Annotated in this window: 50 protein-coding genes and 4 pseudogenes (1 of these 54 running past the window's edge); 19 read left to right on the top strand and 35 right to left on the bottom strand. The window is 71.3% G+C overall.

Features of this window, described 5'->3' with window-relative positions; genetic code table 11:
- Positions 1-2346, bottom strand: the 5' portion of a protein-coding gene (locus tag E6R60_RS32165) for an ABC transporter permease/substrate binding protein (RefSeq protein ID WP_136330230.1). 291 nt of this gene lie to the left of the window's left edge; 2346 of the gene's 2637 nt are visible here — the first part of the coding sequence; the start codon lies at positions 2344-2346; the stop codon falls past the left edge of the window.
- Complete coding sequence (locus E6R60_RS32160; RefSeq protein ID WP_136330229.1) at positions 2339-3403, bottom strand: glycine betaine/L-proline ABC transporter ATP-binding protein; 1065 nt, start codon at positions 3401-3403, stop codon at positions 2339-2341. The genes E6R60_RS32165 and E6R60_RS32160 overlap by 8 nt, the downstream gene beginning before the upstream one ends.
- Before the next feature lie 318 nt (positions 3404-3721).
- On the opposite strand from E6R60_RS32160, the gene E6R60_RS32155 reads away from it, so the two are divergent.
- Together E6R60_RS32155 and E6R60_RS32150 are read left to right on the top strand one after the other, a co-directional pair.
- The gene (locus E6R60_RS32155) at positions 3722-4630 is read left to right on the top strand and encodes a 5'-3' exonuclease (protein ID WP_136330246.1); all 909 of its coding nucleotides are present in this window, start codon (positions 3722-3724) and stop codon (positions 4628-4630) included.
- Positions 4631-4742: 112 nt separating this feature from the next.
- On the top strand, positions 4743-5585 hold the full coding sequence (locus E6R60_RS32150; RefSeq protein ID WP_136330228.1) for a siderophore-interacting protein: 843 nt from the start codon (positions 4743-4745) through the stop codon (positions 5583-5585).
- 401 nt (positions 5586-5986) lie between these two features.
- Here the strand turns inward: E6R60_RS32150 and E6R60_RS32145 are convergent, their stop codons facing one another.
- Positions 5987-6625 carry a MerR family transcriptional regulator gene (locus E6R60_RS32145; protein ID WP_136330227.1) on the bottom strand — a complete coding sequence of 213 codons (639 nt, stop codon included), beginning with the start codon at positions 6623-6625 and terminating at the stop codon, positions 5987-5989.
- A 117-nt stretch (positions 6626-6742) separates the two neighbouring features.
- Between E6R60_RS32145 and E6R60_RS32140 the strand changes: the two genes are divergently transcribed.
- Both E6R60_RS32140 and E6R60_RS32135 read left to right on the top strand, forming a co-directional pair.
- The gene (locus E6R60_RS32140; RefSeq protein ID WP_136330226.1) at positions 6743-7702 is read left to right on the top strand and encodes a hypothetical protein; all 960 of its coding nucleotides are present in this window, start codon (positions 6743-6745) and stop codon (positions 7700-7702) included.
- A pseudogene (locus tag E6R60_RS32135) lies at positions 7699-8097 on the top strand (ABA4-like family protein); the annotation flags it as partial. The gene E6R60_RS32140 and the pseudogene E6R60_RS32135, both read left to right, overlap by 4 nt.
- Here the strand turns inward: E6R60_RS32135 and E6R60_RS32130 are convergent.
- Both E6R60_RS32130 and E6R60_RS37635 read right to left on the bottom strand, forming a co-directional pair.
- Positions 8077-8334 (bottom strand): annotated as a pseudogene (locus E6R60_RS32130) (ATP-binding cassette domain-containing protein); the annotation flags it as partial. The pseudogenes E6R60_RS32135 and E6R60_RS32130 overlap by 21 nt on opposite strands.
- Positions 8335-8372: 38 nt before the next feature.
- A pseudogene (locus tag E6R60_RS37635) lies at positions 8373-8471 on the bottom strand (PadR family transcriptional regulator); the annotation flags it as partial.
- A 212-nt stretch (positions 8472-8683) separates the two neighbouring features.
- Between E6R60_RS37635 and E6R60_RS32120 the strand changes: the two are divergent.
- Together E6R60_RS32120 and E6R60_RS32115 are read left to right on the top strand one after the other, a co-directional pair.
- Positions 8684-9268 carry a sigma-70 family RNA polymerase sigma factor gene (locus tag E6R60_RS32120; RefSeq protein WP_136330225.1) on the top strand — a complete coding sequence of 195 codons (585 nt, stop codon included), beginning with the start codon at positions 8684-8686 and terminating at the stop codon, positions 9266-9268.
- On the top strand, positions 9265-10044 hold the full coding sequence (locus tag E6R60_RS32115) for an anti-sigma factor (protein WP_136330224.1): 780 nt from the start codon (positions 9265-9267) through the stop codon (positions 10042-10044). The genes E6R60_RS32120 and E6R60_RS32115 overlap by 4 nt, the downstream gene beginning before the upstream one ends.
- A gap of 40 nt (positions 10045-10084) precedes the next feature.
- On the opposite strand, the gene E6R60_RS32110 is transcribed toward E6R60_RS32115, so the two are convergent.
- Genes E6R60_RS32110 through E6R60_RS32090 form a run of 5 tightly spaced genes read right to left on the bottom strand, consistent with a single transcriptional unit; the run spans position 10085 to position 14337 of the window.
- A complete protein-coding gene (locus tag E6R60_RS32110; protein ID WP_136330223.1) occupies positions 10085-10885 on the bottom strand; it encodes a DUF1295 domain-containing protein in 801 nt (266 codons plus the stop codon).
- Positions 10882-11061 (bottom strand): hypothetical protein, encoded by a 180-nt coding sequence (locus E6R60_RS32105; RefSeq protein WP_136330222.1) that lies wholly within the window; start codon positions 11059-11061, stop codon positions 10882-10884. The genes E6R60_RS32110 and E6R60_RS32105 overlap by 4 nt, the downstream gene beginning before the upstream one ends.
- Positions 11058-12347 (bottom strand): class I SAM-dependent methyltransferase, encoded by a 1290-nt coding sequence (locus tag E6R60_RS32100; protein ID WP_136330221.1) that lies wholly within the window; start codon positions 12345-12347, stop codon positions 11058-11060. The genes E6R60_RS32105 and E6R60_RS32100 overlap by 4 nt, the downstream gene beginning before the upstream one ends.
- A complete protein-coding gene (locus E6R60_RS32095) occupies positions 12344-13069 on the bottom strand; it encodes a DUF1365 domain-containing protein (protein WP_136330245.1) in 726 nt (241 codons plus the stop codon). The genes E6R60_RS32100 and E6R60_RS32095 overlap by 4 nt, the downstream gene beginning before the upstream one ends.
- Positions 13063-14337, bottom strand: coding sequence for an FAD-dependent oxidoreductase (locus E6R60_RS32090; protein WP_136330220.1), 1275 nt, complete (start codon positions 14335-14337; stop codon positions 13063-13065). The genes E6R60_RS32095 and E6R60_RS32090 overlap by 7 nt, the downstream gene beginning before the upstream one ends.
- Positions 14338-14503: 166 nt before the next feature.
- Between E6R60_RS32090 and E6R60_RS32085 the strand changes: the two genes are divergently transcribed.
- The 5 genes from E6R60_RS32085 to E6R60_RS32065 all read left to right on the top strand — a co-directional run bounded on the left by E6R60_RS32085 (position 14504) and on the right by E6R60_RS32065 (position 20196).
- Positions 14504-16141 (top strand): molybdopterin-dependent oxidoreductase, encoded by a 1638-nt coding sequence (locus E6R60_RS32085; RefSeq protein WP_136330219.1) that lies wholly within the window; start codon positions 14504-14506, stop codon positions 16139-16141.
- Between the two features lie 107 nt (positions 16142-16248).
- The gene (locus E6R60_RS32080; protein ID WP_136330244.1) at positions 16249-16899 is read left to right on the top strand and encodes a fasciclin domain-containing protein; all 651 of its coding nucleotides are present in this window, start codon (positions 16249-16251) and stop codon (positions 16897-16899) included.
- 154 nt (positions 16900-17053) lie between these two features.
- On the top strand, positions 17054-18589 hold the full coding sequence (locus tag E6R60_RS32075; protein ID WP_136330218.1) for an amino acid permease: 1536 nt from the start codon (positions 17054-17056) through the stop codon (positions 18587-18589).
- 4 nt (positions 18590-18593) lie between these two features.
- The gene (locus E6R60_RS32070; protein WP_136330217.1) at positions 18594-19616 is read left to right on the top strand and encodes an ADP-ribosylglycohydrolase family protein; all 1023 of its coding nucleotides are present in this window, start codon (positions 18594-18596) and stop codon (positions 19614-19616) included.
- Between the two features lie 133 nt (positions 19617-19749).
- The gene (locus E6R60_RS32065) at positions 19750-20196 is read left to right on the top strand and encodes an SPW repeat protein (protein WP_206309570.1); all 447 of its coding nucleotides are present in this window, start codon (positions 19750-19752) and stop codon (positions 20194-20196) included.
- A 124-nt stretch (positions 20197-20320) separates the two neighbouring features.
- On the opposite strand, the gene E6R60_RS32060 is transcribed toward E6R60_RS32065, so the two are convergent.
- On the bottom strand, positions 20321-21001 hold the full coding sequence (locus E6R60_RS32060; protein ID WP_136330216.1) for a TetR/AcrR family transcriptional regulator: 681 nt from the start codon (positions 20999-21001) through the stop codon (positions 20321-20323).
- Positions 21002-21157: 156 nt separating this feature from the next.
- Here E6R60_RS32060 and E6R60_RS32055 point away from each other — a divergent pair, with 156 nt between their 5' ends.
- Genes E6R60_RS32055 through atzF form a run of 4 tightly spaced genes read left to right on the top strand, consistent with a single transcriptional unit; the run spans position 21158 to position 27802 of the window.
- A complete protein-coding gene (locus E6R60_RS32055; protein ID WP_136330215.1) occupies positions 21158-21976 on the top strand; it encodes an urea amidolyase associated protein UAAP1 in 819 nt (272 codons plus the stop codon).
- Positions 21973-22596 (top strand): urea amidolyase associated protein UAAP2, encoded by a 624-nt coding sequence (locus E6R60_RS32050; RefSeq protein WP_136330214.1) that lies wholly within the window; start codon positions 21973-21975, stop codon positions 22594-22596. The genes E6R60_RS32055 and E6R60_RS32050 overlap by 4 nt, the downstream gene beginning before the upstream one ends.
- On the top strand, positions 22593-26138 hold the full coding sequence (locus tag E6R60_RS32045; RefSeq protein ID WP_136330213.1) for a 5-oxoprolinase/urea amidolyase family protein: 3546 nt from the start codon (positions 22593-22595) through the stop codon (positions 26136-26138). Before E6R60_RS32050 ends, E6R60_RS32045 begins: the two co-directional genes overlap by 4 nt.
- Positions 26138-27802 carry an allophanate hydrolase gene (atzF, locus tag E6R60_RS32040; RefSeq protein WP_136330212.1) on the top strand — a complete coding sequence of 555 codons (1665 nt, stop codon included), beginning with the start codon at positions 26138-26140 and terminating at the stop codon, positions 27800-27802. The genes E6R60_RS32045 and atzF overlap by 1 nt, the downstream gene beginning before the upstream one ends.
- A 375-nt stretch (positions 27803-28177) precedes the next feature.
- On the opposite strand, the gene E6R60_RS32030 is transcribed toward atzF, so the two are convergent.
- The 12 genes from E6R60_RS32030 to E6R60_RS31975 all read right to left on the bottom strand — a co-directional run bounded on the left by E6R60_RS32030 (position 28178) and on the right by E6R60_RS31975 (position 40555).
- Positions 28178-31012, bottom strand: coding sequence for a DEAD/DEAH box helicase (locus E6R60_RS32030; RefSeq protein ID WP_136330242.1), 2835 nt, complete (start codon positions 31010-31012; stop codon positions 28178-28180).
- Between the two features lie 44 nt (positions 31013-31056).
- Positions 31057-31965, bottom strand: a complete 909-nt coding sequence (locus E6R60_RS32025; RefSeq protein ID WP_136330210.1) for a diacylglycerol kinase — start codon at positions 31963-31965, stop codon at positions 31057-31059.
- Positions 31966-31982: 17 nt separating this feature from the next.
- Positions 31983-32939 (bottom strand): twin-arginine translocase subunit TatC, encoded by a 957-nt coding sequence (gene tatC, locus E6R60_RS32020; RefSeq protein ID WP_136330209.1) that lies wholly within the window; start codon positions 32937-32939, stop codon positions 31983-31985.
- A 49-nt stretch (positions 32940-32988) separates the two neighbouring features.
- On the bottom strand, positions 32989-33279 hold the full coding sequence (tatA, locus tag E6R60_RS32015) for a Sec-independent protein translocase subunit TatA (protein WP_136330241.1): 291 nt from the start codon (positions 33277-33279) through the stop codon (positions 32989-32991).
- Between the two features lie 227 nt (positions 33280-33506).
- On the bottom strand, positions 33507-33704 hold the full coding sequence (locus tag E6R60_RS32010; RefSeq protein ID WP_136330208.1) for a hypothetical protein: 198 nt from the start codon (positions 33702-33704) through the stop codon (positions 33507-33509).
- A gap of 47 nt (positions 33705-33751) precedes the next feature.
- Positions 33752-34021: a CpXC domain-containing protein gene (locus tag E6R60_RS32005; RefSeq protein WP_240802766.1), complete on the bottom strand. Its 270-nt coding sequence runs from the start codon at positions 34019-34021 to the stop codon at positions 33752-33754.
- A gap of 26 nt (positions 34022-34047) precedes the next feature.
- Entirely contained in the window at positions 34048-35004 is a 957-nt protein-coding gene (locus E6R60_RS32000; RefSeq protein ID WP_136330206.1) for a WYL domain-containing protein, read from the bottom strand.
- 15 nt (positions 35005-35019) lie between these two features.
- Positions 35020-35973, bottom strand: coding sequence for a WYL domain-containing protein (locus E6R60_RS31995; RefSeq protein WP_136330205.1), 954 nt, complete (start codon positions 35971-35973; stop codon positions 35020-35022).
- Positions 35974-36124: 151 nt separating this feature from the next.
- Entirely contained in the window at positions 36125-36499 is a 375-nt protein-coding gene (locus E6R60_RS31990; RefSeq protein WP_136330204.1) for an FKBP-type peptidyl-prolyl cis-trans isomerase, read from the bottom strand.
- Positions 36500-36542: 43 nt separating this feature from the next.
- A complete protein-coding gene (locus tag E6R60_RS31985; RefSeq protein ID WP_136330203.1) occupies positions 36543-37499 on the bottom strand; it encodes an FKBP-type peptidyl-prolyl cis-trans isomerase in 957 nt (318 codons plus the stop codon).
- 216 nt (positions 37500-37715) lie between these two features.
- On the bottom strand, positions 37716-39077 hold the full coding sequence (gene pafA / locus E6R60_RS31980) for a Pup--protein ligase (RefSeq protein WP_123468669.1): 1362 nt from the start codon (positions 39075-39077) through the stop codon (positions 37716-37718).
- A 218-nt stretch (positions 39078-39295) separates the two neighbouring features.
- Complete coding sequence (locus E6R60_RS31975) at positions 39296-40555, bottom strand: MFS transporter (protein WP_136330202.1); 1260 nt, start codon at positions 40553-40555, stop codon at positions 39296-39298.
- Positions 40556-40686: 131 nt separating this feature from the next.
- On the opposite strand from E6R60_RS31975, the gene E6R60_RS31970 reads away from it, so the two are divergent.
- Entirely contained in the window at positions 40687-41712 is a 1026-nt protein-coding gene (locus tag E6R60_RS31970; RefSeq protein WP_136330201.1) for a LacI family DNA-binding transcriptional regulator, read from the top strand.
- Positions 41713-41769: 57 nt separating this feature from the next.
- Here the strand turns inward: E6R60_RS31970 and prcA are convergent, their stop codons facing one another.
- From prcA to arc, 6 genes and pseudogenes are all read right to left on the bottom strand, one after another.
- Positions 41770-42645, bottom strand: a complete 876-nt coding sequence (gene prcA, locus E6R60_RS31965; protein WP_240802765.1) for a proteasome subunit alpha — start codon at positions 42643-42645, stop codon at positions 41770-41772.
- 59 nt (positions 42646-42704) lie between these two features.
- Complete coding sequence (gene prcB / locus E6R60_RS31960; RefSeq protein WP_136330200.1) at positions 42705-43550, bottom strand: proteasome subunit beta; 846 nt, start codon at positions 43548-43550, stop codon at positions 42705-42707.
- Positions 43502-43693, bottom strand: a pseudogene (locus tag E6R60_RS31955) (endonuclease domain-containing protein); the annotation flags it as partial. The gene prcB and the pseudogene E6R60_RS31955, both read right to left, overlap by 49 nt.
- Positions 43694-43798: 105 nt before the next feature.
- Positions 43799-44017, bottom strand: a complete 219-nt coding sequence (locus E6R60_RS31950; RefSeq protein ID WP_136330199.1) for a ubiquitin-like protein Pup — start codon at positions 44015-44017, stop codon at positions 43799-43801.
- A 120-nt stretch (positions 44018-44137) separates the two neighbouring features.
- Complete coding sequence (gene dop, locus E6R60_RS31945; RefSeq protein ID WP_136330198.1) at positions 44138-45649, bottom strand: depupylase/deamidase Dop; 1512 nt, start codon at positions 45647-45649, stop codon at positions 44138-44140.
- Positions 45650-45886: 237 nt separating this feature from the next.
- On the bottom strand, positions 45887-47653 hold the full coding sequence (gene arc, locus E6R60_RS31940) for a proteasome ATPase (protein WP_136330197.1): 1767 nt from the start codon (positions 47651-47653) through the stop codon (positions 45887-45889).
- Between the two features lie 241 nt (positions 47654-47894).
- Between arc and E6R60_RS31930 the strand changes: the two genes are divergently transcribed.
- Positions 47895-48206, top strand: a complete 312-nt coding sequence (locus tag E6R60_RS31930; RefSeq protein WP_136330196.1) for a ferredoxin — start codon at positions 47895-47897, stop codon at positions 48204-48206.
- Positions 48207-48312: 106 nt separating this feature from the next.
- On the opposite strand, the gene E6R60_RS31925 is transcribed toward E6R60_RS31930, so the two are convergent.
- From E6R60_RS31925 to E6R60_RS31915, 3 genes are all read right to left on the bottom strand, one after another.
- A complete protein-coding gene (locus E6R60_RS31925; protein WP_136330195.1) occupies positions 48313-48903 on the bottom strand; it encodes a hypothetical protein in 591 nt (196 codons plus the stop codon).
- A gap of 223 nt (positions 48904-49126) precedes the next feature.
- Positions 49127-50032 carry a tRNA (adenine-N1)-methyltransferase gene (locus tag E6R60_RS31920; RefSeq protein ID WP_136330194.1) on the bottom strand — a complete coding sequence of 302 codons (906 nt, stop codon included), beginning with the start codon at positions 50030-50032 and terminating at the stop codon, positions 49127-49129.
- A gap of 60 nt (positions 50033-50092) precedes the next feature.
- Positions 50093-51343 (bottom strand): site-2 protease family protein, encoded by a 1251-nt coding sequence (locus E6R60_RS31915; RefSeq protein WP_136330193.1) that lies wholly within the window; start codon positions 51341-51343, stop codon positions 50093-50095.
- A 172-nt stretch (positions 51344-51515) separates the two neighbouring features.
- On the opposite strand from E6R60_RS31915, the gene E6R60_RS31910 reads away from it, so the two are divergent.
- Positions 51516-52361: a PD-(D/E)XK nuclease family protein gene (locus E6R60_RS31910; RefSeq protein WP_240802768.1), complete on the top strand. Its 846-nt coding sequence runs from the start codon at positions 51516-51518 to the stop codon at positions 52359-52361.
- Positions 52362-52370: 9 nt separating this feature from the next.
- On the top strand, positions 52371-53042 hold the full coding sequence (locus tag E6R60_RS31905; protein ID WP_136330191.1) for a response regulator transcription factor: 672 nt from the start codon (positions 52371-52373) through the stop codon (positions 53040-53042).
- A gap of 30 nt (positions 53043-53072) precedes the next feature.
- Here the strand turns inward: E6R60_RS31905 and E6R60_RS31900 are convergent, their stop codons facing one another.
- The 3 genes from E6R60_RS31900 to E6R60_RS31890 form a co-directional block, all read right to left on the bottom strand.
- Positions 53073-54668: an ABC transporter substrate-binding protein gene (locus E6R60_RS31900; RefSeq protein WP_136330190.1), complete on the bottom strand. Its 1596-nt coding sequence runs from the start codon at positions 54666-54668 to the stop codon at positions 53073-53075.
- Positions 54669-55029: 361 nt separating this feature from the next.
- On the bottom strand, positions 55030-55731 hold the full coding sequence (locus E6R60_RS31895) for an HAD family phosphatase (RefSeq protein WP_136330189.1): 702 nt from the start codon (positions 55729-55731) through the stop codon (positions 55030-55032).
- A 119-nt stretch (positions 55732-55850) separates the two neighbouring features.
- A partial coding sequence (locus tag E6R60_RS31890) for a vitamin B12 dependent-methionine synthase activation domain-containing protein (RefSeq protein WP_276614085.1) occupies positions 55851-56906 on the bottom strand: 1056 nt, incomplete at its 5' end.

The following is a 56906-nucleotide window of genomic DNA, read 5'->3' as shown; positions in this document are numbered from 1 at the left end:
GACGGCGATGGGCTCCTTCTTGGCGTACGCGCGCTTCAGCTCGGCCAGCATGGCGGGCGTGGAGCCGTCGACGACCTTGTACTCCTTGTCCAGGCCGTAGCCCGGCAGCACGTTCTTCTTCAGGTTCTCCATCGTGGCCGTGCCCGGTTCGATGCCGACGATCCGGCCCTTGAACTGCGAGCCCTTGCCCTTCAGATCGGCCAGGGACTTCACGTCCTTGACGTAGTCGGGCACCGCGATCTCGATGGAGGTGGGGCCGTACCACGAGCCGATGTCGGTCAGCTTGGAGCCGTACTTGGCCCAGTAGTTCTTCTGGGTGTACGGCAGCCAGCCGTCGAACTGGACGTCGATCTGGCCGCGGGACATCGCGGCGTACATCGGGCCGACCTCGAACTGCTTGAGGTTGACCTTGTAGCCGCGGTCCTCCAGGACCGCCTTCCACAGGTACGTGGCGGCGATGTCCTCCTCCCAGGGGAACCAGGCCATCTCGACGGCGCGGTCGCGCTCGTCCTTGCCGTCCGCGCCCTTGGACGAGGCGGCCTTCCGGACCGGGGTCCACTTGTCGGCGACGCCCGGGTTGGCCTTCAGCCACGTCCGGACGGCCTCCTGCTCCTTGCCGGAGCCGCTCTTCTGGATCTGCGCCTCGAGGCTGGTGAGCTGGTCCTCGGTCATCTTGAAGTTCTTGAGCCAGGCCCCGGCCTCGGGGTTGTCGGCCGCGAATCCCTTGCGGGTCAGCGTGTGGATGCCGTCGCCCTTGCCCCAGAGGTTCTTGGGGTCCTTGAGCTTGGTGAGGTCGTACTGGTTGTACGCCCAGTGCGGCGACCAGAGGGGAACGACGATCGGTTCCTTCTTGGCGTACGCGCGCTTCAGCTCGGCCAGCATGGACGGCGTGGAGCCGTCGACGACCTTGTACTCCTTGTCCAGGCCGTAGCCCGGCAGGATCTTGTCCTTGAGCAGGCCCGTCTCACCGGCGCTCGGCTCGATGCCGACGACCCGGCCCTTGAAGTCGGACGCCTTGCCCTTGAGGTCGTCGAGCGAGTCGACGCCCTTCACGTACGAGGGGACGGCGAGCTCCAGGGAGGTGGGGCCGTACCAGGAGCCCATGTCCTCCAGGCGGTCCTTGTACTTCTTCCAGTACGCGGCATGGGTGACCGGCAGCCAGGAGTCGGTCTCGAAGTCGATCTGGCCGCCCGCCATACCCGTGTACAGCGCGCCGGCCTCGTACTGCTTGACGTCGACCTCGAACCCGCGCCGCTCCAGCATCTCCTTCCACAGGAAGGTGGAGGCGATGCCTTCGTCCCAGGGGATGTAGCCCATGCTGATCTTCTTGCCCGCTCCGACGTTCTTCGGGTCGGAGCTCGCCGTGCCGTCCGCGTCCGAGGAGCCGAACAGGCTCATGCTGCCGGCGACGAGTGCGAGCACGACGACGCCGGCCACGGCGACGACGGGCTGCGGGCGGTAGTTCCACACCTTGAGCCCGCCGGCCACCGACTGCGCCTTGGCGAGCGCGCGGCGGGCGAGCGGGGAGACCTCGCGGCCCAGGGCGCTCGTCATGCGGTCCAGGTACATCGCCAGGATGACGATGGAGATGCCCGCCTCGAAGCCGAGACCGACGTCGACGTTGCCGATGGCCCGGTAGACGGAGCCGCCGAGGCCGCCGCCGCCGACCATGCCGGCGATGACCACCATGGACAGGCCCAGCATGATGACCTGGTTGATGCCCGCCATGATCGTGGGCAGCGCGAGCGGCAGCTGCACCCGCAGCAGGGTGTTGCGCGACGTGGTGCCGAATGCCTCGGCGGCCTCCACGAGTTCGGGGTCGACCTGGCGGATGCCGAGCTCGGTCATCCGGACGCCCGGGGGCAGCGCGAAGATGATGGTGGCGATGATCCCGGGGACCACGCCGACGCCGAAGAAGATGACGCCGGGGATCAGGTAGACCATGGCGGGCATGGTCTGCATGAAGTCGAGGACCGGCCGGGTCACCGCGCTGACGGTCTTCGAGCGGGACGCCCAGATGCCCAGCGGTACCGCGAGGACCAGCGTCACGAGGGTCGCGACGAGGACGAGCGTGAGGGTGTCCATCGCCTCGTCCCACAGCTCGACGGAGTCGATGAGGGCGAAGCCGACGAACGCGAGCACACCGGCGAGCAGGCCGCGCAGCCACCAGGCGATGACGGCGACGATGCCCGCGAAGAGCAGGGGCGCGGGAGCGGAGAGCACGGCGGCGATGCCGTCGAACATGCCGCTCACCACGGAGCTGATGGCGTCGAAGAGCCAGGCCAGGTGGGTCTGGAGCCAGTCGACCGCGGAGTCGACCCAGTCGCCGAGGGGGATCCTAAACACTGGCCACCTTCTTCAGGGAGGCGGCGGCGTCCTGGGGAGCCCCCGTGGGGGTCATCGGCTCACCGAGCACGGCGAGCAGCCGGGTCCTCGGCACGACGCCGACGAGCTTCCCCTTGTCGTCGGTCACAGCGACCGCGACGCCGCTCTGCGAGCAGGGGGTGAACAGCTCGATGATCGGGGTGGACTCGGCGACGGTGGCCGGCGCCTCCCGGAGGACGTCGGCGGGCGTACGCAGTTCCTCGCCGTCGTCGGTCAGGGAGCCCATCACCGTGTGCGGCTCGGCCATGATGGCGCCCGCGGTCAGCACCCGGGAGCGGTCGACGTCCTGGGTGAAGGAGGCGACGTAGTCGTTGGCCGGAGTGACGAGGATGTCCTCGGCGGTGCCGAGCTGGACGATCTCGCCGTCGCGCATCACCGCGATGCGGTCGCCGAGGCGCATGGCCTCGTTGAGGTCGTGGGTGATGAAGACGATGGTCTTCTTCAGCCGCTTCTGCAGCTCCAGGAGCTGGTCCTGCATGTCGCGGCGGATCAGCGGGTCGAGCGCGCTGAAGGACTCGTCCATCAGGAGCAGGTCGGCGTCGGTGGCGAGCGCGCGGGCCAGGCCCACGCGCTGCTGCATGCCGCCCGAGAGCTCGTCGGGCCAGGACTTCTCCCAGCCGGCGAGGCCGGTCAGCTCCAGGGCCTCGGTGGCGCGGCGGTTGCGCTCGGCGCGCGGCACGCCCTGCACCTCGAGGCCGTAGGCGGCGTTCTCCAGGACGCTGCGGTGGGGGAAGAGCGCGAAGTGCTGGAACACCATGCTGATCTTGGTGGACCGGACGCGGCGCAGCTCGGCGGGGCTCAGGGCGGTCAGGTCCTGGCCGTCGAAGAGCACCCGGCCGGCGGTGGGCTCCAGCAGTCCGTTGAGCATGCGCAGCAACGTGGACTTGCCTGACCCGGACAGACCCATCACGACGAAGATCTGGCCCGGCTCCACGGTGAACGATGCGTCGATCACCGCTGCGGTCGTTCCGTCGGCGCGCAGCTCGTCGCGGTCGGAGCCGCTCTCGAGCTTCTGCACGGCTTGATCGGGTCGTCTGCCGAATACTTTGTACAAGTGTTCGGCTTGCAGCCTTGACACATACACCTCACGCGTTGAACCGAAAACGGCCTGCCACCCCCCTCCGGCAGACCGTGGAGCGGTGCGGGTCGGTCCGCAGCGCACGTGCACCAGTTGAAAATGCAACGTGGTCCGCTCCGGTGCCGCGCCTGCCCGCGCTTATGACAGGGCAAACACAAGAGTGTCCCAGCTCACAGAAGAGCGGCAGCGGTCCGGGAACCGCGCGCGGCGGCCCCTGTCAGCGAGGTGCGGCATCATCGGGGTGTGACGCGACGCCTGATGCTCCTCGACACCGCCTCCCTCTACTTCCGCGCCTACTTCGGGGTGCCCGACTCCGTGCGCGCCCCGGACGGGACGCCCGTGAACGCCGTGCGCGGCCTGCTGGACTTCATCGGCCGGCTGGTGCAGGACCACCGGCCCGACGACCTGGTGGCCTGCTGGGACGCGGACTGGCGGCCGCAGTGGCGGGTCGACCTGATCCCCTCGTACAAGGCGCACCGCGTGGCCGTGGAGACGGACGCCGGACTGCCCGACGAGGAGGAGACGCCCGACACGCTCGCCCCGCAGGTGCCGGTCATCGCGGCCGTCCTCGACGCCCTGGGCATCGCCCGGGTCGGCGTCGCGGGATACGAGGCCGACGACGTGATCGGCACGCTGACCGGTCTGGCGACGGGCCCGGTCGACATCGTCACCGGCGACCGGGACCTCTACCAACTGGTGGACGACGCCCGCGGGGTGCGGGTCCTCTACCCGCTGAAGGGCGTCGGCACGCTCCAGGCGACGGACGAGGCCTGGCTGCGTGAGAAGTACGGCGTGGACGGTTCCGGTTACGTCGACCTGGCACTGCTGCGCGGCGACCCGAGCGACGGGCTGCCGGGCGTTCCCGGCATCGGCGAGAAGACGGCGGCGAAACTGCTGGACGCCTTCGGCGATCTCGCCGGGATCATGGGCGCGGTCGACGACCCGGCCGCCAAGCTGACACCCTCCCAGCGCAAGCGGCTCGACGAGGCCCGTGACTACCTGGCCGTCGCGCCGACCGTGGTCCGGGTCGCCGCCGATGTGCCCCTGCCGGAATTCGACCCCGCGCTGCCCGCCGAACCCCGCGACCCGGCGACCCTCGAAGCGCTCGCGGACCAGTGGGGACTGGGCGGGGCGCTCCAGCGCCTGCTCTCCACACTCGCCGCCTGAGGTGTTAAGTTAGGTAACCCTAAGACTGATGGTCCCCCGAACGGGGCGTCCCCCTGCACGGGTCTCGCCCCGGGGGCCACCGGTCCGGCATCCGTAGCAGGGAGACGACTTCGTGGCAGAACGACCGGCGCGGCAGGCACCCAAGGCGCAGGGTGCGCAGGTCCTGCGCACCGAGCAGATCACCCCGCACATGATCCGGGTGGTACTCGGAGGTGACGGTCTCGCCGGCTTCACGCTGTCCGGCTTCACCGACCACTACGTGAAGCTGTGCTTCGCCCCCGAGGGCGCCGACTACGCACACCCCTTCGACATGGCGCGCATCCGCGAGGAGTTCCCGCGCGAGCTCTGGCCCACGACGCGCACGTACACCGTGCGTTCCTGGGACCCGGACGCCCGGGAGCTGGCGATCGACTTCGTGGTGCACGGCGACGAGGGCCTCGCGGGCCCGTGGGCGGCACGCGCCGCAGCGGGTGATCAGGTGACCTTCCTGGGCCCCGGTGGCGGTTACGCCCCGGACCCCTCGGCCGACTGGCACCTGCTGGTGGGCGACGAGAGCGCGCTGCCGGCCGTGGCCGCGACGCTGGAGCAGATGCCCGCCGGTGCGGTGGTGCATGCGTTCATCGAGGTGGCGGACGCCTCGGAGGAGCAGAAGATCGCGTCGCCCGACGGCGTCGAGGTGACCTGGCTGCACCGGGGCGAGCGCCCGGTCGGCGAGGCGCTCACCGCCGCGGTGAAGGAGCTGGAGTTCCCCGCGGGCGACGTCCAGGCGTTCGTCCACGGCGAGGCGGGCTTCGTCAAGGAGATCCGCCGCCACCTGAGGCTCGACCGCGGCATCCCGCTGCCCCAGCTGTCGATCTCCGGCTACTGGCGGCTCGGCCAGAACGACGACGCCTGGCGCTCCGTCAAGCGCGAGTGGAACGAGCAGGTGGAACGCGAGCAGGAGAGTGCCGCGTAGCCCCCGGCACCCGCACCACCGCACTGTGCCCCGGTCCGCGGACCGGGGCGCGGTCATGTGCGCCGGGACCGGATGCGCCGGGCCCCGGGCCCCCTGACAAGGGCGGGCGCCCCGCCTCGTGCACACCCGCCCCGCCTCGCGCACGCGCACGCACACGCACACGCACACGCACACGCACACGCACACGAGCAGGCGGGCACCCCTCCGGCTCGTCCGCACCCCGCCTCGCCCCGCATACACACGGGCGGGCGCCCTCTGGGTCGCGTCGCCCACCCCACCCCGCTCACGAGAAGGCGGGCACCCTCCGGCTCGTCCGCCCCCCGCCTCGCGCACGGACGGGCAGGTGGGCACGCCCCAGCCCCCCCCCCCCCGGCCGGCGCCCCGGGCCCGCCCCCGTGGAGTCAGCCGCCCGCTTCCTCTCCGAACGCGCGCGCCGACGCGTCGACGTGCGCGAGCCGTCGCAGGGCCGCGAACATCGCCTCCCCCAGCACCGTGCCGACGACGACGCTCTCCACCAGGTCCTCCCGCGCCACGCGGCGCCCGACGTAGTCGAGGTCGGCCCGCGCGACCTCCTCGGCGGCGGCCGCGTAATCGTCGAGCAGCTCGGCGAAACTGCCGTGCCCGGCCCCGCGCAGCGCCACCAGCACCTCCGCCAGGGACTCCCCGCCGGGGCTGTCCGCCCCGGCCCGCCAGCCCTTGCGCTTCAGCAGCTCCGCCACCTCCTCGCGGGCGTCCTCCAGCTCGGGTCCGGAGTCGACACCCCGCGCCGGGGCGATGCTCTTCGCCGCCGCGCCCAGGACGTCGAACAGCGGCTGCTCCGGATCCTTCATCACCCGGAGCACCTCGCCGATGGCCGCCAGCGGGAGCCCGCCGACGTCCAGCAGGGCACGGATCAGCCGGAGTCCGCGCTCGTGCCCGTCGTCGTAACTCGCCTGGTTCGGGCTGGTCAGCCGCCCGGCCGGCAGCAGCCCCTCCCGGACGTAGAACTTGATCGTCGGTACCGGAACACCCGACCTGCGGCTCAACTCGCCGATGCGCACCGCGCGTTCTCCCTCTTTCCGCTTGCCAACCCGGGTCCCATCCTAGATAGTTCCACTATCGGATAGCGGGAAGTGCCACTATCCATTCCTGTCTCATGACTGTCTCTGGGGGATCCCATGCACCACTGGCGTACCTGGCACCGCCCGTTAGTCCTCTTCGCCGCCGCCATGGCCGTGATGACACTCGTCTCCGGCGTGGGCCTGCTGGTCGACGACCGGATACTGGTCGGCGCGGCGATCTGGTCCAAGCCCTTCAAGTTCGCCGCCTCGTTCACGGTGTACGCCCTGGCCCTCGCCTGGATGCTGACGCTGCTCACCCGGGGCCGTCGCACCGGCTGGTGGGCGGGGACCGTGGTCGCGCTCTCCAGCCTCGTGGAAATGGCGATCATCACGGTGCAGGTCGTCCGGGGGAAGCGCAGCCACTTCAACCACGCCACCCCGTTGGACGAGTCGCTGTTCAGCGCGATGGGCGTCACCGTCGTGATCCTCTGGGCCGGCACTCTGGTCATCGCGATCCTGCTGCTGCGCGCCCGCATCGAGGACCGCGCCTCGGCCTGGGCGATCCGGTCCGGCGTGTTCCTGGCCCTGGCGGGCGCCGGGATCGGCTTCGTGATGACGCAGCCCACGAAGGAGCAGCGGGCGGCGGGGAACCTCGACACGGCCGATGTGATCGGGGCGCATGCGGTGGGCGTACCGGACGGCGGCCCCTCGATGCCGCTCACCGGCTGGTCGACGACCGGCGGCGATCTGCGCATCCCGCACTTCGTGGGCATGCACGCACTGCAACTGCTCCCGCTGTTCCTGCTGGTGCTGGTCACGCTGGCGCCCCGCTTCGCCCGGCTGCGCGACCCCCGGGTCCGGCTGCGCCTGGTGCTGGTCGCCTCCGGCGCGTACGCGGCGGTCACCGCCCTCGTCACGTGGCAGGCGCTGCGCGGCCAGCCGCTCATCCACCCGGACGGGGCGACGCTCGCCGCCGCCGCGCTCGTCCTGGCCGCCACGGCCGCCGGAACGTACGGCGCGCTGCGCCCCCGGTCCGGGACGCACATGCCCTCCGCCGAGAAGGCGGTCGCGTCATGACCGGCGCACTCTTCGAGCTCTCGTTCGCGCTGGCGGCGCCGTTCTGGCTGCTCATGATCTTCCTTCCCGGCCGGGCGGTCACGGCCCGGGCCGCCGCCTCGCCGCTGACCGTCCTGCCGGTGCTCGCCGTGTACCTGGCGATGGCCGTTCCGGTCCTCCCCGAGCTCTGGACGGCGGTGAGCAGCCCGGACATCGACACCTTCCGCGAGCTGACCGCCCTGGCGAACGGCGCGGGCGCGGTGTGGGCGCAGGTCATCGCCTGGGACCTGCTGCTGGGACAGTGGATGTTCCTGGAGAGCCGCCGGCTGCGGATATCGCCGTATGCGATGGGCCCGCTGCTGGTGCTGACGATCCTGCTCTCGCCGTTCGGCCTGCTCCTCTTCCTGGTGCTGCGCACGGCCCGGGAGCGACATGCTCGATCCGACGGACGCGGTGCCGGAGTCGGGGCGGGCGAGCGTGGTGAGGATCTTGACGGTGGTGGACTTCCCGGCGCCGTTGGGCCCGAGGAGCCCGAACACGGTGCCGGGGGCGACGGTGAGGTCCCTCCCGCTGAGTGCGGTGACGTCCCCCGGACAGGTCTTGGTCAGCTGCCGCGCCTGGACGGCGGGCGCACGTACGGACCATTCCGGCAGAAACGCCGGAATTGCTGAGACCTACTGATGGTCAAAGCAACGGTCTGGGCGATCTCGTATGCATGCATGGGCCGCTCCGAGAGCAGCACCATCGCCGTGAGCGCCAGTGGATTGCCGAGCTTGCGCCGCTTGGCCACCGCACCCACCCCCTCCACTCGCGGTCGAATACTCGCGACCGAGCATTTCGCAAGGGAATCCGCCCGCGCCAAGCGCGATGTATCGCAAGTATTCGACAGCTTGGAGGGGCGCGTGGGCGACCGCGTGGAAAGATCGCGCTTTCCGACCCATCCGCGCTGCCGCCGGCTCCGAATCACCACCGGACACCGATGCGCCTCCGGGAGGACCCCGCGTGAAAGAAGCTGTGTACATCAGCGGACCGGCCTCGCCGGGGCCGGATCTCCAGGAGCTCCTGGGGATGGTCGCCCGGGGCGATCAGGACGCCTTCTCCCAGGTGTACGAGGCGGTCTGCGGGCCGGTGCTGGGACTGGTGCGCAGCGTGCTGCGTGATCCCGCCCAGTCGGAGGAGGTCGCCCAGGAGGTGCTCGTCGAACTGTGGCGCACGGCGCCTCGCTTCCAGGCCGCCCGGGGCAGCGCGATGAACTGGGTGCTGACGCTGGCCCATCGCCGGGCCGTGGACCGGGTGCGCTCGGCGGAGGCGGCGGCGGCCCGTGAGCACAAGGCGGCGCTGCTCGACCGCACACCCGCCTTCGACGACGTCACCGAACAGGTGGAGACCCGGCTGGAGCGGGAGCAGGTGCGCCGCTGCATGCGGACGCTCTCCGAACTGCAACGGGAGTCCGTCACCCTCGCGTACTACCGGGGGCTGACCTATCGCGAGGTGGCCGAACTGCTCGCGACACCGCTCGGAACGATCAAGACTCGACTGCGCGACGGACTCATCCGGCTGCGCGACTGCCTCGGGGTGAGCTCATGAGCGACGCCGGACTGCACACACTGACCGGGGCCTACGCACTGCACGCCCTCCCCGACTCCGAACGCCGTGAGTTCGAGAGGCACCTGGGCCATTGCGCGGCCTGCTCGGTGGAGGTGCTCGAATTCGCGGAGACCGCGACCCGGCTCGGGCTCGCCGTCTCCGCCGCGCCGCCGCAGGAGCTGCGCGAGCGGGTGCTGCGGGAGATCGCGACCGTACGCCAGGAGCCGCCATCCACCGGCCGCCGCCCGCGCACCGGCGTCTCCGGGCGCGGCGGCGCGGGCCGGACGCGGCGGTGGCCGGCGTTCGCGCTGGCCGCGAGCCTGGCCGCGGCGGCCGGCTTCGGCGGCGTCGCGGTGTGGCAGAGCCAGGAGGCCCGGGACGCCCGGCAGGAGGCCCGTGCCACGCAGGAGCGGAGCGAGCAGCTCGCCCGGGTCCTCGCCGCGCCCGACGCGCAGTCGCGGTCCGGGAAGCTGGCGGACGGCGCGACGGGCACCGTGGTGGTCTCCAGGAGCCAGGACCGGGCCGTGTTCCTGGCCTCGGGTCTGGATGAGGCGCCCAGCGGCAAGGTGTACCAGCTGTGGTTCGACGACCGGGGCACGATGCGTTCGGCCGGCCTGATGCGGGCGTCGGGCGACGGCGGCCTCTCGACGACGTACGCGGCCCTGCTCGACGGGCCGGTGGACGGGGCCACGGGCATGGGCGTCACCGTGGAGCCCGCGGGCGGCTCGGCCCACCCGACCTCGGCGCCCGTGGCCCTGATGAACCTGCCGGCGTGAGACGGCGCCCGGCCTCGCGGGGCGGGGCCGGGCCCAAGGGTCACCCGCGCGGCGGGCGGGGGAAGAAGCCACTGGTCCCGGCCCTGTACGCGGCGTAACCCGGCCGCTCGGCCATGTGCCGTTCCAGGAGGGCCTTACCGCTGCCGCCGATGAGCAGGAAGCTCATCAGCACGGGCGACACCAGCGTGGCGGCGGCCGCGCCCGGCGACTGGCAGACGATCAGGAACAGGCCCCACCACACGCAGAAGTCGCCGAAGTAGTTCGGGTGCCGGGTCCAGGCCCACAGCCCGCGGTCCATGATCATTCCACGGTGGGCCGGATCGGCCTTGAACCTCGCCAGCTGATGGTCGCCCACCCCCTCGAAGACCAGGCCCACGGCCCACAGTCCGGCACCCGCCCAGGTCCACGCCCCGGCCTCCCCCGTCAGGTACCCGGCCGCCTGCACCGGGAGCGAGATCACCCAGACCAGGGCGCCCTGAAGCAGGTACACCTTCCGCAGGGCGTAGAGATCCCGGTCGCCCGGCGCCTTGGCGAGCATCGCCTCGTACCGCGGGTCCTCCCCGTGGCCGCGGCCGCGCCGTGCGATGTGCCGGGCCAGACGCAGTCCCCACACCGCCGTGAGCGCGGTGACCAGAAGACGGCGGGTACCGTCCCCGTCCCCCGCCGCCATGACGCAGGAGACGAGGGCGACGGCGGCGAACGCCAGTCCCCAGGCGACGTCCACGACGCGGTGCACGCCCTTGTGCCGGCCGACCGCGAACGTGGCGAGCATGACGGCCAGGGCGGCGCCCGCGCACGGCGCGAGGCCCTGCGCGAACGCCGCCCACGCGAAGCCGCTCATCCGGGGAGCCCGGCCCTCGGCCCGCAGCGGGCGGCCGGGATCCCGGCCGCCGCGGTCTCACCGCCGTCCCGTGCCCGTAGTCCGGCCGAGGGTGCGCCGCCCGGCAGGTGCTCGGCGAGGGGGCCGGGGCGTTGCGCCGCACCGGGGGCCGCGGTGTGGCTGCCGGTGAGTGTCATCGTGACGGCTCCTGACGGGTCAGCAGCATCTGCTGCACATGGAGGTAGCCGGAGCGGAAACCCGCTTCGGAGTAGGCCAGGTAGAAGGTCCACATACGGCGGAAGACGGCGTCGAAGCCGAGCGCCTCGACCTCGGCGGCCCGTTCGGTGAACCGTTCGCGCCACAGTCGCAGGGTCTCGGCGTAGTGCGTGCCGAAGTCGTCGCGGCGCTCGACGCGCAGGGCGGTGTGCGCGGCCGTGACCTCTTCGATGGCCTCGGTGGAGGGGAGGAGTCCGCCGGGGAAGATGTACTTCTGGATCCAGGTGAAGGTGTTCCGGCCGGCGCGCATCCGGTCGTCGGGCATCGTGATGGCCTGCAGGGCGATCCGGCCGCCCGGGGCGAGCAGCCGGTCCAGCGTGCGGAAGTAGACGGGCCAGAACTCCGCGCCGACCGCTTCGATCATCTCCACGCTGACGACGGCGTCGTACTCCCCGTCGACGTCCCGGTAGTCGCAGAGCCGGACCTCGACGCGGTCCTCGTGTCCCGCGTCCCTGATCCGCCGGCGGGCCAGTTCCCGCTGCTCGTGGGAGAGCGTGACGGACAGGACGCGGGCGCCCCGGGCGGCGGCGCGTATCGCGAGCTCGCCCCAGCCGGTGCCGATCTCCAGGAGTTCGGTTCCCGGACCGACTCCGGCGAGGTCGAGCAGCCGGTCGATCTTGCGGTGCTGGGCGGCGGGCAGCAGGGCGGGCTCGGCGGGGAAGCCGCGGAAGAGGGCGGCCGAGTAGGTGAGCGTTTCGTCGAGGAAGAGCGCGAACAGCTCGTTGGAGAGGTCGTAGTGGTGGCTGATGTTGTCCCGGGCGCCCTCCTGCGTGCCGAGCTGTCCGGCGGGACGGCGGTGGGCCCAGAGTCCGCGCAGCCGCTGGAGAGGCGGTGGGATCAGGGTGGCGACCTGGTCGGCGAGGACCGTCAGGGCCCCCACCAGGTCGGGTGAGTCCCACTCCTGCGCCATGTACGACTCGCCGAAGCCGATCAGGCCGTCGGCCCCGATCCGGCGGAAGAAGGCCGTGGGGTCGCGGATGTCCATCAACGGGCCGCCGAGGCCGAGTTCCTCACCCGTGGCCAGGCGCACCCGCAGCGGGAGCCGGGCCAGCGCGTGACGGACGAGCCGTTCGGCGGCGGCGGTCCGCAGCCGGGAGGCGTGCGGCGGGCGCGGGGCGCCGGGGCCGCGGCGGCCGGGGTCGACGGCCGCGGGGCCGTGCGCGGGCGGTGAGGCGGGGGACGGGGAGGGGGACGTGGACAGACTCACTGCATTCCTTCCTGGGAGCGGTGGTGCGGACGAGGCTGGACGGGCAGTCCGCGCGACAGGAGGCGGATTCCGTGCAGCCTGATGGCGGCGGAGACGACGGCCGTGGACCAGGGGTGCCGGACGGCGAGCCGGAGCAGCACTCCGGGGGTGGCCGGCCGTCGCACCCCTCGCACGGTGGCGGTGAACGGCCGGGTGCCGCCCCTGTCCAGATGGACGGTCAGCGCGAGCCGGGGCCCGGGCTCGGGCAGGCGCATCCGGTAGTCCCCGTCGGCCGCGAAGAACGGCGACACGTAGAACTCCTTGGCGGTGTCCGCACGGCCCGAGGCGTCCGGGCGCAGCAGATAGCAGTGGCGTTCGCCGTACGTGTTGTGCACTTCGGCGACCGCGCAGAGCGGGGCGCCGTCGGCGCGGCGGCACCAGTAGACGGTCAGCGGGTTGAAGACGTGGCCCAGCACTCGGGCCTGGGTGAGCATCCGCACGGATCCGTCGGCCAGTTCTATGCCGTGGGCGGTCAGGAAGCGCTCGAGGGCGGCCCGGATGGTCGGGGCCGTACCGCCGAAGTGATCGCGTGCATCGAATCCGGCCAGCAGGCGCAGGGGACGGGGCAGCGGCGGGGGCTCGTCGGGGTCGATCAGCCAGAGGTAGGTGCGGTGCCGGAAGGCGTACCTGCCGGGAGCGGTCCGTACGTGCGTGATCGTGCAGGGGTAGAGGGCGTTCACCAGTCCACCCCCAGCGCGGCTGCCGCCCGTGCCCCCGAGCGGCAGCCGTCCTCGTGGAAACCCCAGCCGTGGTACGCCCCCGCGTAGGCGGTGACGGGGCCGGACAGGGCGGGCAGCCGGGCCTGTGCCGCCACCGACTCGGGGGTGAAGACGGGGTGTTCGTAGACCATGCGGGCGCGGACCAGACCGGGGGCGACCCGGTCGGCGCCGTTCAGGGTGACGACGAAGGTCTCGGGGGCGTCGAGCCGCTGCAGCCGGTTCATGTCGTAGCTGACGGTGACGTGGGCGGCGTCGGCGGCGCAGGACGGCATCAGGTAGTTCCAGGACGCGCGGGCGCCGCGGGCCGTCGGCAGCAGCCCGGTGTCGGTGTGCAGCAGGGTGGTGTTCCTGGAGTAGCGGAAGGCGCCCAGCGTGCGGGACTCCTCGGCGGTCGGGTCGGCCAGGAGGCGCAGCGCCTGGTCGGGGTGGGTGGCGATGACCACGGAGTCGAACGGCTCCGTGGTGTCGTCGGCGGTGACGACGTCGACGCCGTCCGCGTGGCGGCGCACCGCACGGACGGGGGTCGCGGTCCGGACGGCGGCGAGCCCCTTGGTCACCCGCTCGACATAGGTGCCCGACCCGCCGGTGACGGTCCGCCACAGCGGGGAGCCGCCGACCGCGAGCATCCCGTGGTGGTCCAGGAAGCGGAAGAGGTAGCGGGCGGGGTAGCGCAGGGCGGTCACCGGGTCGCAGGACCAGACCGCGGAGACCACGGGGGTCAGGAAGTGGGCGGTGAAGTACGGGGAGAACCGGTTGCGGGCGGCGAAGCCGCCGAGCGTCAGCGCGTCCGCGTCCGGCCCTCCGGCCGCGAGCAGGCGCCGGGCGGCCCGGTGGAAGCGGGGGACGGCGGCCAGCATGCGCAGGTACGCCGGGTCGCGGACCGATGCCGGGCGGGCGAGGAGACCGGCCGGGCCGCGGGCCCCCGCGTACTCCAGGCCGCATCCCTCGCACCGGACGGACATGCTCATCTCCGACTCCTGCGTGGGGACGGCGAGTTCCGCGAAGAGCCGCAGCAGATGCGGGTAGGTGCGCCGGTTGTGCACGATGAAGCCGGAGTCCACGCGGTGGATCCGGCCGTCCGAGGCCGGCAGGTCGTGGGTGTGCGCGTGGCCGCCCACCCGGTCGTCCGCCTCGAAGAGCGTCACGTCATGCGCCCTTCGCAGGATGTGGGCGGCGGTCAGTCCCGCCACCCCGCTCCCCACGACCGCTGTGCGTCGCCTTCTGCCCGTCAATTCAGCGCCCCTCCTCGGCTCACCGGCGCCGGCAGCTCCTCGTTCCGTCACGGAGGAGCGTCGATGCCTTTCGGCTGTTGTTCGTTACCGGTCGCGCCGCGGATTGGCCCCGGCCCGATCTCATTCGGACGAGTGACGGACCAATCCGCCGGGCTCCGGGGAACGAATGCCGGTTGTGAGTGAAGATCAGAACGACACGCGGAGAGGGGCCCAGGGGCCCCGGCGGTCCCGCTGGGCACGTGCGGCCTTCGCCGCGCTCAGCGGTCTGATCGCCGGATTCTGTGCCCTGGCCGTCGCCGAGCTCGTGGCAGCGGTCGTCCGTCCCGAGGCGGGGCCGGTCGCGGCGGTGGGCGGTGCGGTGATCGACCGCACTCCCCCGGCGCTGAAGGACTTCGCCATCCGGCATTTCGGCACGAACGACAAGCTGGTTCTGCAGCTGGGAATCCTGGCCCTGCTGGCGGTCTTCGCCATGGCGGTCGGGGTGCTGGCGCTGCACCGCAGGCTTCTCGGCTCGGCGGCCGTCCTGGTCTTCGGGGTGGTCGGGGCGGTCTCGGCGGTCGGCCGGCCCGAGGGCCGGGTGCCCGACGCTCTGCCCTCGCTGGTGGGTGCCGTGGTGGCCGCGGGGGCGCTGTATCTCCTGGCCGGATGGCTGGCCCCGGTTCCGCGTCCCTCCCCCGCGGCCGGCGGTAGGGACGCGGAGCCGGACCACGGCGCCTTCGACCGGCGGCGCTTCGTCGTCGCGGCGAGCGCCGTGGCGGCGGTCTCGGCGGGCGCGGGCCTGCTGGGGCGGCGGCTCACCTCCGCCGTGCAGGCCGGGGCCGCCGCCTCACGGCGGGACCTGGTCCTGCCCGTGCCCGAGGCGGCGGCGCCGGCCGTACCCGCCGGCGCCGATCTGAGGATCCGGGGGCTGAGCCCGTTCGTCACCCCGAACAAGAGCTTCTACCGGGTGGACACGGCGCTGGTCGTGCCGCACGTGGATGCCGGCGAGTGGCGGCTGAGGATGCACGGCAAGGGGGTGGAGAGGCCGCTGACGCTCAGCCTCCAGGACCTGCTGCGCCGGGAGACCGTCGAGCGCGACATCACCCTGACCTGCGTCTCCAACGAAGTGGGCGGACCGTACGTGGGCAACGCCCGGTGGATCGGTGTGCGGCTGGCCGATCTGCTGCGGGAAGCCGGTGTGAAGCCCCCGTCCCGGGGCGGGCCCGCCGATCAGCTGGTGGCGCGCTCGGTGGACGGCATGACGATCGGCACCCCGGTCGAGGACGTCATGGACGGACGCGACGCGTTGCTCGCGTTCGGCATGAACGGGGAGCCGCTGCCCTTCGCCCACGGCTTCCCGGTCCGGATGGTCGTTCCCGGCCTGTACGGCTACGTGTCGGCCTGCAAGTGGATCAAGGACATCGAGCTCACCACGTTCGACGACTACGACGCCTACTGGGTCAAGCGGTCCTGGTCGGCGCAGGCTCCCGTCAAGACCGAGTCCCGCATCGACACCCCCCGCCCCTTCGCCTCCCCGAAGGCCGGCACGGTCCCGGTCGCCGGGGTCGCCTGGGCCCAGCACCGCGGCATCCAGCGGGTCGAGGTCCGGGTGGACGGCGGCCCGTGGCACACCGCGCGGCTTGCGGCGGAGGACAGCCGGGACACCTGGCGCCAGTGGGTGTGGGAGTGGCCGGCCACCTCCGGCAGCCACACCCTCGAGGTCCGCGCGACGGACCGCACCGGCGCCACCCAGAGCGGCCGGCGCGTCGGCACCGTACCCGACGGTGCGACCGGCTGGCACTCGGTGGTGGTCGACGTGTCCTGAGCCGACCGCCCCACCGGACTTCCGTACGGAAAGCCCCTCACCACCCCTTCCTCGCACCCACTACCGAGCGTGACATGTCAGTCACCCATGCACACCAGGAGAACATCATGAAGGTCACCCACGCCCGCCGCGCCGCTGTCGCCCTCTCGGCGGCGGTCATCCTGCCGCTGGCCCTGACGGCCTGCTCCAGCGACTCCAAGGACAGCGCGTCCGGCTCCTCCGCGACCTCGGCGAAGGCCTCGGAGGCGGCCTCCGCGCCCGCCGACGACACGACCCCCATGGACAAGCCCTTCGGGCCGGCCTGTTCGACGGTCCCGAAGGACGGCGCGGGCTCGTTCGACGGCATGGCGAAGGACCCGGTCGCGACAGCCGCCTCGAACAACCCGGCCCTCTCGACGCTCGTCACCGCGGTCAAGAAGGCGGGTCTCGTCGACACCCTCAACAACGCCCAGAACATCACGGTGTTCGCCCCCACCAACGACGCCTTCGCCAAGGTCCCGAAGGCCGACCTGGACAAGCTGCTCGCCGACAAGGCCGCGCTCACCAAGGTCCTCACCTACCACGTGGTCGGCCAGAGGCTGACGCCGAAGCAGCTGGAGAAGGGGTCCTTCGACACCCTGGCGAAGAGCGAACTGACGACGTCCGGTTCGGACATGGCGTACACCGTGAACGACTCCTCGAAGGTCGTCTGCGGCAACGTCCAGACCGCCAACGCGACGGTCTACATCGTCGACACCGTCCTGATGCCCGCCCAGTAGCGGACCGCCCGCGCGGGGCTTCACGTGCGCACCCCGGCAACCCGCCGACGGGAGTGAGCACTTCGGCCCCGCGCGGACACGGCCGCGTCACGCCCCGGAAACAGCGTGTCCCTAATTTCTGTCGCCCGACAGGAAATCGGCGACAGGGGCTGACATGACCGCCACCGCACCAACGGACGTCCGACCGGATGCCACCGGAACCGGCCAGGGTGACCACGTCTCCCTGGCCGGTTTCGGCTACCGCCAGGAGCTGCACCGCTCGATGGGCCGGTACGCCTCGTTCGCGGCCGGATTCTCCTTCATCTCGGTTCTCACGACCGTCTTCCAGTTCTTCGCGTTCGGCTTCTCCTTCGGCGGGGCCGCCTTCTTCTGGACCTGGCCCGCCGTCCTCGCGGGCCAGCTGCTGGTGGCCGCGTGCTTCGCCGAACTCGCCGCCCGCTATCCGCTGTCCGGGGCCGTCTACCAGTGGTCGACCCGGCTGAGCACGCCCGCCTTCGGCTGGTTCGCCGGCTGGATCATGGTGATCGGCCAGATCGTCGTGGTCGCCGCCGCCGCGCTCGCGCTCCAGGTGGTGCTGCCGGCGATCTGGTCCGGGTTCCAGCTGGTGGGCGGGGATCCGGCGCCCGCCACGGCGACGGGCGCCGCCAACGCCGCGCTGCTCGCCGTGGTGCTCCTGGCCCTCACCACGACGGTGAACCTGCTCGACAACAAGGTCATGTCGGCGGTCAACCGGGTGGGGGTGACGGCCGAGATCATCGGGGCCGTGCTCATCCTGGTCCTCCTCCTCACCCACACCGAACGCACCCCGGGCGTCACCCTGCACACCGGCGGGCAGGGCGGCGCGCTCGGGGCGCTGCTGATCGGTTCGTTCACCGCCGCCTACGTCCTGATCGGTTTCGACAGCGCGGGCGAGATGAGTGAGGAGACCCGCTCCCCGCGCCGCACAGCCCCGCGCACGATCCTGCTCGCCCTGGCCTCGGCCGGGGTGCTCGGCGGGCTGCTGGTGCTCGCCGGCATCCTGGCCGCGCCCGACCTGGCCGACGGCCGGCTGGCCACCGAGGGCCTCTCGTACGTGCTGACCAGCAGCCTCGGCGACGGGGTCGGCCGGGCGCTGCTCGCCGATGTGGCGGTGGCCGTGGCGGTGGCCACGCTCGCCATCCAGACGGCCGGTTCCCGGATGCTGTTCTCGATGGCGCGCGACGGGGTGCTGCCCTTCTCGTCCCGGCTCGCGAAGGTCTCCCCGCGCACCGGGATGCCCGCCGCACCCGCCCTGTTCGTCGGGGCGGCGGCCGCGGCGCTCGGGCTGCTCAATCTCGCGTCCCCCGAGGCGTTCCTGGCCATCGGCACCACGTGCATCGCGATGCTCTACCTGGCGTACGCGATGGTCACGGGCCCCATGCTGCTGCGCCGCCTGCGCCGCCTCCCCCTCTCCCCCGCCTCCGGCCCGCTCCACGACGAGACGGGCCGCCCCCTCTTCTCGCTGGGGCGTTGGGGCCTCCCGGTCAACGCGCTGGCCTTCGTCTACGGAGTGGTGATGACGGTCAACCTGGCCTGGCCGCGCGCCGCGGTGTACGACCCGGCGGGCGGGCACTGGTACTTCCAGTGGTTCACGGTGCTCTTCCTGGCGGCCACGGTGGCGCTGGGCGCCCTCTGTCGCGTGTACGCGCGGCGGTCGCCCCTCGTACGCTGACCGGATGATCTCCCTGAGCAGGCAGGACCGGGCGGCGGGTGCGGTGGTCGGGTCGGCGGTCGGCGACGCGCTGGGCGCGCCGTTCGAGTTCGGGCCCGCCGGCGTCTACACGGCCCGCTTCCCGGACGGCGCCGGCACGATGTGCGGCGGTGGCGGCTGGGACCCGGGGGAGGCCACGGACGATACACAGATGGCCGTGCTCGTCGCGGAGTCGTTGCTGGAGCGCGACGGGTTCGACCCGCCCGATGTGTTCGACCGGTTCCGGCGGTGGGCGGCCGGGGAGCCGAAGGACATCGGTCTCCAGACGGAATCCGTCCTGACCAGCGGTGACCCGTGGGACCTCGCGGCGGCGGTCCACTTCCAGATCAACGGCCGGGCGGCGGGCAACGGTTCGCTGATGCGCGCCGCCACCTCGGCCGTGTACTTCGCCGGGCCCGGACAGCCGGACGGGGCCCCGGCCTCCCGGCCCGGGCAGCCGCACGGGGAAGCACTGCCCTGCCGCCCCGGGCAGCCGCACGAGCACGCGCGGTCCGTGACCATGGACGCCGCCCGCCGGATCGCCGCCCTCACCCACGGCGACCGCGCGGCCTGGGAGGGCACCGCCGTGCTGCACGAGCTGATCCGGGTCGCGCTGAACGGGTCCGACCCGCTCGCCGCCGTCCCGGACACGCTGGCCGCCGTCCACCCGGATCACCGGGAGCGCTGGAGCGCCGTCCTCGCACCCGGCTGGCATCCCGGCCGGGCGACGGAGTTCAACGGCGCCGTCTGGCCGTGTCTGGGCACCGCTTTGTGGGCGCTGCGCACGACACGGTCGTACGAGGACGCGCTGGCCGCCGCGATCGACGTGGGCGGCGACACCGACACGGTGGCGGCCGTGACCGGGGCGCTGACCGGTGCGGTGTACGGGTTCGGGGCGATCCCCTCACGCTGGACCGGCCCCCTGCACGTCCCGCTGCCGGGGTACGGGGACCGTGTGCTGCGTACCCCGGACCTGGTCGCTCTGGCCGGACGGCTGGACGGCCGGTGAGCCGATGCGGTTTCTGCCGATATTCGACTGCCTTGAAACTACACATAAGGGATAAATAAGAGCAGAATGGCAGAGCAGGCCGCTTCTCACCCACCGTGTCGGCCAGGCCTGCAGGATCGAAGGAGACGAACTCATGTCAAACGTCTCGCACGCCGGCCACGACATGGCCGGACACCCGGATGTCTCGGAAATGAGCGACCGCTACGACCGGATGATGGGCGGCCGCGATGTCCCGCTCCTGGACGCACCCGTGTTCCTGGTGGGTCTGTACTGCGCCGTATCGCCCTGGGTGCTGCACTTCACGGCCTCCCAGACCTCCCTCGTCACCCACAACCTGATCATGGGTATCGCGATCGCCGTGCTGGGACTGGGCTTCACGGTGACGCCGCAACGGATGTACGGCCTGAGCTGGGCCATCTGCGCCATCGGCGTCTGGATGATCATCTCGCCCTGGGTCGTGGGCAGCAGCCCGGACGTGGGCGTCGTGCTGAACAACGTGATCATCGGAGGCCTGGCCGTCCTGCTGGGGCTGGTCTGCGCGGGCGCGTCCATGAAGAACGGCACCCGGGGCCGCGCCTAGAACCGTTCGCCCCCACAACAGGAAGGACCACCCCACAGCAGGAGGGATCACCCCGTGGGCCGGGCCGCCAGGAAGCGGACCCGGCCGACGACTGCGCCGAAGCGGTCGTGCCGCGCCGGAGCGATCACGCGCGGGGTACGGCGGCCCCCGGTCCCCGCCCCTCCCGATCCGCCCCCACGATCCGCAGCGCCGCGTCCGCCGTCGCCGCCGCGAAGGGTCCCACCGCCCGCTCGGGGCCCGAAAGATGGACCAGGATCACGCCCTCGATGAGCCCGAAGACGAGGTCCGTCCGGAGCCGCGCCTCGTCCGCGCCGAGCGCCGCGCCCGCCCCGGTGGCTGCCACCAGTTCCCCGTACGCGGACCGCAGCGCCGTCCGCACACGGTGGAAGTCCGCGAACCGCTCGGCCCGCACCTCCGGCAGGACGTACAGCGCACCCAGGTTGTAGGGCCCCCCGCACAGCAGCGCCACGTCCGCCCGGCACAGTTCCCACAGCCGGTCCTCGGCCGGCCGCCCCCCGTCCGCGAGCAGCTTCTCGGCGAGGGCGAGCGACGGGGCGACGGTGGACTCCAGGAGCGCCGCGAGCAGGTCCTCCTTGCCCGCCACGTAGTGGTACATCGTCGCCTGGCGCATGCCCGCCCGTTCGGCGACGGCCCGGGTGGTGGTCGCCGCGTACCCCCGGGTGGTGAACAACTCGGCCGCCGCCGCCAGGAGTTCCTCCCGCGCGGAGAGTCCGCTGTCCGGTCGCTGGGTGGCGCGGGGCCGGCCGACCCGGCGGCCCCCGCCGGTATCTGAGGTGCTGGACATGGGCCGATCGTCGCACATCCGCGGCCGCCGCGATCTTGGTGAGCACTCGGTAACTCCCGTGCAACGCAGGGGCAATGGCCACGACTCCACGGCGTTCTAATTTCTGTCGCGCGACAGAAATAAGCGTCGGCACCACGTCGAGCCGGAGGTTGAGCCATGGCCACAGCGACCACACAAGGGGCCCGGGACCACGCACGCGCCCAGGGCGGCTCCCGCACCGGGTCCATGCCGGTGGTGCCCGCGACCGACTGGCCCGGCCCCACCCCCGGCACCCCGGTCTGGGCCGAGACGGTCGCGGGCGGCAACTACACGCACCGCGTGCTGGCGCGCGGCACCGAGCTGCGGCTCACCGACCTCGCGGGCGACGCCTGCGCGCATCTGCTGCTGTACGTGGACGGCCGGCCCTGGGAACGGCTCAACACCGCGGACACCGTGAAGGTCCAGTGGAACGCCTATCCGGGCGCCGGGCGGCTCCTCCTCTCCGATCAGGGGCGGGTCCTCGCCTCGCTGACCGCCGACTCCTCGGGCCGCCACGACGCCCTGTGCGGCACCTCCACCCTGCGGCGGAACACCGAGCGCTACGGCGCCGGCGCCCCCCAGTCCTCCTCCCCCGCGGGCCGGGAGCTGCTGAAGCTCGCCGCGCTGAAGAACGGCCTGGAGCCGCGGGACCTGCCGCCGTCGCTCTCCTTCTTCCAAGGCGTACGGATCCGGGAGGACGGCACCACGGAGTTCACCGGCTCGGCCGGTGCGGGCGCCTCCGTGACGCTGCGCGCCGAGCAGGACCTGACCGTGCTGATCGCGAACGTCCCGCATCCGCTGGACCCCCGCCCCGCCTACACCAGCACGCCGCTGGAGGTGCTGGCCTGGCGCGCACGGCCGACCGCCCCGGGCGACGGGCTGTGGGACGCCACCCCTGAGGGCCGCCGCGCCTTCCTGAACACACTCGACTTCCTCACCGCCCGGGGGCTCGCATGACCACGACCGCCACGGTCCTGTCCACGACCGTCATCCCCGCCCGCGCCGCCTGGTCCACGACCGTCCGGGCGGGTGAGCACCTCACGCTCACGGATCTGCACGGCAACCAGGCGGTGGACTTCCTGGTGTACGACGCCGAGGACACGGCGGTCCGCTACAGCGCGCCCGACACGATCCAGGCCGGGGGCGGCATCTTCCTCACCACCGGCAGCGTGCTGATGTCGAACGAGCACACGCCGCTGATGACGGTCACCGCCGACACCTGCGGCCGGCACGACACGGTCGGCGGCGCCTGCTCCAAGGAGTCCAACACCCTGCGCTACGGCCATCACACCTGGTCGCAGCACGCCTGCGTGGACAACTTCCTCGCGGAGGGCGCCCGGCACGGCCTCGGCAAGCGCGATCTGGTCTCCAACGTCAACTGGTACATGAACGTGCCCGTGGAACAGGACGGCACGCTCGGCATCGTCGACGGAATCTCCGCCCCGGGGCTGAGCCTCACCCTGCGGGCCGAGACGGACGTGCTCGTACTCATCTCCAACTGCCCCCAGATCAACAACCCCTGCAACGGTTTCGACCCCACCGCGGTCGAGGCCACGGTGACCGGGACGGCCCGATGACCTTCGACACGCTGCTGATCGCCAACCGCGGCGAGATCGCCGTCCGCATCATCCGTACGGCCCACCGCCTCGGCCTGCGCACCGTCGCCGTGTTCTCCGACCCGGACCGGTCGGCTCCGCACGTCCGCCTCGCCGACGAGGCGGTACGGCTGGGCCCGGCGCCCGCCAAGGAGTCCTATCTGGACGCCGACCTCGTGCTGAAGGCCGCCAAGGACACCGGCGCCGGAGCCATCCATCCCGGTTACGGATTCCTCTCGGAGGACGCGGAGTTCGCCCGGCGCTGCGAGGACGCGGGGATCGTCTTCGTCGGCCCGACCGCCGCCCAGCTGGAACTCTTCGGCGCCAAGCACACCGCACGCGCCGCGGCCGAGGCGGCGGGCGTGCCGCTCGCCCCCGGGACCGGGCTCCTCCCCGACCTGCCGTCGGCGCTGACCGCGGCGGAGCGCGTCGGCTATCCCGTGATGCTGAAGGCCACGGGCGGCGGCGGCGGAATCGGCATGTCGGCCTGCCGGTCGGCCCTGGAACTCGCCGACGCCTGGGAGCGGGTGCACCGGGTCGCCGCCGCGTCGTTCTCCTCGGCCGGTGTCTTCCTGGAACGCCTGGTGGAGGACGCCCGCCATGTCGAGGTGCAGGTGTTCGGCGACGGGAGAGGCACGGTGGTGACGTTCGGCGACCGCGACTGCTCCCTCCAGCGCCGCAACCAGAAGGTCCTGGAGGAGGCCCCGGCCCCCGGCCTCCCCGCTCCCATCCGCGCCCGACTCACCGACAGCGCACGGGAACTGTGCGCCTCGGTCGGCTACCGCTCGGCCGGAACCGTGGAGTTCGTGTACGACGCCGCACGCGCCGAGGCGTACTTCCTGGAGGTCAACACCCGCCTCCAGGTCGAGCACCCGGTCACCGAGGAGATCCACGGCGTCGACCTCGTCGAGTGGATGCTGCGCCTGGCCCAGGGCGACACCTCGGTCGTACGCCGTCCCGACGAGCCCCGCGGCCACGCCGTGGAAGCCCGGGTCTACGCCGAGGACCCGAGCCGGGACCACCGCCCCGGTGCCGGTCTGCTGACCCGGGTCGACTTTCCCCGGGGCGAGGGGCTGCGGGTGGACGGCTGGATCGAGACGGGCACGGAGGTGACGACGGCGTACGACCCGATGCTGGCCAAGGTCATCGCCCACGGCGCCGACCGCGCCGAGGCCCTGGCCCGGCTGGACGCAGCGCTCGCCGCCACCCGTATCGACGGCATCGAGACCAACCTCGGACTGGTCCGGGCCGCTCTGGCCGACGAGCGGGTCCGCACCGCCACGCACTCCACGGCCACGCTCGCCACGATCGACGACCCGACGCCCCGCATCGAGGTGGTCGCCGGCGGCACCCTCACCACCGTGCAGGACTGGCCGGGCCGCACCGGCTACTGGCAGGTCGGCGTGCCGCCGTCGGGCCCCATGGACGACCTGTCCTTCCGCCTGGGCAACGCGGCCCTCGGCAACGCCCCGGGGGCGCCCGGCCTGGAGTGCACCCTCCAGGGCCCCACCCTCCGCTTCACCCACCCCACGACCGTGTGCGTCACGGGCGCGCCGGCTCCGGTGACCCTCGACGGCTCGCCGGTTCCGCAGTGGGAGCCGCTGACCGTCCCGGCCGGCGCCGCGCTCGCGATCGGATCCCCGGCGGAGCACGGGCTGCGCACCTACGTCCTCTTCGCCGGCGGCGGCCTGGACGTCCCGGAGTTCCTGGGCAGCGCGGCCACGTTCACGCTCGGCGGTTTCGGCGGGCACGGCGGCCGGGCCCTGCGCACGGGCGACGTCCTGCACGGCGGCGGCCGCGCACCCGGGGCCCGCCCCGTGCCCCCGCCCGAGCGGCCCCGCTTCACCGCCGGCTGGCAGATCGCCGCGGCCGAGGGCCCGCACGCGGCGCCCGAGTTCTTCACCGAGGAGGACATCCACGACTTCTACGCGGCGGACTGGAAGGTCCACTTCAACTCGGCCCGCACCGGGGTCCGCCTGATCGGCCCGAAGCCGCGATGGGCCCGGGCGGACGGCGGCGAGGCAGGGCTGCACCCGTCCAACATCCATGACACGCCGTACTCCGTGGGCGCGGTCGACTACACCGGCGACATGCCGGTGCTCCTGGGCCCCGACGGCCCCTCGCTCGGCGGTTTCGTCTGTCCGGCGACGGTGGTGACGGCCGAACGCTGGAAACTGGGCCAGCTGCGCCCAGGCGACACCGTGCGCTTCCTGCCGGTCACGGTGACCGGCGAGCCCCGGCCGGAGATCACCGACGGCGGCATCCTGTACCGCGACGACGTCCTCACCTACCGCCGCAGCGGCGACGACAACGTCCTGGTCGAGTACGGGCCGATGCACCTGGACCTCGCCCTGCGCATGCGCGTCCACGCCCTCATGGAAGCGTTGACGGAGGCGGCCGTTCCCGGCATCACCGGTCTGACGCCGGGCATCCGCTCGCTCCAGATCCAGATGGACCCCGCCGTCCTCGCCCAGAGCGAACTGCTGGACCTGCTGCACCACACCGAGGCCGCTCTGCCGCCCACCGACGCCCTGACCGTCCCCTCCCGAACCGTGCACCTCCCCCTCTCCTGGGACGACCCGGCGACCCGTGAGGCCATCGCCCGCTACATGGCGGGGGTCCGCGACGACGCACCGTGGTGTCCGTGGAACATCGAGTTCATCCGCCGGGTCAACGGCCTGGACTCGGTCGACGACGTCTACCGGACGGTGTTCGACGCGGAGTACCTGGTGATGGGCCTGGGAGACGTGTACCTGGGCGCGCCGGTGGCCACCCCGCTGGACCCGCGCCACCGCCTGGTGACCACCAAGTACAACCCGGCCCGGACGTGGACCGCGGAGAACTCCGTCGGCATCGGCGGCGCGTACCTCTGCGTCTACGGCATGGAGGGCCCGGGCGGCTACCAGTTCGTCGGCCGCACCACCCAGGTCTGGTCGGGCTGGCAGCAACGCGGCGCCTTCGAGCCGGGTTCTCCGTGGCTGCTGCGCTTCTTCGACCGCATCAAGTGGTACCCGGTGGAGGCGGACGAACTTCTGGAGCTGCGCGCGGACATCCTCTCCGGCCGCTTCGTCCCCCGGATCGAGGAGGGCGAGTTCTCGTTTGCCCGGTACGAGGAGTTCCTGGCCCGGAACGCGGAGTCGATCGCCGCGTTCCGTACCCGCCAGGGCGCGGCCTTCGCCGGTGAACGGGACGCGTGGGAGGCCGCCGGCGAGTTCGCCCGGGCCGACGCGGCCGACGCCCCGGCACCGCCCGCAGCCGAGGTGACGGTGCCGCCCGGCGGTTGTCTGATCGAGGCCGAGTTCGCGGCCTCCGTGTGGCAGCTCGACGTGGCCGAGGGCGACACGGTGACGGCCGGTCAGCCGCTGCTGGCACTGGAGGCGATGAAGATGGAGTCCCGGGTGCACGCCCCGGCGGACGGCGTGGTGGAACGCATCCTCACCCGGCCGGGCGCCCAGGTCGAAGCGGGCACCGCTCTGGTCACCCTGGCGCCGCCCACCCGTACGAACCGAGGAGCACACCTCTGATGCCCCGTCCCGCACTGGCCCGGGTCCGCGCCGCGTACGCGCGGATCGAAGCGGTGGACCGCCCGGAGATCTGGATCGGACTGCGCCCGCAGTCCGCCCTGGAGGAGGAGGCCCACGCCCTCGACGCCCGTCTGGCAGCGGGAGAGTTTCTGCCCCTGGCCGGCCGCCTGCTGGCCGTGAAGGGCAACATCGACGTGGCCGGCCTGCCGACCACGGCGGGCTGCCCGTCGTACGCCTACGAACCCGCCGCGGACGCCCCCGTCGTGGCGCGCCTGCGGGCCGCCGGGGCTCTGGTCGTCGGCACGACGAACCTGGACCAGTTCGCCACGGGCCTGGTCGGCACCCGCTCTCCGTACGGCGCGGTCCGCAACGCCCACGACCCGGACCGCGTCAGCGGCGGCTCCAGCTCGGGTTCGGCGGTCGCCGTCGCGCTCGGCGTCGCGGACCTGGCCCTCGGGACGGACACGGCGGGCTCCGGCCGGGTCCCGGCGGCCTTCAACGGCATCGTGGGCCTGAAGCCGACCCGCGGTCTCGTCCCGGCCGACGGCGTGGTCCCCGCCTGCGCGAGCCTGGACTGCGTCACGGTCTTCGCCCGGACCCTCCCCGAGGCGGAGACGGCACTCTCCCTGATGTCCTCGCCCGCCACCCGCCCCGTCCCCGTCCCCGCGCGCGTCCCGGGTCCCTGGCGGATCGCGGTACCCCGCGCCGAACAGCTGGGCGAACTGGACGCCGGCTGGGCCGAGGCCCACGCGTCCGCGGCCGTCCGCCTCCGGGCCGCCGGCGCCGTCCTGCGGCCCGTCGACCTGACGCCGTTCACGGAGGCGGCGGCCATGCTCTACGAGGGTGCGTTCGTCGCGGAGCGCTACACCGCGGTGGGCGCGTTCGTCGACAGCGGCCCCGCCGGCCTGGACCCCACGGTGGCGGGCATCATCAGCGCGGCCCGGGACCTCCCGGCCCACCGGCTGTTCGCGGACCGGGACCGGCTGGCCCGGCTCCGTACGGCGGCCGAGGCCGCACTCGGCGACGCGGACGCGCTCCTGCTCCCCACCACGCCCGGCCACCCCACTCTCGCCGAGGTGGCGGCCGACCCGCTCGGGACGAACGCCCGGCTCGGCCGGTTCACCAACTCCACCAACCTCTTCGACCAGTGCGCGGTGGCCGCGCCCGCGGGCGAGGTGGGGGGCCTGCCGTTCGGCGTGATGCTGATCGGCCCGGCCCACACGGACGAACGCCTGACCCGGATCGCCGCCCTGCTGACCCCGCCCGTCCGCCTCGCGGTCGCCGGCGCCCACCTGACCGGCGAGCCGCTCAACCCCCAGCTCCTGTCCCTGGGCGCCCGCCTGATCCGCACCACGACGACGGCCCCGGTCTACCGCCTGCACGCCCTCAGGACCGCACCGCCCAAGCCGGGCCTGGTCCGCACGGACGAGGCAGGCGCCGCCATCGAAACGGAGATCTGGGAACTCCCCGCCGCGGGCCTCGGCGCCCTCACGGCAGCCCTGCCGCACCCCATGGTGCTGGGCCGGGTGGACCTGTCGGACGGCACAACGGCCGCGGGCTTCCTCTGCGAGCCGTACGCGGTGGAGGGAGCGGAGGACATCACCCGATACGGCGGCTGGCGCGCATACAGATCAAGCCGCGAGGAGGGCGCCCCCACCTTCTAGACAGCTCAGGAACCCTGCGACCCGCGCCCGGCACTCAGCCCTCGGGCACCCACGCACCTCTGGGGCACTTCGCCCCGCCCACGGGCACACGCACCCCCTGGGCCACTCACCCCTCCAGCGGGCACCCCGCCCAGCCCTGGGCCACTTCGCCCCGCCCACGGGCACCCCGCTCAGCCCCTCCGGCGTTTGAGGAGCGGGGTCCGGGGCGGAGCCCCGGTTACGGGAAGGGGCGGGTAGGGGACAGGGCCCGCCGCAGGCGCCCCCCACCCGCAGGCGCGCCGGCCCCCGCCCAAACACCCGCGCCCACCCCCACAGCACGGCACGGCACGGCGCACCGCACCGCCCACCCCAAAACCCGGGGGCTACGCCCCCACCTCACCCCACAGAGCTGTAAGCCACCACGCCCCGCAGCACCTCGTCAACCGCCTTCCGCGCACTGCGCGCCACCGAACTGCCCTCACGCGGCGCCGCCGCCGCTACCTGGCCCAGCACGTCGATGACCTGCTTGCACCACCGCACGAAGTCCCCCGCCGGCATCTCCGCCTCGCGCAGCACCTCGTCCAGCGTCCGGCCGGACGCCCACATGTAGACCGCCCAGGCGAATCCGAGATCGGGTTCGCGCTGTCCGACCCCCTCGGCCTGGTTGATCTTGAAGTCCTCCTCCAGGGCGTCGAGGCGCCCCCAGATGCGGACCATCTCGCCCATCGCGGTCTTCGCCGGACCGGACGGCAGCTTCGGCGCCACCGCGTCATCGGCCTGCCGGGCCTCGTACACCAGCGCCGACACGCACGCCGCGAGCTCCGCGGGGTTGAGGCCTTCCCAGACCCGGGCCCGCAGGCATTCGCTCGCCAGCAGGTCCAGCTCGCCGTACAGCCGGGCCAGCCGCTTCCCGTGCTCGGTGACCTCGCTGCCCCGCAGATAGTCGAGCTCGGTGAGCAGGGCCACGATCCGGTCGAAGGTGCGGGCGATCGTGTTCGTCCGCCCCTCGATGCGTCGCTCCAACTGCTGCGTGTCCCGCTGCAGCCGGTGATACCGCTCGGCCCACCGGGCGTGGTCCTCGCGCTCGTCGCACCCGTGGCAGGGGTGGGCGCGCAGCTCGGCCCGGAGGCGGGCGATCTCGCGGTCGTCGGCGGCGACGGACCGGTCCCGGCGGTGCCGGTCCGGCACGATGTGCCCGGCCTTGGTGCGCAGCGCGGACGCCAGGTCGCGGCGCGACTGCGGCGAGCGCGGGTTGAACGACTTCGGGACCCGCATCCGGTCCAGCGCCTCGACCGGCACCGGGAAGTCGATCGACGCCAGCCGCTTCACCTGGCGCTCCGCCGTCAGCACCAACGGCCGCGGACCGTCGTGGTATTCGAGCCCACGGTGCCCGTGCCCGTTGGTCCGCCCGGCGGGCAGCCCCGGGTCGAGGACGAGCGCGAGACCGGCGAACTTGCCGGTCGGCACATGGATGACGTCACCGGGCTTGAGCTTCTCCAGGGACGCCGCGGCGGCGGCCCGCCGCTGCGAGGCGCCCTGCTTGGCGAGCTCCGTCTCGCGGTCCTTGAGGTCGCGGCGCAGCCGCGCGTACTCCTCGAAGTCGCCGAGGTGGCAGGTCATGCCCTCCCGGTAGCCTTCCAGGCCCTCCTCGTTCTTCTGGACCTGGCGGGAGATCCCGACCACCGAGCGGTCGGCCTGGAACTGGGCGAACGAGGTCTCCAGCAGTTCGCGCGAGCGGTGCCGCCCGAACTGGTGGACCAGGTTGACGGCCATGTTGTACGAGGGCCGGAAGCTGGAGCGCAGCGGATACGTACGCGTGCCCGCGAGTCCGGCCAGCGCGCCCGGGTCCATGCCCCGCTGCCAGAGCACCACGGCGTGGCCCTCGACGTCGATGCCCCGCCGGCCGGCCCGGCCGGTCAGCTGGGTGTACTCGCCGGGGGTGATGTCGGCGTGCTGTTCGCCGTTCCACTTGACGAGCTTCTCCAGGACCACGGAGCGCGCGGGCATGTTGATGCCGAGCGCGAGGGTCTCCGTCGCGAAGACGGCCTTGACGAGCCCGCGGACGAAGAGCTCCTCGACGACCTCCTTGAAGGTCGGCAGCATTCCGGCATGGTGCGCGGCGATGCCCCGCTCCAGGCCTTCGAGCCATTCGTAGTAGCCGAGGACGTGCAGGTCCTCGGTGGGGATGGACGCCGTGCGCTGCTCGACGATCTCCCGCACCAGCCGGCGCTTGTCCTCGTCGTTGAGCCGCAGTCCGGCGTGCAGACACTGCTGCACGGCGGCCTCACAGCCGGCCCGGCTGAAGATGAAGGTGATCGCGGGCAGCAGCCCCTCGGCGTCGAGCCGGTCGATGACCTCGGCCCGCGACGGTGTCCAGATCCGGCTGCGCTCACGCCGCTCGCGCTCGCGGTCCGCCTCGCGCACCATCTTTCCGCGGCGGCGTTCGCGCGGGTTGTATCCGCGCTGGTTCTCCATGCGGGCGAGCCGGACCAGGTCGGGGTTGACCTCCCGGCGCCCGGACCCGCGGCCGCCGTGGTCGCTCTCCTCCTCGAAGAGGTCGTACATCCGGCGGCCGGCCAGCACGTGCTGCCACAGTGGCACGGGCCGGTGCTCGGAGACGATCACCTGGGTGTCGCCCCGGACGGTGTCCAGCCAGTCGCCGAACTCCTCCGCGTTGGACACGGTCGCCGACAGCGACACCAGGGTGACGGATTCGGGGAGGTGGATGATCACTTCCTCCCAGACGGCGCCCCGGAAGCGGTCGGAGAGGTAGTGCACCTCGTCCATCACCACGTGACCGAGTCCGTTGAGCGCCTGGGAGCCCGCGTACAGCATGTTCCGCAGCACCTCGGTGGTCATGACGACCACCGGCGCGTCGGCGTTGACGCTGTTGTCCCCCGTGAGCAGGCCGACCTTCTCCGCGCCGTAGCGCTTGACCAGGTCGGCGAACTTCTGGTTGGACAGGGCCTTGATCGGCGTGGTGTAGAAGCACTTGCGGCCCTGGGCGAGAGCGAGGTGCACGGCGAACTCGCCGACGATGGTCTTGCCCGACCCCGTCGGCGCGGCGACGAGCACGCCCTTGCCGGCCTCCAGCGCCTTGCACGCCTCGATCTGGTAGGGGTCCAGATCGAACTCGTACATCTCGCGGAACGGTCCGAGCGCGGTCGCCTGCTCGGCGGCTCGGATCCGGTAGGCCTGGTATCGCTCAGCTGGTGAGAGGTCCTCTGTCATCTTGTCCACGAGCCTACCCGCCGCCTCTGACAGTGATGCGATCTTTAATTTCCCGCGGGAGGAGCCGCCCCCAGGACCCGGACCGCGCCCGGCACGCAGGTGGCGGTCAGCGGCAGCGCGCCGAGCGGTTCACCGTCCGCGTACGCGGTGACACCGGCTGCCTCCAGCGTGAGGGAGGAGACCCGGTGCACGGTGACGGCGGGATGGGTGAGGTGCGTCCCCTTGTAGACCCTGGGGAACACCTTGAGGAGGGTGGTGCGGCTGCATGCGCCGACGACGGTCACGTCGAAGAGGCCGTCGTCCATGACGGCGTCCGCGCAGATCCGCATGCCGCCGCCGTAGGTCGATCCGTTGCCGACGGCGATGAGCGTCGCCCCGATCTCCCGGAACGGTCCGCCGTCCAGGCTGATGCGGTAGGCGAGGGGCTGGAAGGCGGCGAGCTCGGCGAGGATCGCCAGGTCGTACTTGAACCGGCCGCCGATCCACCGCATCCGGTTGCCGCGGTCGTTGACGCGCGAGTCGAAGCCGGAGGCGAGCACCGACCCGAACCAGCGGTTCCCGACCCGGCCGAGGTCGATCTCGCGGACGGCGCCGCCCTTGAGCGCCTCGGCGGCGAGGCGCCCCGCCGCGGCCGGGTCCCGTATCGGAAGGCCGAGAGCGCGGGCGAAGTCGTTGCCCGTACCGACGGCTACCACTCCGAGCGGGGTCAGGGTCCCGGCGACCGCCTGGAGGGCGAGGGACATCATTCCGTCCCCGCCGACGGCTATCAGCGCGCCCGTCCCCCCGGCCACGGCCTCGCGCGCCCGCCGCAAGGCGTCGTCGGCGTCCTCACCGAGCACCGTACGGACGGAGAATCCGGCGTCCCGCAACGCGGAAGCGGCCGGCTGCGCGGCGTGCGCGCCCCGGCCGCGTCCCGCGGTGGGATTGACGAAAAGGGTGATCTCGCTGGTCACCCGGGGACCCTACAAGGTCAGGTGATGTCGTCGTAACCGTTGAGCCGGCCCGATCGACCGCCGTCCTGTTCGCCGTCCGCCTGTGCGGGCAGCGACGCCGACACGTGCTCCATCTCGCCGATGTCCTCAGGGGTGAGGTCCAGGTCCGAGGCCTCGTCGTCGTCGAGCTCGGCGTCGGGGTTGCTGAGACGCCGCCGCCGGTCGTTGGCGAGGCAGATGCCGAGCGCGATGAAGTAGAGCAGCACGATCGGTGCGGCCAGCGCCACCATCGTCAGCGGGTCGCCCGTCGGGGTGGCGACCGCGGCGAAGACCGTGATGCCCATGATCATCGCGCGCCACCAGGACGCGAGCCGCTTGGCGGTGAGGACGCCGGTGAAGTTCAGCAGGACGAGCAGGAGCGGCAGCTCGAAGGCGAGACCGAACACGATCACCATGCGCGTGACGATGTCGAGATAGTCGTCGACGGGCAGCAGGTTCGTCGTGTTGTCCGGGGTGAAGTCGAGCAGCACCGCCGCGGTCTGCGGCATCAGGATGTACGCCAGCGCGGCTCCCACACAGAACAGCGGCACACCGGCGCCGACGAAGCTCAGCGCGTACTTCTTCTCGTTCCTGTGCAGCCCCGGGGCCAGGAACGCCCAGAGCTGGTAGAGCCAGACGGGGGTGGAGAACACCACGCCCGCCATGAGGGAGACCTTGAGGGCGATGGAGAACGGAGCGACCAGACCGTTCACCGTCATCTCGGCGCACGGGTGACCGTTCGCCTGCTTCTTCTGGCCGTTGGTGCACCCCACCGACTCCAGGATCGGGCGGATCAGGAAGTCGATCAGATCCTGGTAGAAGAAGGCCGTGACCGAGGTGATGACGACGACCGCCACCACCGCGATCAGCAGTCGGTTACGCAACTCACGCAGGTGATCAGCGAGAGGCATCCGCCCCTCGCCGTCCTTCTCCTGCTTGCGGGCGGACTTGAGCAACCCACTTCCCTCGTTTCGTGCGGCAGCTGCCGGAAGAGTCCGTCAGCTATCAGCTCTGGGTGGTGGGCTTCGCTTCGTTCACCGGGCGGGAGCTCGTCACATCGCCGGGGGCGGCCTGGATCGTGCGCGCGGCGGCGGGCTGCTGAGGCGCCTGGTCGGCGAGCGGGTCCGTCGTGGCCACCGGCTCGTCGTCCTTCTTCATCGCCTTGGCCTCGCTCTTGAGGATGCGGGCCGACTTGCCGAGGGAACGGGCCATGTCGGGAAGCTTCTTGGCACCGAACAACAGGAGGATGACAGCGAGGATCAGAACGATCTCGAGAGGTTTCAGATTGCCCATGATGTGCTTCCTTCTCGCTGAGGCGGCTGGAGGTGGGCTCGCTGCCCTGGGGCCGGACACACGTCCGACCATTCGCTGCGAGCGATCGTAACCCGCGGGAGTAAACGCGAGGCAATGCCCATGCATACTTTCGCTAGCGGCCCGCCCCTCCTGCCAGGGGCGTCATCAGCAGCGTACCCCCCGCCCCTGCGAAAAAGGAGGCCGCGCCCTCCGGCGTCGAACGGCCCCGGTCAGCGCAGGGCTTCACCTTGGGCGGCGAGTTTCTCCGCCGCGCGCTCCAGGTCCTCGGCGGCCCGGTTGATGCGCTGAGTGGTGCGTGTCACCTGGTGGCCGAGGCGCTGGGCCTCGATGAAGACCTTGACGGCCAGCACCCCCAGGACGGCGATTCCGAGGAATCCCAGGGCGATGGCGAGCATGGGCCAGAACATGCGCAGTGCCTCGATGTGTCTCGTGTCCGATGGTCCGCGGTGATGCCTCAGGCACCGGTGTGCAGGCGCAGCGTCCGCACGCCGCCGCCCGTGAGGAGTTCCACTATCCGCTCCCCCGCCGGCCGGCGGACGGACGCGTCGCACGCGGGACAGGTGAACGAGTAGAACGTGGTGCGGCGGCTCGCTCCGATCGCGAGCCGGAACTCCCCCGCGGCCAGTTCGAACCGCTCGCGGCACTCCGGGCAGGCGGCCTTGAACCGGAGGGACTCGGGAACGACCGCGGTCGACACCTCGGAAATACCGGATATCACAGACATCTTGCCCATATCTCTCACGTGCCCCCTCACGCCAGGCCGTCGTACGCGGCGAGCGCCGCCCGGGCCGCGGTCCGGGCGCTCCGCGCCAGCTCCGGCGGCGAGACGATGCGCCCCTCCCCGCCGAGCCTGAGCGCCAGCCTGCGCAGGGACGCCGGATCGGGAGTGCGCAGAGTGATCCGCAGGCCGCCGTCGGGCAGTTCCTCGGCGCGGTCGTGCGGGTAGTACTCGGCGACCCAGCGCCCGCCCGGCCCGACCTCGACCACGACCTCCGGGTCCTCGGCCGCGGGCTGGACCAGCCCCTCCGAGAGGTCCCGCAGCTCCAGCTCGGGAGGCGCGGCCGGCTCGTCGAGCAGCCGGATCTCGGCGACCCGGTCCAGGCGGAACGTGCGCCGGTCCTCGGAGGACCGGCACCAGGCCTCCATGTAGGTGTGCCCGACGGCGAACAGCCGGATCGGGTCGACCTCGCGCTCGGTGAGTTCGTCCCGTGCGGGCGAGTAGTAGCGCAGCCAGAGCCGGCGGCGCTCGGAGATCGCCCGGTCCACGTCGGCGAAGACGCCGCCCTCGGACTCGAAGGTTACCGAGAGCCGGGAGCTCGCGGCCCCCACCTCGCCGGCGGCTGCCTCCAGCTTGGCGGTGGCCCGCAGCAGGGCCTGGCGGTCGCTCTCGCGCAGTCCCGGCAGCGTCGCGACGGCGCGGGCGGCGACCAGCAGGGCCGTCGCCTCGTCGGCCGCGAGCCGCAGGGGCTCCGCGACGTCGTCCGGGTTGTGCCACCAGATGCGGTCGCCGTCGGTGTCGATGTCCAGGAGATCGCCGCCGCGGAAGCTCGTCCCGCACATGGGCAGGACGTCGAGGTCCGAGATCAGCTCGTCCTCGCTGATCCCGAAGGCCCGGGCGACGTCCTGGACATGGGCGCCGGGGCGCTCACGCAGGTACGTCACCAGGGAGAGCATCCGGCGGGTCTGGTCGATGGCGTTCGTGGCCATGAATACGGGGTCCCCTCAGTCCTTGGCCACGGCGCGCAGCCGGTCCACCACGTCGGCCCGCAGATCCGCAGGTTCCTGCACGACGACGTCGGGGCCGAACTCGACGAGCCAGGCGTCCAGGCCGTGTCCGTACGGGATCTCCAACTCCTCCCACCCGTCGCCGAGTTCCCGGACCGATATCGCCCGGGCCCGCAGCGGGTAGCCGGAGTCGGCCCGCAGCCTGATGAGCGCGGTGCGCGTCGCCGTCTCGCCCGCCCAGCTCTCGACGGTCTCGCGGACGGTGACCACGTCGGGGACCTCGGCGGTGAAGACACCGGCCCGGGAACGCACCTTGCCCGTGATCCGGGAGAGCCGGAACACGCGCTCGGCTCCCCTCCCCCGGTCCCAGCCGGCCAGGTACCAGTGGCCGCGCCAGCACTCCAGCGTCCACGGCTCGACCTGCCGCTGTTCGGGGCGCGCCGCGTTGCCCTTGCGGTAGTCGAAGGTCACCGGCCGGCGGTCGCGGCAGGCCAGCATCAGCGGCTCGAACGCCGCCTCGTGCACCGGGATGCGGGGTTCGAGGGCGCTGTGCACCTCGTACGCGTCCTCGGCCTCCGGCATGCCCGCTGCCCGCAGCTTCTGCAGGGCTCCGCTGGCCGCTCCGGCCAGCCGGGCCTGCTGCCAGACCTTGGCGGCCAGCCCGAGAGCCGCGGCCTCCTCGGCGTCCAGCGTGATCGGGGGCAGCCGGTTGCTGTCGCGGCGGGCGAGGTAGCCGGTGTCGCCGTCCAGGTTCTCCACGGTCTCGATGACCAGACCGAGCTCGCGCAGATCGTCCTTGTCGCGCTCGAACATCCGGTTGAAGGCGTCGTCGGAACCGGCTTCGAGGTAGGCCTCGATGGAACCGCGCAGCTCGCGCTTGCTGAGCGGGCGCCGGGTCCCCAGCAGACACAGTGCCAGGTTCATCAGCCGCTCGGCCTTGGCAATCGCCATCGACGCCCTTTCTGTTTTGCTCTACGACCGTCGACCGTACCGCCCCGGGGTGTCCGGACAAAAGCTAGTGCCGCGGCAGGCAGACTCAGCCCGCCGCGGCACAAGGGCCCGTGCCTTGCGGCACGGGCCCTCGGAGCGCACAGGCGCCGGATCAGACGCCCATCAGGTCGCAGACGAAGATCAGCGTCTCGCCCGGGGCGATCGCGCCGCCGCCGGCGCCGCGGTCACCGTAGGCGAGGTGCGCGGGGATGGTCAGCTGGCGACGGCCGCCGACCTTCATGCCCTGCACGCCCTGGTCCCAGCCCTTGATGACCTGGCCGGCGCCGAGCTGGAACTGGAGCGGAGTGCCGCGGTTCCAGGAGGAGTCGAACTCCTCGCCGGTGGAGAAGGCCACGCCCACGTAGTGGACGGAGACGGTCTGGCCCGCCTTGGCCTCCGCGCCCTCGCCTTCCCAGATCTCCTTGATCTCCAGGTCGGCCGGCGGCTCGCCACCCGGGAAGTCGATCTCGGGCTTCTCGATGCTCACTGACTTGCTCCTCTAAATGATGAACTGGGCAACCGGGACAGTCTTACATCTTCGTCAGGATGTCCACGGCGAAGACCAGCGTGGAGTTCGCCGGGACGGACTGCTGTGCCTTGTCGCCGAGACCCTGGTCCGGCGGGACGACGAGCAGCACACGGCTGCCGATCTTCTTGCCGATCAGGCCGTTCTTCAGCCCCTTGAGGGTGACCTGGGCGAGCGGGAAGGAGGCGGTCTTGCCCGTGGCGTAGGTGTCGTCGAACACCTTGCCGTCCTTCCACAGCTTGGCCACGTAGTTCACCACGACCGTGTCGGTCTCCTTGACGACCTCGCCCTTGGACTCCAGGACGTAGTTCGAGACCAGCTTCTTGGGCGGAGCGACCTTGCTGGGGATCGTGACGGTCGGCGCCTTGCCGTCCGTGTTCGTTCCCACCTTCGGCAGGTCGGCGTCGTCCTGGGCGACCGACGTGCCCTTGGCGGACGCCGGGATCTGCTTCGCCTTCAGGATGTCGACCACGAAGACGAGCGTGGCGTTCGGCTTGATGTCGCCCTGGCCCTGCGCGCCGTAACCGAGGTCCGGCGGAATGACGAGCTGGACCCTGCTGCCGACCTTCTGACCGGCCAGACCCTTGTCCCAGCCCTGGATGACCATGCCGGCGCCGAGCGTGAGATCGAACGGCTGCTTGCGGTCGAAGCTGTTGTCGAACGGCTTGTCGGAGTCCCAGGCCTGCCCCAGGTAGTTGACCTGGATCGCGTCCCCGTTCTTGAGCGTGGCGCCGTCGCCCTCACTGATGACCTTGGTCTTCAGCTCCTTGGGCGGCGTGCCCGTGCCCTTGGCCAGGGTGGGCTTCTCGCCGAACTTCGCTCCCGCGGTGATGGCGGGGAACCCGCCCTTCGTGGGGGCGGTCGCGGAGGTGGAAGCGGAGTCGGAGCCCTTGTCGTCGCTGCCGCACGCCGCTGACACCAGCAGCAGGGGGACGACGAGAAGGCCGGCAATTCGGCGCACTGGTTCCTCAGATCTCAGACGGCACTTTGGTTGGCACGCACCCCAGGGGGCTCCCCGACACTCTAGGGCCTCTCGTTTCCGACCATGCCGGGCTCGCGCGGCCCGGTGTCCGATCCAGCCCGGTCCGGAGGGAGGACCCCGGGCGTGCGCAGGGCCCCGTACGAGGAACGTACGGGGCCCGAGTCGCGCGAGGGCCGAGGCGCGTCCTGCGCCGGCTCACATACCCGCGATCAGCTTCTCCACCCGGTCGTCGACGGACCGGAACGGGTCCTTGCACAACACCGTGCGCTGCGCCTGGTCGTTGAGCTTGAGATGGACCCAGTCGACGGTGAAGTCCCGCCGCTGCTCCTGGGCCCGCCGGATGAAGTCGCCCCGCAGGCGTGCCCTGGTCGTCTGCGGGGGCACCGACTTGCCCTCGAAGATCTTCAGGTCGTTGCAGATGCGGGCGGCCTGGCCCTTGCGTTCCAGCAGGTAGTACAGGCCTCGGCGGCGGTGGATGTCGTGGTAGGCGAGGTCTATCTGCGCGACCCGCGGATTCGACATGGTCATGTTGTGCTTGGCCCGGTACCGCTCGATGAGCTTGTACTTCATGACCCAGTCGATCTCGGTGCCGATCCGGTCGAGGTCCTCGGCCTCGATCGCGTCGAGCGTACGGCCCCACAGTTCGAGGACCTTCTCGACGTTGCCCGTGCGGATGCCGCGGCGGTCCACGAAGTCCACGGCCTTCTCGTAGTACTCGCGCTGCACCTCTATGGCGGATGCCTCACGGCCGCTGGCGAGGCGGACCTTGCGCTGCCCCGTGATGTCGTGGCTGACCTCGCGGATCGCCCGGATCGGGTTCTCCAGGGTCAGATCCCGCATCACCGTGCCGGCCTCGATCATGCGGAGCACCAGGTCGGTCGCGCCGACCTTGAGCAGCATGGTCGTCTCGGACATGTTGGAGTCACCGACGATGACGTGGAGGCGGCGGTAGCGCTCCGCGTCCGCGTGCGGTTCGTCGCGGGTGTTGATGATCGGGCGGGAACGCGTCGTCGCGGAGCTGACGCCCTCCCAGATGTGCTCGGCACGCTGGCTGACGCAGTAGACGGCGCCCCGCGGGGTCTGCAGCACCTTGCCGGCGCCGCAGATCAGCTGTCTCGTGACGAGGAAGGGAATGAGGATGTCCGCGAGCCGGGAGAATTCTCCGTGCCGGGCCACGAGGTAGTTCTCGTGGCAGCCGTAGGAGTTTCCCGCCGAGTCGGTGTTGTTCTTGAAGAGATAGACGTCGCCCGCGATTCCCTCCTCGTGCAGGCGGCGTTCGGCGTCGACAAGCAGGCCTTCGAGAATGCGCTCGCCGGCCTTGTCGTGGGTGACCAGTTCGGTCAGGTTGTCGCATTCGGGGGTTGCATATTCCGGATGCGATCCCACGTCGAGGTAGAGGCGGGCGCCGTTCCGCAGAAAGACATTGCTGCTGCGGCCCCATGACACAACACGGCGGAAGAGGTAGCGCGCCACTTCATCAGGAGACAGTCGGCGCTGTCCCCTGAACGTGCACGTGACGCCGTACTCGTTCTCCAGCCCGAAAATGCGGCGGTCCATGACTGAACATTACGCCTGATGGCCCGAGCTGAAACCGGGTTCGACGGCACCGTTTCGATCATTTTCGATCCTCGCACCACGAGAGCGCTGAACCCGGGAGCTGCGAGGTCCTTTCCGGCGGCCCGCGGAACGGGCGGCGTCACCACTCCACCGGCCCCGGGGACCGGGGTCTCGCGACGCCACGTCACGGGGGGGGCGGACGCCCGGGAGGGTTCCCCTCAGCCGTGGTGTTCCGGGCTCAGGCCCGGCTCGACGGCGCCGTCGCGGTCGTCCCGCGGACCGCTCACCGCGACAGCCCCGCGGCCGGGAGCCGCCAGGACCTTTCCGGTGGCCAGCAGAACGAGCAGCGCGGCCCCTCCGCCGGCCGCCGCGACGGCGAAACTCCACGCGGTCCCGCCGAGTTCCACTGCCGGTCCCGCCACCGCCGTGCCCGCCGCCGCGCCCACCCCGAACGTCGTCACGAGCCAGGAGAACGCCTCGGTCACCGTCCCCCGGGGGGCGTGCCGGTCGACGACGATGAACGAGCAGGCGATGGCCGGGGCGAGGAACACCCCGGCGACGGCCGCCAGCACCGTCATCGCCACCACACCCGGCGTCAGCATCAGCGGCAGGTACCCCAGCGCCAGCAGCGCCACGATCACCCGGAGCCTTCGCTCGGGCGGCCCGGCCCACTGCCGTGCCCCGTACACCGTGCCGCCGACCAGCGCGCCCAGCCCGAGAGCGGCCATCAGCCATCCGTAGACGGACTCCTGGCCGTGGTCGTCGGCGTAGGCGACGCCCGCCACGGTGATGGATCCCAGGGCCAGTCCGACGAAGAAGAAGGAGCCGAGCAGCGCCAGCAGTCCGGGCGAGCGCAGCGCCCCCAGCCAGTGGGCCTCGCGCGGAGCGGAGCGCCAGGTCCTGGACGGCTCCGACAGGACGACGGACAGCGCCCCCAGGACGCCGATGGCGTTGATGACGAGCAACGCGGCGGCCGGCGACCAGAGGGAGACCAGCACCGTCACCAGCAGCGGTCCGACCGTGAACATCACTTCCTGCGCGACCGCGTCCATGGCGTACGCGCGGTGTACCCGGTCCTCGCCGCCGAGGACGCTCGGCCACAGCGCCCGCAGGCCGCCTTCCAGGGGCGGGGTGGCCACTCCGGCGACGGCCACCGCCGCATAGGCGAGCGGCAGCGACCCGAATCCGGCCAGGGCGAGCAGGACCATGCCGAGGGCCGACAGCACGGCCGCGGGCAGCTGGACGCGTGGCTGGCCGTAGAGGTCGACGGCGCGGCCCAGCAGCGGCTGTCCGACCGCCGTGCCCAGTCCGTACACGGCGGCGAGCGCGCCCGCGAGGGCGTAGCTGCCTCCCTCCGCGCGGGTGAACAGCACGATCGCGATGGGCGCGGTGCCGTTCGGCAGCCGTCCCACCAGGGTTCCCGCCAGCAGCCGGGCGGCATGCCGCGCCCGGAGGATGTCCAGATATCCCGCGGCCATGTCCCGCCCTCTCCTCGGAGCGCCCTTCCGGCCACCCAGGTTTTACGTATAACTTCCAGGTTCATACGTACCATGAGCCCAGTCCGCAGGTCCACCCCACGGCACCTGCCCCGACCGGCCCGGAGGCCCGCGTGACCAGCCCAGCAGCGCCCGGCCCGCCCCGGCCCACCAGCCGCGACGTCGCACGGGCCGCAGGCGTCTCCCAGGCCACGGTCTCCCTGGTCCTCGGCGAGAAGTGGCAGGGCAGGGTCTCCGAGACCACCGTCGGCCGGGTGCGCGACGCCGCCCGCGACCTCGGCTACCGGCCCAACCTGGCCGCCCGCAATCTGCGTCTCGGCCGCACCAGGACGGCCCTGCTCGTCGTCCCCGCCCTCACCAACGAGTTCTTCGCCCGGGTCTACACCGGGGCCGCCGCGGTCGCCGCCCAGCACGGCTTCGGCGTGGTCCTCTACCCGTCGCCCGACGGCACGGGCCCGGCCCGGGACCCCTTCGCCTCGGCACGCGCCGCCCTGGACGGGGTGATCGCCTCCTCCATGGCCGCCGACGCCCTCGGGGCCCTGCGCGGCGCCGGGCTCCCCCTGGTCATGCTCGACAGCGACCCGGCGGCTCCGGGCCCCGCCGCCCGGGTCAACCTCGACATCGCCGACGGGATGCGCCAGGTGACGGAGCATCTGCTCGCCCTCGGCCACCGCCGCTTCGTCCACCTCGCGTCGGCCGTCGACTCCTGGACGTTCGCGGTCCGCGCCCGCGCCCTGCACGAGGCCCTGCGGGGCGTGCCCGGCACCGAGGTCCGCACCGTGCCGGCCGCGCTGGACGTACGGGCCGGCCGCGAGGCCGCGGAACGTGCGCTCGGCCTCCCCGGGCCCCGCCCCACCGCCCTGGTCTGCGACGACGACATCCTGGCCGCGGGCGCCTGCAAGGCCGCACGCCGGCTCGGGCTGCGCGTGCCGGACGACGTCTCCGTCACCGGCTTCGACGACCTGGCCCTGGCGACGGCGGTGGAGCCGGAGCTCACCACCGTGCGGCTGCCGGCCGAGCAGGTGGGCGAGCGCGGCATGAGCGCCCTGCTGGCCGTGCTGGAGGGCCGCACGGCGGAGGCCGGCCCCCTGCCGGTGCACCTGGTCGTACGCGGCTCCAGCGCGCCCCCCGCCTCATGACGTCGCCCCGGCCCGCCGAGGAGGCGGACCGGGGCGCGGGGGAACTCGCGGAACCGGCTACTCGACGTCGCCGCCGGAGTCGGTGGAATCGCCGGCCGCGGAGTCCGGGCCGGCCTTCTTCGTGCCCGGCTTGCCCTTGTCCGTCGCAGCCGTGTCCGTCGTGGCCGCGGGGGTGTCCGCGCCCTCGCCGTCCTCGGTGTCCGAGGGGGCGTCGGTCGGCGTGGCACCGGCGCCGTCGGCATCCAGCAGCCGGGCCAGCTGCCGGCCGACGATCCGCTTGAACTTGCGCTGCTGCGGCCGCGTACGGTCCAGGACCGCGACCTCCAGCCGCTCCGCGGGGATCTCCCGCTCGCTTCCGTTCGGATCACGGGACAGCGCCTGGACCGCCAGCTTCAGCGCCTCGGCGAGAGACATCCCGTCACGGTGACGCTGGTCCAGGAAGGTGCTGATCTGCTCCGCGTTGCCGCCGACCGCGACCGAGCCGTGCTCGTCCACGATCGACCCGTCGTGCGGCAGCCGGTAGATCTGGTCGCCCTCGGGCCCGGCGCCGACCTCGGCGACCACCAGCTCCACCTCGTACGGCTTCTCGGCCGCGCTGGAGAAGATCGTGCCGAGCGTCTGCGCGTAGACGTTCGCCAGTCCACGCGCCGTCACGTCGTCGCGGTCGTAGGTGTATCCGCGCAGATCCGCGTAACGCACTCCGCCGATGCGGAGGTTCTCGTACTCGTTGTACTTTCCGGCGGCGGCGAAACCGATCCGGTCGTAGATCTCGCTGAACTTGTGCAGCGCACGGGACGGGTTCTCGCCGACGAACACAATGCCGTCGGCATACTGCAGCACAACCAGGCTGCGACCACGGGCGATGCCCTTGCGGGCGTATTCCGCCCGGTCGGCCATGGCCTGCTGGGGTGAGACATAGAACGGCGTCGACACCGGCTATCCGTCCCTTTCTGTCAGTGGCGGGAGCATCGAAGAAGCCTGCGAACGGACGGTCAGAGCAGCGCGGCGCGCGGGCCGTCGGGCTGTTCCAGCCGGCGTTCCAGAATCGAGCGGGCGATCTCGGAGGATTCCGTCTCGGTCAGCTTCCGGAAGCCCTCGTCGGTGATGACGGTGACGATCGGGTAGATACGGCGGGCCACATCGGGTCCGCCGGTCGCCGAGTCGTCGTCCGCCGCGTCGTACAGCGCCTGCACGACCAGCGTGAGCGTCTGTTCCTCCGTCAGGTCCTCGCGGTAGAGCTTCTTCATCGAGCCACGGGCGAAGATCGAGCCGGAGCCGGTGGACGCGTACCCGTGCTCCTCGGAGCGGCCGCCGGTGACGTCGTAGCTGAAGATCCGGCCCCGCTCCCGGTCGACGTCGTAACCGGCGAAGAGGGGCACCACGGCGAGGCCCTGCATGGCCATCGCGAGATTGCTCCGGATCATCGTGGAGAGCCGGTTGGCCTTGCCCTCCAGGGAGAGCTGAGCACCCTCGACCTTCTCGAAGTGCTCCAGCTCCAGCTGGAAGAGCTTGACCATCTCCACGGCCAGACCGGCCGTACCGGCGATGCCCACCGCCGAGTACTCGTCGGCCGGGAAGACCTTCTCGATGTCGCGCTGCGCGATCATGTTGCCCATGGTCGCCCGTCGGTCACCGGCCAGGACCACACCGCCGGGGAAGGACGCGGCGACGATCGTGGTGCCGTGCGGCGCCTCGATGGCCCCCTTCATGGGCGGCAGCTGCCGGTTGCCCGGGAGCATCCCGGGCGCCTGGTCGGACAGGAAGTCCATGAACGAAGAGGACCCGGGCGTCAGGAAGGCAGCTGGTAGACGCCCGGTGCTACGAGTGTTGGCTTCCACGCGTTTCCCTCCAGGTAAGCGATGGCCCTGCGCAAGGTGTCAGGATCATCTCCCAACTTGCCTACGGCCGAGTTGCAGTTGAAGCACCGTATGCCACGGACCCTACCCGTCCGACGGCGGTGATCCACATGTGTGGCGGAGGCATTCGGACCGATCCCGGTCCGGGCCCGCGGTAGTGCGGCAGAGGTCGTGCGGCACGGGCCGGAGCCCGTGCCGCACGCCGGTCGTGGGCCGGGGCGCCGGGCCGGCTACTCCCCGCCCTTTTGGACGAATGAACGAACGAAGTCCTCGGCATTGGACTCCAGGACGTCGTCGATCTCGTCCAGGACGTCGTCGACGTCGTCGCTCAGCTTCTCCTGCCGCTCCTTGAGGTCCTCGGAGCCCTGCGCCTCCTGCGCCTGCTCCTCGGTCCCCTCGGTGGATCGCGTCGCCTTCTGCTGTCCGCCGCCGGTGTCCTTGGTCGCCATATAGCTCACCCCGCTCGGTTCGAAGCACTTGATCAGACCCTACCTACGGGGTCCGACATTGGCCCGGTACTTGTCTCAACGTCCGGAGGTCATCGGAATGATTCCCAGTCGGCGGCCCTTTCAGCCGCCCGACAGCACCCGGACCAGCTCCTCCGCCGTACGGCAGCGGTCCAGGAGGGCCTTGACGTGGTCGCGGGTGCCCCGCAGCGGCTCCATGGTGGGAACCCGCTGAAGGGAGTCGTGGCCCGGCAGGTCGAAGATGACCGAGTCCCAGGAGGCCGCCGCCACGTCGTCCGCGTACTGCTCCAGACAGCGACCGCGGAAATACGCTCTGGTGTCCTCCGGAGGCGCCGTACGGGCCTTCTGGACCTCGCCCTCGTCCAGCAGGCGGTTCATCCGCCCGCGGGCCACCAGGCGGTTGTACAGGCCCTTCTCGGCCCGTACGTCGGCGTACTGCAGGTCCACCAGGTGCAGGCGCGGCGCGTCCCAGTCCAGGCTGTCGCGGCGGCGGTAGCCCTCCATGAGCTCCCGCTTCGCGATCCAGTCCAGCTCGCGGGACAGGCTCATCGGATCGTTCTCCAGCCGGTTGAGCGTGTCCTCCCAGCGGACCAGGATGTCCTTGGTCTGCTCGTCGGCGTCCGCCCCGTACCGCTCGTCGACGTATTTGCGGCCCAGCTCGAAGTACTCCATCTGGAGCTGCACCGCGGTGAGTGTCCGGCCGCTGCGCAGCGTGATCAGCTGCTGGAGGTCCGGGTCGTGCGAGACCTGGTGCAGGGTGCGCACGGGCTGGTCGACGGCCAGGTCGACATTGATGAAGCCGTCCTCGATCATGGAGAGGACCAGCGAGGTGGTGCCCAGCTTGAGGTAGGTGGAGATCTCCGAGAGGTTCGCGTCCCCGATGATCACGTGGAGCCGGCGGTACTTCTCGGCGTCGGAGTGGGGCTCGTCGCGCGTGTTGATGATCGGGCGCTTGAGGGTGGTCTCCAGACCGACCTCGACCTCGAAGTAGTCGGCGCGCTGGCTGATCTGGAAGCCGTGCTCGTGGCCGTCCTGGCCGATCCCGACCCGGCCCGCTCCGGTGACGACCTGGCGCGAGACGAAGAACGGCGTCAGGTGGCGCACGATGTCCGAGAACGGGGTCTCGCGCTTCATCAGGTAGTTCTCGTGCGTCCCGTACGAGGCGCCCTTGTTGTCGGTGTTGTTCTTGTACAGGTGGATCGGCTGGGCGCCCGGCAGCTGGGCCGCCCGCTCGGCGGCCTCGGCCATGATGCGTTCGCCGGCCTTGTCCCACAGGACCGCGTCCCTGGGATTGGTGATCTCCGGCGAGCTGTACTCGGGGTGAGCGTGGTCGACGTAGAGCCGTGCGCCGTTGGTGAGGATGACATTGGCCAGGCCGATGTCCTCGTCGGTGAGCTGGCTGGAGTCGGCGGTCTCGCGGGCGAGGTCGAAGCCTCGCGCGTCGCGCAGCGGGTTCTCCTCCTCGAAGTCCCAGCGGGCGCGGCGCGCCCGGTGCATCGCCGCCGCGTAGGCGTTGACGATCTGGGACGAGGTGAGCATGGCATTGGCGCTGGGGTGGCCGGGCACGGAGATCCCGTACTCGGTCTCGATGCCCATTACTCGCCGTACGGTCATGCGGCCCTCCTTGCCCGGCGGCGCTCCCTTGCGGGGCGGCGCTCAAGTACCGCTTCTTCTCCGGTGCGTGCGCGGTCTGCCCGTTCCCGCACTGCGCGACCGGGCGGTATGCCAGAGCCTAGAACGCCTCTGTGCCGGTGGGGAGATCAATTACGTCATTACTGCGGTGTCGTGGGAGCTGTCCGGAAAGCAACCGGCTGCGGATGCCCGGCCGGGCATCCGCAGCCGGTACGCCTTCTAGAGGTACTGCCCGGTATTCGCCACCGTGTCGATGGAGCGACCGGTGTCCGCGCCCTGTTTCCCGGTGACGAGCGTGCGGATGAAGACGATCCGCTCGCCCTTCTTGCCGGAGATCCTGGCCCAGTCGTCCGGGTTGGTGGTGTTCGGCAGGTCCTCGTTCTCCTTGAACTCGTCCACGCACGCCTGGAGGAGGTGGGAGACGCGCAGGCCCTTCTGGCCCTGCTCGAGGAATGCCTTGATGGCCATCTTCTTGGCCCGGTCGACGATGTTCTGGATCATCGCGCCGGAGTTGAAGTCCTTGAAGTAGAGGACTTCCTTGTCGCCGTTGGCGTACGTGACCTCGAGGAAGCGGTTCTCCTCGGACTCGGTGTACATCCGCTCGACGACCGACTGGATCATCGCGTGGGCCGCGGCCTCCTTGGAGCCGGTGTGCTCCGCGAGATCGTCCGCGTGCAGGGGCAGGGAGGGCGTGAGGTACTTCGCGAAGATGTCCTTCGCCGCCTCCGCGTCCGGACGCTCGATCTTGATCTTCACATCGAGACGGCCGGGTCGCAGGATCGCGGGGTCGATCATGTCCTCGCGGTTGGAGGCGCCGATGACGATGACGTTCTCCAGGCCCTCGACGCCGTCGATCTCGGCGAGCAGCTGGGGGACGATGGTGTTCTCCACGTCCGAGCTGACGCCGGATCCCCGGGTACGGAAGAGGGACTCCATCTCGTCGAAGAAGACGATGACGGGGGTGCCCTCACTCGCCTTCTCGCGGGCACGCTGGAAGACCAGGCGGATGTGGCGCTCGGTCTCGCCGACGTACTTGTTGAGGAGCTCGGGACCCTTGATGTTGAGGAAGTAGCTCTTCCCGGCCGGCTGGCCGGTGACTTCGGCGACCTTCTTGGCAAGGGAGTTGGCCACGGCCTTGGCGATGAGCGTCTTGCCGCAGCCCGGCGGACCGTAGAGCAGGATGCCCTTCGGCGGCCGCAGCTCGTGTTCCTTGAAGAGGTCCGGGTGCAGGTAGGGGAGCTCGACCGCGTCCCGGATGAGCTCGATCTGGTCGCCCAGACCACCGATCTTGTCGTAGTCGATGTCCGGGACTTCTTCGAGGACGAGCTCTTCGACCTCGCTCTTGGGGACGACTTCGTAGACGTAGCCGGACCTGGGTTCGAGCAGCAGGGCGTCGCCGGGGCGGATGGTGATGTCCAGCAACGGCTCGGCGAGCCGCACCACCCGTTCCTCGTCGGTGTGCCCGATCACCAGGGCCCGTTCGCCGTCCTCAAGGATCTCCTTGAGGGTGACGATATCCCCGGCCCGCTCGAATTCCATGGCGTCGACCACGTTGAGCGCTTCGTTGAGCATGACTTCCTGGCCGCGCCGGAGGTCCTCGAGCTCAACGCTGGGACTGACGTTCACCCGGAGCTTGCGGCCCCCGGTGAAGATGTCGCAGGTACCGTCCTCGTTCGCCTGCAGGAACACACCGAAGCCGGCCGGCGGCTGTGCGAGCCGGTCGACCTCTTCCTTGAGGGCCACGATCTGGTCGCGGGCCTCGCGGAGTGTGCCGGCGAGCCGCTCGTTCTGTGCGGACACGCCTGCGAGGTTGGTCTGCAACTCGACGATCCGCTCTTCGAGAATCCTCGTATGACGCGGAGAGTCGGCGAGCTTACGTCGCAGGACGGCGATTTCCTGCTCGAGATAGGCGACCTGGCCGGCGGGGTCTTCGGACCCCCGCCCGGGCCGGATGCCGCGGTTGATGTCGTCGTCGTGGGCTGCCACGGTCCTCACCTCCTCCAAGGGGAGCTGGACGCTTCCTGACCCTACCTGGGTGGGTGATGATTGAAACCCCTAGATCACAAAGACTCTGGGGTGTGTCCGATCTTCACCCTTGCGCTCTCCCTCGTGTCAGGGGAATACCCACCCTTCAACATCGGAAAGCGGCCGGTTGTATCGTCGAACTGTTCAACACCCGTCAGGGCTGGCTTTTTTTGGTTCGGATACGCAGGAAACGGCAGGCGAAATGACCCCGCAGCAGGACGCTCCCACCGGCAGTGAGACGCAGGACCTCGAGGTCTGGATCGACCAGGACCTCTGCACGGGGGACGGGATCTGCGTGCAGTACGCACCGGAGGTGTTCGAGCTGGACATCGACGGTCTCGCCTATGTGAAGAGCGATCAGGACGAGCTGCTCCAGGACAAGGGCGCGACCACGCGCGTCCCGCTGCCGATCCTGCAGGACGTGGTCGATTCGGCCAAGGAGTGCCCGGGCGACTGCATTCATGTACGGCGCGTTTCGGACAGGGTCGAGGTCTACGGCCCCGAGGCCGCCTGACCCCACTCCCCCTCGCGGGGCCGTCGGCCGCGCTCTCCGACGCCGCCCCGTTTTGAGGCCGCCCGACCACCGTCCCGGACGGGGCGGCGGACACGCGGGGTGACGGTCAGACGCCCGCGCCGGCCGGGTCCTGCGACTGGCTGCTGCGGACGAAGGCGCCGTTCTGCCACTGCCAGGTGACCTTCTCCTGCTCGTCCGGACAGCAGGAGGGCACCTCGGGCGACGAGTAACCGAGCAGCGTCGCGGAGACGACACGGTCACGCACGGCGAAGTCGCCGACGCTCATCTTCTGGACGGGGTCCACCAGGGTCGCGACGATCCGCGGTGCGGCCCCGCTCCCCTGCGTGAGGACGTATACGCCGCTGGGCGGGGTACCGGATCCGGCCGCGCAGTGGACCACCGCGACCGTTTCCGGCCGGCCGTCGCCGTCCAGGTCCCCAGGGGCCTCCTTGGTCACGGTGTAACCCACCCCGCCGCATTCCAGGGGGAAGTCCGCGCGGGCCGGGTCGGGCGGGGCGACGGGGGCCGGCGCGCCGTGCTGCGCCGCGGTGCGGTGGGGCGTGGAGGCCGAGGCGCTCGCGTCCGGCTGGAGCAGGCCGGCCGCCGCGACGACGGCGGCCATGGCCGCCGCGGTCGCGAGCCAGTGCATCGGCGTGGTGCCGGTGTGCGCGAGGTCCGGGAGCGCGGAGGTCTGCACGCGGGAGGTCTCCTGTGGTTCCTGTGGTGCGGAATGCCGGAAAGGCGGTGCCGTCGGCGGGACGTCGGCGGCGGGGTGGGGGTGGCCAGCATCGTGCCACACCTCACACGGCAGGGGAACGGTGGGGTCGCCGCGGATCGCGCTCCGGCGTTCGCCGCCCGGCTCCCGGGTGAGGGGGCGGCGCCGGTGCGTCGGGGCGCGCGGCACGGGCCGCGCCCCTGGTTCAGTCGCGGTCGGAGCCGCTCTGGCTGCCCGGGCCGGTGTAGTCGTCGCCGTAGGCGCCCTTGGAGGGGCGGCGGCGGCGCGGCGGGGCCTGGACCCCGTCGGCCAGCCGGCGGGCGGTGACGAGGAAGCCGGTGTGACCGATCATGCGGTGGTCCGGGCGGACGGCGAGACCCTCGACGTGCCAGTTGCGGATCATCGACTCCCAGGGCTGCGGTTCGGCGAAGCAGCCGATCTCGCGGATGGACTCGACCGTCCGGGAGAGCTGGGTGGTCGTCGCGACGTACGCGCAGAGGATGCCGCCGGGGACGAGCGCCTTGGAGACGACGTCCAGGCACTCCCAGGGCGCGAGCATGTCCAGGACGACGCGGTCCACGTCGGTTTCCGTCAGGTTGTCCTGGAGGTCGCCGACGGTGAGCTGCCAGGCGGGGTGCGGGCTGCCGAAGTAGCGCTCGACGTTCTGCTGGGCGATCTCGGCGAAGTCCTCGCGGCGCTCGTAGGAGTGCAGCATGCCCTGCTCGCCGATGGCGCGGAGCAGGAAGGTGGAGAGTGCGCCGGATCCGACGCCGGCTTCCACGACGCGGGCGCCGGGGAAGATGTCGGCGAAGGCCAGGATCTGACCCGCGTCCTTGGGGTAGACCACGGCGGCGCCGCGGGGCATGGACAGGACGTAGTCGGGGAGCAGGGGGCGCAGCGCCAGGTAGACGACGTTTCCCGTGGTACGGACAACACTGCCCTCGGGAGCACCGATCAGCTCGTCGTGCGAGAAAGAACCCTTGTGGGTGTGGAAGTTCTTTCCGGCTTCGAGCGTGAAGGTGTAGTGGCGTCCCTTGGGATCCGTGAGCTGGACCTGGTCCCCGACCTTGAAGGGCCCGCGTCGGCGGGCGGCACCGGTCGGTTCAGACATGTGACCAGCGTACCGGTGTTTCCGGGGCCTCCGACCGCCCGCCCCGGGGCCGGCGGCCGCTCAGGCGGCGGGGCGGGCCATGGCGGCGACGAACGCACGCTCGACGTCGGCGGTGGACAGCACCCCGTAGATCTCCCCGGTGTCCTCGACGACGAGGTACTCGGTGGCGGGGCTGGCCTTGAGGCGGTCCAGGAGGGGTTCGCCGGCGAGTTCGGCGGAGACCTTCATGCCGTCGGTGAGGTCCTGGGCGAGGCCGCCGACGGCGACCCAGGGGCGGCGGTGTTCGGGGACCGCGACGATGGCGGCCTCCCGGACGACGGCCTTGGGGTCGCCGGTGGCGTCGACGACGACGAGGGCGCGGGCGCCGGCCTCGTTGGCCCGGCGCAGGGCCTCGGAGAGCGGGGTGTCCGCCTCGACCGGGACGGCGCGCCGGGTGAGGGTGCGGGCCTGCAGGTCGGGGAGGTGTTCACGGAGCCGGGCCATCCGCAGGCTGTTGCCCGCCCCGGTCCAGATGATCGCGGCGAGGATCGCGGCCAGCAGGGCGTCGGTCACGGTGTCCATGCCGCTGATCTCGCGGTCGCCGTTCCCGAGGAGCTCCGTGTGGGTGACGAGGGGCAGGCCGATGAGCGTCACGACGGCGAGGGCGCGGCCGACCCAGGCGGCGGCGACGGTGCCGCTCATCGGGCGGCCGGTGATCTTCCACACGACGGCGCGCAGCATCCGGCCGCCGTCGAGGGGGAGGCCGGGCAGGAGGTTGAACGCGGCGACGATGAGGTTGGAGATCATCAGTCCGCCCAGCAGGACGCCGGGCACGGTGCCGGCTTCGACGAACGTCATCGGGACGTAGAAGACGCCGGCGAGGACGAGGGAGAGCAGCGGGCCGACGAAGGCGAGGACGAATTCGCGGCCGGGGGTCTCGGACTCCTTCTCGATCTCGGAGACGCCGCCGAAGAACTGGAGCTGGATGCGGCGGACCGGGAGCTTGTAACGCAGCGCGGCGACCGTGTGCGCGAGTTCGTGGACGAGGACGGAGGCGTAGAACGCGATCGCGAAGAACAGCGCGACCAGGTAGCGCGCAGCGCCGAGGTGGGGCAGGACGCGGTCGAGCTGCCCGCCGAAGACCCAGGTGATGAGGGCTGCCACGACGAACCAGCTGGGCGCCACGTAGACCGGTACTCCGAACGGGCGGCCCATGAGGATGCCGCCTCCCGGCTCTTCCCCGCGTCCCGGTGCGCCCTTGCCGGGGCCGTCGCCGGGGCCCTTACCCCCTGCGCCGGGCTGCGGCCGCCCGCTGTCGCCGCTTTCGTCCACGGGGTCCCTTCGGTCGGTGCCGTTTCGGCACGGTCATGCAGTGTTCGAGGGTCTGTGGTCGATGGTATGCCGATTGATGTCAGTAGCGGGCCGTAGGGTCTTCGTCATGACCTCAGTGCCCCGTCCGCCCCAGCCACCCTCGTCCCTTTCGCCGTCGCGGGCGAGCGATTTCATGCAGTGCCCCCTGCTGTACCGGTTCCGGGTCATCGACAAGCTCCCGCAGAAGCCCAGCGAGGCTGCTACCCGGGGCACGCTGGTGCATGCGGTGCTGGAGCGCCTCTTCGACAATCCCGCGCCCGAACGCACCCCCGTCCGGGCCACGTCGCTGATCCCCGCCCAGTGGGACCGGCTGCTCGAGTCGAAGCCGGAGCTGGCGGAGCTGTTCGCCGAGGATCCGGAGGGCGAGCGGCTCACGCGCTGGCTGGCGGAGGCGGAGCGGCTGGTGGAGCGCTGGTTCTCGCTGGAGGATCCGACGCGCCTGGAGCCGGCCGAGCGGGAGATGTTCGTCGAGACCGAGCTGGAGTCGGGGCTGCGGCTGCGCGGGGTCATCGACCGGATCGACGTGGCGCCGACGGGCGAGGTCCGGATCGTGGACTACAAGACGGGGAAGGCGCCGCGTCCGGAGTACGCGGAGGGCGCGCTGTTCCAGATGAAGTTCTACGCGCTGGTGATCTGGCGGCTCAGGGGTGTGGTGCCGCGCCGGCTCCAGTTGGTCTACCTCGGCAGCGGCGACGTGATGACGTACGACCCGGTGGTGGCGGACCTGGAGCGGGTGGAGCGCAAGCTGCTGGCCCTGTGGGACGCGATCTCGCTGGCGACGGCGACCGGCGAGTGGCGGCCGCGGCCGACGAAGCTGTGCGGCTGGTGCGACCACCAGGCGCTCTGTCCCGAATTCGGCGGGACTCCCCCGGTGTATCCGCTGTCGGTGCGCCCGGCGGAATCGCCGCAGGATGCGGAGGGCAGAATGGAGCCGGTCCGGGCCGAGGCCGGCCGGTCTGGCGCCCTTGAAGGACATTGAGGAGATTCCGTGGCAATCCGCGTCCTGCTGGTCGACGACCAACCGCTGCTGCGCACCGGCTTCCGGATGATTCTGGAGGCGGAGGGCGATCTCGCGGTGGTGGGCGAGGCCGGTGACGGTCTCCAGGCGCTCGACCAGGTGAGGGCGCTGCAGCCCGATGTGGTGCTGATGGACATCCGGATGCCTCGGATGGACGGCGTCGAGGCGACGCGTCAGATCACCGGGCCGGACCGGGACGGTCCGGCGAAGGTGCTGGTGCTGACCACGTTCGATCTCGACGAGTACGTGGTGGAGGCGCTGCGGGCGGGCGCCAGCGGCTTCCTGCTGAAGGACGCCCCGGCCCATGAGCTGGTGCAGGCGATCCGGGTGGTCGCCGGTGGTGAGGCGATGCTCGCCCCGAGCATCACGCGACGGCTGCTCGACAAGTACGCGGACCACCTGCCCTCCGGCGAGGAGCCGGTGCCGGACACCCTGCACACGCTCACGGACCGTGAGGTGGAGGTCCTGAAGCTGGTCGCCCGCGGTCTGTCGAACGCGGAGATCGCCGCCGATCTGTTCGTCAGCGAGACGACGGTCAAGACGCACGTGGGTCATGTGCTGACGAAGCTGGGGCTGCGCGACCGGGTGCAGGCCGCGGTGTACGCGTACGAGAGCGGACTGGTGCGCCCCGGCGCCCAGTGACCCCGCAGGGCCGGGCGCCGGGGCTGCGGATCAGTTGGTGCCGAGTTCCCAGAGGTGGATGTCGGCGGACGAGGTGACCGCCCATTCGACACCCGTGAGGCCTTGGCGGGAGGCGACGTACTGCTTGCCCTGCCAGACGGGCAGGACGGGGACGTCCTCGGCGACGATGTCCTGGAGCCGCTGGAAGGTCTTGGCCGCGGCGCTGCGGTCGGCCTCGCGGCGGGACTCCGGGATGAGGGTCTTCTGGGCCGCGGTCGAGCGGTAGGGCGAGTTGAGGAAGTTGTCCTTGTCGAGGAACGGCGCCGTGTAGTTGTCCGGGTCGGGGAAGTCGGGGAACCAGCCCATGCCGTAGACGGCGTACTCGCCGCGCAGCTCCGCGGGGCGGTACTTCGCCCAGGGGGTGCCCTTGACGGCGACGTCGAACAGTCCGGTGCTGTTGAGCTGCCGCTGCAGCGTCTTGAACTCGTCGGCGGTGGCTTCGCCGTAGTAGTCGCTCGTGTAGTTCAGGGTGAACCTCACCGGGGTGTCGATCCCGGCACGCTTCAGGATCGCGGCCGCCTTGGCGGCGCTGGGTTCGCCGTACTTGTTGAAGAACGAGTTCGTGTGCCCGGTGATGCTGGAGGGGATCAGCGAGTACAGCGGCTCGGCGGTGGTGCCGTACACCTCGCTCGCGATCTCACCGCGGTCGATGATCTGGGCCATGGCCCGGCGGACCGCCTTGTTCTTCACGGCGGGGTCCTCGGTGTCGAAGCCGAGGTACCGGATGGCGAGGCTGGGCATTTCGGTGAGCTTGACGCTGTCCTTGGGATGCTCGGTCATCTGCTGGGCCTGTTTCGGCGACATGGTGCGCGTCATCATGTCGATCTTCTTCTCGTCGAGCGCCTTGCCCATGGCCCCGGCATCCGGGAAGGAAGCCAGTTCGACCTTCTCGTTCAGCACCTTGAGGTCCCCTTTGTAGCGGGGGTTCCTCGTGAAGACGACCTTCTCCACATGGCCGTTCTTCACTTCCGGCTTCATCGTGTACGGGCCAGATCCGTCCACCTGGAATCCGCTGCGCGGAGTGTTCGCCGGGTATTTGTCGCGCTGGACTATTCCGGCGGGCGGCGTCGCGAGTTTGTACGGGAAGGTGGCGTCCGGGGTCCGGAGGTGGAATACGACCTCGCGGTCGCCCTTCGTCTCGACGGTGTCGATGTTGTTGAGCAGGGCCACCGGTCCGTTGGTGGACTTGATCCGGATCACCCGGTCGATGGAGTACTTGACGTCCTCGGCGGTGACCGGGCTGCCGTCCGCGAAGGTCAGCCCGCTGCGCAGGGTGCAGCGGTAGCTCTCGTTGGCCCTGTCGGTGAACAGGCAGCTCTGAGCGGCCTCCGGCTCCGGCCGGCCGCCGCTGCGCGGGATGTGCGTCAGGGTCTGGACCGTCTGCCGCAGCACGTTCCAGACGCCCGCCTCGTAGCCGATGGCGGGGTCGAGAGGCGCGGGGGCGTCCTTGGATGCGACGAACTGGTCCGTAGTGCCGACAACGATGGCGCCGTTGCCATCGCTCCCGCCGTCCGACGCGCCGCAGGCGGCGAGTACGGGCGCGAGCAGGCCGACGACGGCCGGCAGCACCAGATTCTTGCGGTTCATCGTGGACGTTCTCCCTCATGCGGTCATGGAGAAAACGACATTAGTAGGCGCCTCGTCAGGGCCGGACCGGCACGGTCCCGCTCGTAATCAGGGATGCGGTGACGTCGGCGGCGGGACGAATTCGAGGGCGCGGAATGATTCGTACACGGATTCACCAATCGGGACACTTGGGCACCCCCGGCGGCCGGTGCGACCGATTCCGGCGAGGCCGCGGTCACCGAATGAGTGAGGAAGGTCACGACGAAGGAGATCTCGCGATGTGACATGTCCCCGCCTAATCAACACCGCGTGGCGACATAAAACGCACGGCCTTCCGCGAGAGCTTTTCCATTCATTCACAGAAATACTCTCGGTGCGCGGATCAGCGTGCTCCGGTGACCAGACCCCGGAGAAATGCGAGATCGACTTCTTCGAGCGAACCGACGACGACCCGGCCGGGGGCCGGTGCGATCGGCGACACGGACGGCACGGCGACGACCCGGCACCCCGCCGCCTCCGCGGCGGCCACACCGGTCGCGGTGTCCTCGATGACCGCGCAGAGCCGCGGGTCGGCCCCGAAGCCGCGCGCGGCCGTGAGGTAGGGCTCCGGGTGGGGCTTGGTGCGGGTGACCTCGTCGCCCGCGACGGTGAGCGCGAAGTGGTGACGGCCCACCGAGTCCAGGACCCGGTCGATGATCCGCCGGTGCGAGGCGGAGACGAGGGCGGTGGGGATCTCGTGTCTCGCGAGCTCGGCGAGCAGCCGTGCCGCACCCGGCATCAGCGGCACCCCGTCGGCGATGCGCTTCTCGAACCGGTCGTTGAGCAGCACGGTCAGCTCGTCGAGAGTGACGTCCGCGCCGGTGACCTCCATGAGGTATCCGGCGCTGCGGGTCATCGGGCCACCGACGACCACGTCTTTCCACGCCTCGTCCAGCCGGTGTCCCAGGTCCGCGAAGACCGACACCTCGGCGTCCCACCAGAAGCCCTCGGTGTCGACGAGGGTGCCGTCCATGTCGAGAAGGACGGCCTGCAGGGCGCCGCCCTCGGCCGTACGGGTCGGGGACGCGGGGATCGTACTGGTCATCCGGCACACCTTCCATGAGGGACGAGAAGGCCGGCCGCCTTTCCCGGAGGGAGGGCGACCGGCCTGCACTGGACCGACCAGTGTACGACTCCCGGCGCTACCGCGCGTTGAACGGAGTCCTACCGCGCGTTGAAGTACTTCGCTTCGGGATGGTGGATGACGATCGCGTCGGTGGACTGCTCGGGATGGAGCTGGAACTCCTCCGAGAGGTGCACCCCGATCCGCTCCGGCTGGAGCAGGTCGGCGATCTTCGCGCGGTCCTCGAGGTCCGGGCAGGCGCCGTAACCGAGGGAGAAGCGCGCGCCACGGTACTTGAGCGCGAACATGTCCTCGACGTCCGCCGGGTCGTCGCCCGCGAAGCCGAGCTCGGAGCGGACCCGGGCGTGCCAGTACTCGGCGAGTGCCTCGGCGAGCTGGACGGACAGGCCGTGCAGCTCCAGGTAGTCGCGGTAGGAGTTGGACTCGAAGAGCTTGGCGGTCTCGCCGCCGATCTTCGAGCCGACCGTGACGACCTGGAGTCCGACGACGTCGGTCTCGCCGGACTCCTCCGGGCGGAAGAAGTCGGCGAGGCACAGGCGGCGGCCGCGGCGCTGGCGCGGGAAGGTGAAGCGGGTGCGCTCCGAACCGTCCTCGTGGAGCAGGATCAGGTCGTCGCCCTTGGACACGCAGGGGTAGTAGCCGTAGACGACGGCGGCTTCCAGGAGGTTCTCGGTGTGGAGCTTGTCGAGCCAGCCGCGCAGGTGCGGGCGGCCCTCGGTCTCGGCGAGCTCCTCGTACGTCGGTCCGTCACCGGCCCGGGCCTGCTTGAGGCCCCATTGGCCCTTGAAGAGGGCGCCCTCGTCGAGCCAGGAGGCGTACTCCTTGAGCTGGATGCCCTTGACGACCCGGCTCCCCCAGAACGGCGGCGTGGGGACCGGATTGTCGACGGCGACGTCGGAACGGACGCCCTCCTCGGGCTCCTCGACCTCCGTCACGGCGGTGTCGCGCTTGGGTACCCGGCGCTGCTTCAGCTCGGGGAGGACGGCTCCCGGAACGCCGCGTTTGACCCCGATGAGGGCGTCCATGAGGCGCAGCCCTTCGAAGGCGTCGCGGGCGTAGCGGACTTCGCCTTCGTAGATCTCGTGGAGGTCCTGTTCGACGTAGGCGCGGGTGAGGGCGGCGCCGCCGAGGATGAC

It is taken from the genome of Streptomyces sp. A0642, from assembly GCF_004795105.1.
Taxonomy (GTDB): domain Bacteria; phylum Actinomycetota; class Actinomycetes; order Streptomycetales; family Streptomycetaceae; genus Streptomyces.
This window is presented reverse-complemented; position numbering and strand designations above follow the sequence as displayed.

What these genes read in the sequence shown, in the direction of transcription:
- E6R60_RS32155 (WP_136330246.1), top strand. Translation starts at nt 3,722, where the DNA reads ATGCTCCTCGACACCGCCTCCCTCTACTTCCGCGCCTACTTCGGGGTG.
- E6R60_RS32140 (WP_136330226.1), top strand. Translation starts at nt 6,743, where the DNA reads ATGCACCACTGGCGTACCTGGCACCGCCCGTTAGTCCTCTTCGCCGCC.
- E6R60_RS32115 (WP_136330224.1), top strand. Translation starts at nt 9,265, where the DNA reads ATGAGCGACGCCGGACTGCACACACTGACCGGGGCCTACGCACTGCAC.
- E6R60_RS32110 (WP_136330223.1), bottom strand. Translation starts at nt 10,885, where the DNA reads ATGAGCGGCTTCGCGTGGGCGGCGTTCGCGCAGGGCCTCGCGCCGTGC.
- E6R60_RS32105 (WP_136330222.1), bottom strand. Translation starts at nt 11,061, where the DNA reads ATGACACTCACCGGCAGCCACACCGCGGCCCCCGGTGCGGCGCAACGC.
- E6R60_RS32085 (WP_136330219.1), top strand. Translation starts at nt 14,504, where the DNA reads ATGCCGGTTGTGAGTGAAGATCAGAACGACACGCGGAGAGGGGCCCAG.
- E6R60_RS32080 (WP_136330244.1), top strand. Translation starts at nt 16,249, where the DNA reads ATGAAGGTCACCCACGCCCGCCGCGCCGCTGTCGCCCTCTCGGCGGCG.
- E6R60_RS32075 (WP_136330218.1), top strand. Translation starts at nt 17,054, where the DNA reads ATGACCGCCACCGCACCAACGGACGTCCGACCGGATGCCACCGGAACC.
- E6R60_RS32070 (WP_136330217.1), top strand. Translation starts at nt 18,594, where the DNA reads ATGATCTCCCTGAGCAGGCAGGACCGGGCGGCGGGTGCGGTGGTCGGG.
- E6R60_RS32065 (WP_206309570.1), top strand. Translation starts at nt 19,750, where the DNA reads ATGTCAAACGTCTCGCACGCCGGCCACGACATGGCCGGACACCCGGAT.
- E6R60_RS32060 (WP_136330216.1), bottom strand. Translation starts at nt 21,001, where the DNA reads ATGTCCAGCACCTCAGATACCGGCGGGGGCCGCCGGGTCGGCCGGCCC.
- E6R60_RS32055 (WP_136330215.1), top strand. Translation starts at nt 21,158, where the DNA reads ATGGCCACAGCGACCACACAAGGGGCCCGGGACCACGCACGCGCCCAG.
- E6R60_RS32050 (WP_136330214.1), top strand. Translation starts at nt 21,973, where the DNA reads ATGACCACGACCGCCACGGTCCTGTCCACGACCGTCATCCCCGCCCGC.
- E6R60_RS32045 (WP_136330213.1), top strand. Translation starts at nt 22,593, where the DNA reads ATGACCTTCGACACGCTGCTGATCGCCAACCGCGGCGAGATCGCCGTC.
- atzF (WP_136330212.1), top strand. Translation starts at nt 26,138, where the DNA reads ATGCCCCGTCCCGCACTGGCCCGGGTCCGCGCCGCGTACGCGCGGATC.
- E6R60_RS32030 (WP_136330242.1), bottom strand. Translation starts at nt 31,012, where the DNA reads ATGACAGAGGACCTCTCACCAGCTGAGCGATACCAGGCCTACCGGATC.
- E6R60_RS32010 (WP_136330208.1), bottom strand. Translation starts at nt 33,704, where the DNA reads ATGTTCTGGCCCATGCTCGCCATCGCCCTGGGATTCCTCGGAATCGCC.
- E6R60_RS32005 (WP_240802766.1), bottom strand. Translation starts at nt 34,021, where the DNA reads ATGTCTGTGATATCCGGTATTTCCGAGGTGTCGACCGCGGTCGTTCCC.
- E6R60_RS32000 (WP_136330206.1), bottom strand. Translation starts at nt 35,004, where the DNA reads ATGGCCACGAACGCCATCGACCAGACCCGCCGGATGCTCTCCCTGGTG.
- E6R60_RS31995 (WP_136330205.1), bottom strand. Translation starts at nt 35,973, where the DNA reads ATGGCGATTGCCAAGGCCGAGCGGCTGATGAACCTGGCACTGTGTCTG.
- pafA (WP_123468669.1), bottom strand. Translation starts at nt 39,077, where the DNA reads ATGGACCGCCGCATTTTCGGGCTGGAGAACGAGTACGGCGTCACGTGC.
- E6R60_RS31975 (WP_136330202.1), bottom strand. Translation starts at nt 40,555, where the DNA reads ATGGCCGCGGGATATCTGGACATCCTCCGGGCGCGGCATGCCGCCCGG.
- E6R60_RS31950 (WP_136330199.1), bottom strand. Translation starts at nt 44,017, where the DNA reads ATGGCGACCAAGGACACCGGCGGCGGACAGCAGAAGGCGACGCGATCC.
- dop (WP_136330198.1), bottom strand. Translation starts at nt 45,649, where the DNA reads ATGACCGTACGGCGAGTAATGGGCATCGAGACCGAGTACGGGATCTCC.
- E6R60_RS31930 (WP_136330196.1), top strand. Translation starts at nt 47,895, where the DNA reads ATGACCCCGCAGCAGGACGCTCCCACCGGCAGTGAGACGCAGGACCTC.
- E6R60_RS31920 (WP_136330194.1), bottom strand. Translation starts at nt 50,032, where the DNA reads ATGTCTGAACCGACCGGTGCCGCCCGCCGACGCGGGCCCTTCAAGGTC.
- E6R60_RS31910 (WP_240802768.1), top strand. Translation starts at nt 51,516, where the DNA reads ATGCAGTGCCCCCTGCTGTACCGGTTCCGGGTCATCGACAAGCTCCCG.
- E6R60_RS31900 (WP_136330190.1), bottom strand. Translation starts at nt 54,668, where the DNA reads ATGAACCGCAAGAATCTGGTGCTGCCGGCCGTCGTCGGCCTGCTCGCG.
- E6R60_RS31895 (WP_136330189.1), bottom strand. Translation starts at nt 55,731, where the DNA reads ATGACCAGTACGATCCCCGCGTCCCCGACCCGTACGGCCGAGGGCGGC.